Here is a 57671-nt window from a genome sequence, read left to right on the forward strand (position 1 = left end):
CCTTGGGGAAGATGTGATCTCCGCCACTGGTGATGAGGGTTTCACCGGGCTCGACCTTTTCGTCGGCCATGATGTAGTTGACTTGCGCGATGCCGTTGACGGAGCCCTTCAGAATTCCCTGTAGGCGAGTCTTTTCCAGGATGACGCCGACACCGCTGGTCTGGTCCGTAATCTCAAGCACCTGGGCCGAGCTGGAATAGACGCGCAAAACTTTTCCGACAATGCCATCTGGCGTGATGACGGCCATGTTGGGCTGAATGCCATGATCGGAACCGCGGTCGATGTAGAGGACACGCGATTGTTCACTGCCGCTGGAACCTATAACCTGCGCGGCCACAGTCTTCGAAATGTACTCCTCTTTGAAAGCGAGCAGCGCCTGGATGCGACGCGCTTGCGCAGCATCCTGCTGAAGCCGTATCTGCTCCAGCTTCATGCGATCGATTTCCGCGCGCAACTGCTCGTTCTCGCCGCGAACGTCGCGTAGATAGAAGTAGTTGGTCCAGATGCTGCGCCCCCACTGCTGGGAGTGCACGAAACCTTTTTCGAGAGGCGTGAGGGCCGCAACGGCCCAGGTGCGGATGAGGCGTGAGGAACCGCGATCCGTCGGCGCTTCAATCTGAATGGCCAAGCCAAGCAATTGCAGAGTGAGCACGCCTGCGAGGACGGAGATGTTGGCGTGCCGCTTAAAGATGCTGTCCATGGATTCAGTCGCGGGTTGCGGGTCTTAAGCCGCGAGTGCCGGAGGCGAACGCCGGCGGCTCGCGACCCGTGACGCGAAACGAGTTCCTACTCAATCGATATTTTTCTCAGCAGCTTGAAGTCGCTGAGCATCTTGCCCGTTCCGAGGACGACGCTTGCGAGCGGGTCGTCGGCAATGGAAACCGGGAGTCCGGTTTCTTCACGGATACGCTTGTCCAGATTCTTGAGCAGCGCGCCACCGCCTGTGAGCACAATGCCGCGGTCGCTGATGTCGGCCGAAAGCTCGGGAGGGGTACGCTCAAGCGCCACGCGAATGGCGTTCATGATAGTGGAAGCACATTCGCCGAGCGACTCGCGGATTTCGCTGTCATCAATGGTAATGGTCTTGGGAACGCCCTCGATAAGGTTCCGCCCCTTAATCTCCATGGTGAGCGGCTTCTCAAGCGGGTACGCCGAACCGATTTCAATTTTGATCTGCTCCGCCGTGCGCTCGCCGATCAGCAGGTTGTACTTGCGCTTGAGGTAATTCATGATCGCTTCGTCCATCTGGTTGCCGGCCATGCGGACGGAGCGCGAGTATACGATGCCACTGAGCGAAATAACCGCGATGTCGGTGGTGCCGCCGCCAATATCGACCACCATGTTGCCGCTGGGTTCCGTGATGGGCAGTCCGGCGCCGATCGCGGCTACCATTGCCTGCTCCACCAGATGAACTTCGCTGGCTTTGGCGCGGTAGGCGGAATCCATGACGGCGCGCTTCTCTACCTGCGTAATCTCCGACGGGACGCCGATGACGATGCGCGGGTGCACAAGCATCTTTCGGTTGTGCGCCTTCTGAATGAAATAGTTCAGCATTTTCTCAGTGACTTTGAAGTCGGCGATAACGCCGTCCTTCATCGGTTTGATGGCGACGATGTTGCCCGGCGTGCGTCCGAGCATTTCCTTCGCTTCCTTGCCAACGGCTTCGACTTCGCCGGTGTTCTTGTTGATGGCGACAATGGAGGGTTCGTTTACGACGATGCCCTTCCCCTTCGCGTAAACGAGGGTGTTGGCTGTTCCCAGGTCGATTGCGAGGTCACTGGAAAACATGCTGAACAAGGAACGAAGGTTGGCGAAGCGCGATCCGCTATATGAACCGTTAGATGCCATTGCTGAACTTTTCTCTCTGCGAACTTCTGAATGTCGTACTGGGTGAAACCAGCTTCTCTGTTATGCCACACACTGGCCCGGAACTGCATACACCAAAAGCCCTATACGGTACGCTGAACTTCCGAGGATACTTCAGGAAGGACCGGGACGCGAACAAAACACCTGCAAAATTTTTTTGCGTTGAGTTGACTGGGTTCACTGAAACTAATCTTACTGGATTACGACCTTCTTCTGCTGCGTATTCACTCCGCCCTTCGTGTTTTGGGCGGTGATGGTGATGACGTTCTCGCCCGATGGCAGGGGAGGCGTCAGATATTGGAAGCTTCCGTCGGGAGCGACCATGGGCACCTCCTGTCCATTGACCATGACGCGCGCCGTCGACTCGGTCTTGCCGCGCACTTCGATCACGTGGCCATGCTGGACGAACGGATGCAATTCCAAGGCAAGCGGAACGGGTTCCGCGCCTCTCGGAATGACGGTAAAACGGTTCTTCTCGCTATCGATGGACTCGCGCCCAGCGGCGTCCAGAGACTGCACCATCCAGTAATAAGCGCCTTCATGCATGGATGAGACAATCTGCGGCTGGACGACCTTTTCATCCAGGACCACGGACGAGAAATATGGATTGCGCGAGACGCGCACGCGGTAGGCGGCGCTCTTCTCGACCGGCGTCCACGAAAACTGCACGGTCGCCTGCTTGCCAGTAGCAAATATCGGGGCCATATTCGCCGGACCAATGAGGGTTGGCGGGCCAAGTTGCTTCTCCTTCGCCATGGTAGGCGAATCCAGCTTGAAGCTGACCTTCTCGTAATCCGACAGGCGGACGACCTGGTTGCCGCGAGTCACCTCGCCAGCGCCCTTTTTCACCAGGATTTCGTGCTCGTCGCGGCGCGGATCGTTGCGCACCTGCGCGGAACTTTCGGACGAGAAGGCGGCGGTGGCTCCGGCAACGACCACCTGCGCACGCGATCCTTGCGAGAACGTAGCGGTCGACAAATCCACCGTGCCGGTAGTGACCTGCACGGAAACTTGTGTCTGCTGGTTGGCATTGAGGAAATTATCTTCGATGACGATGAGCGAGTCCTGCTTGACGGTGTAACTGGTGCCATCGCCGAAGATGACGCGGGCCATGCCTTCGGAGCCGGTCTGCACGACGTCGCCCTTTTCCAGGGGAGTGCTGTAATCAGCCGGACTCCAGGTATTGCTGGAACTCTTTTTGACGCGTACGGTGCCGTCTATATTCGTGAAGTGCGCCTGCTGCGGGCCAGTAGTCTGCGACTTTCCGCGTTGATTTCCGACGCCAACCTTCGCAAGCATGTCCGCCGCGAAGTTGCCGGCCGCTTCAATAGCATTCTTCGTGGGCTGCGGAAAGACAATGTACGAGATGATTCCGCAGAGCGCGAGGAAGAGCAGCACGGCCATCACAACACTTCGGTAAGTGATGGTCGTCCACGAAATCTGGATCTGCGATTTGCGTCGAGGCGGCACTTGAAATCGAACCAAACCTTTTTCTGAGCGAGCGAAGCGAGAGTACCACAAGGTTAACGTATGACAACAGAGTATTAGGCGCAGAGAGAGCAGGATCAGGAAGCGCGGCGGCGCTCTTTCCCGAAATGATCAACTGTTTGTGGCCGGCGACAATGCAACTCGTCCGCCATAGTATCTCCCACCACTCCCAGCGACTCGCCTGGCTCGAACTTTCGCCTGTGACTTGGGCTACTTGCGCCGTTCTGTGACGGGCAGATACGATGAGCGGTTGATTCCGTGGAGGCAATTACGATGGCTACGACTGAGCATACTGCGTCACTGGGCTCCCGTGATGCGAAGACGAAGGTTTACAAGAACCTTATCAATGGCGAGTGGGTAGAGGCCAGCACGGGCGAAACCTTCGAAAACTTGAATCCGGCCGACACGCGGGAAGTGGTGGGCGTCTTCCAAAAGTCGGCGAAGGCGGACGTGGACGCCGCCGTGGAAGCAGCAAAGAAGGCCTTTGAAACATGGCGGCTGGTTCCGGCGCCACGCCGCGCAGAGATGGTTTACAAGGCATCGCGCCTCCTGGAAGATCGCAAGGAACAGTACTCGCAGGACATGACCCGCGAGATGGGCAAGGTGATTAAGGAGACGCGCGGCGATACGCAGGAAGCGATCGATACCGGCTACTACTTTGCCGGTGAAGGGCGCCGCATGTTCGGTCACACGACGCCTTCCGAGCTACCCAACAAGTTCGCCATGTGCGTGCGCCAGCCGATTGGCGTCTGCGGCATGATTACGCCGTGGAACTTCCCCATGGCGATCCCGTCGTGGAAACTTTTCCCAGCAATCATCGCAGGCAACACCTGCGTCATTAAGCCGGCCCAGGACACGCCGCTATCGGTTTTCAACTTTGTGCAGGCGCTGACGGATGCGGGTATTCCGAAGGGCGTCGTCAACATCGTGACCGGCTTCGGATCGAGCGTGGGGACCCCGATCACCGAGCACGCGGATGTGCGTGCCGTATCGCTGACCGGCTCAAGCGAAGTGGGACGGATCGTGGGCGCGAAGTGCGCCGAGACCTTCAAGCGCTGCTCGCTGGAGCTGGGCGGCAAGAACCCCATGATCGTGCTGGACGACGCAAACCTTGAGCTTGCGCTGGACGGCGCTTTGTGGGGCGCATTCGGCACCACGGGACAGCGTTGCACGGCGACAAGCCGCATCATTGTGCAGAAGGGCGTTTACAGCAAGTTCGTGCAGATGCTTGTGGAGCGCGCGAAGAAGCTGAAGATCGGCAACGGCCTCGACGAGTCGGTGGATATGGGTCCGGCGGTGAACAAGGCGCAGATGGAATCCGATTTGAAGTACATCGAGATCGGGAAGAACGAAGGCGCGAAGATGCTTTGCGGCGGCAATCGTCTGGACAAGGGCGAGTACGCGCACGGCTGGTTCCTCGAGCCGACCGTGTTCTCGGACGTGCAACCGAAGATGCGTATTGCGCAGGAGGAAATATTCGGCCCGGTCGTTTCGGTCATTCCGTGCAACGATCTGGACGACGCGATTGAGATCGCGAACGGCGTTGTGTACGGCCTCTCGTCGGCGCTGTACACCAAGGACGTCAACCGCGCCTTCAAAGCCATGCGCGACCTCTACGCCGGCATTACCTATATCAATGCTCCAACAATTGGCGCGGAAGTCCACCTGCCCTTCGGCGGCGTTAAGGCCACGGGCAACGGACATCGCGAGGGTGGTATTGGAGCGTTCGATTTCTACACGGAGTGGAAGGCAATCTACATCGACTACTCCGATAAGCTGCAAAAAGCACAGATCGACAGACCCGAGTAGTTGAAAGCATGGGGGCTCCGGAGACGGAGCCCCGATTTTATAAAGGACGCAATAATGGTGACGAAGCAAGTACCTGAGATCCTGGCCGCGAGCCGCATAGCAAACGTGCGCTATGCAATCCGTGACCTGGCCGTGCTGGCCGACGAGGTCGCGCGCGAAGGCCACAAGATCCTTTACCTGAACATTGGGGACCCGTGCAAATTCGACTTCCCCACTCCGCCGCACCTGATTGAAGCCGTGCGCAAGTCGATGGTAGACGGCTACAACGGATATGCTGATTCGCTCGGCATCAAGCCGGCCGTGGAGTCTATCCGGGCGCAGGCCGAGAGGCATGGCTTCAAGGACATCCAGAGCATCTTCATAACTTTTGGCAGCGGAGAAGCAATTGATACCTGCTTGACGGCGCTGCTGAATCCCGGCGACAACGTACTGACGCCGATTCCGGAGTATCCGCTGTACTCGGCCGTGCTGGCAAAGCTGGACGCGGTGCCGAACGGTTACTACCTCGATGAAGCGAACGGTTGGCAGCCCGACCTCGCGGATATGGAACAGAAGATCAACGCCCGCACGAAGGCGATCATTTTGATCAATCCGAACAATCCGACCGGCTCGATGTACTCAAAGGAAACGCTGGAAGCGGTTGCGGAGATGGCGCGCAAGCATAACCTGCTCCTGTTCGCGGACGAGATCTACGACAAGTTGCTTTTCGATCCGGCGGACAAACACATTTCAATCGCCACGCTGGCGCCGGATGTTCCGTGCATCACGTTTAACGGACTGTCGAAGGCATACCTGGCGCCTGGCTGGAGAATCGGCTGGGGCATCGCGACAGGTCCAGGCGAGGTAATCAATCCGTTCATCGAAGGCGTGCATCGCCTGTTGCGCGCCCGTCTCTCGGCACCGCATCCAATGCAATTCGCGGTGAAGCCGGCGCTTGAAGGTCCGCAAGATCATCTGGTGGTGATGGCAGAGAAGCTGCGCCGCCGGCGCGATGTCACGGTTGACTGGGCAAATCGCACTCCGCGGGTGAGCCTGGTCGCTCCGAAAGGCGCGTTCTACGCTCATGCGAAACTCGATATCCCCGAAGACGATTTGACCTTCGTGCGCGACCTGCTGACACAGAAGCATGTGCTGGTCGTCCACGGCTCCGGCTTTGGCCAGCAGCCTGGCACCAAGCACATACGCATTGTCTTCCTGCCGGAAGAGCCGGTATTGAAGGCGGCGTATGAAGCGATGACCGAGTTCATGCAGACGCGATACGCATAAATCGTCCTGTCGCCAAATCGACGGCATCCGGAACAGCGGGTGCCGTTTTCTTTTGCAGGCTGCAAGTCCCGACCCCAGGCTTTCCCGCCGGGCAAATCATCTGTTCTAATCGCACTACTCACATGGGAATGGTTGATATCCACTGCCACATCCTCCCAGCTGTCGACGACGGCTCGAAGTCCTGGGAGATGAGCGTCGAGATGTGTCGTGTTGCCGTTGCAGACGGCACGAGCCACATTGTTGCCACGCCACACTGCAACGATCGGTACGTGTACGATCGCGAATCGCACCTTGCGACATTGAGAGCGCTGCGAGAGCGTTCCGGCAACATGCTGGAATTAAGTCTTGGGTGCGACTTCCATTTCTCCTATGAGAACGTGCAGGATGCGCTTAAGCACCCGGAGCGCTACACAATTGCAGACACGAGATACCTGCTGGTGGAATTCAGCGATTATACAATCGCGCCGGCAACGGTAAACGTGCTGGGGAAAGTCTGTGATTTCGGATTGACGCCGATCATCACGCATCCGGAACGCAACTTGATTCTGCAGAAGCATCCTGAAACGCTGCTGAAGTGGATCGACCTCGGGTGCATTGTGCAGATAACGGCGAACTCGCTGACGGGCTATTGGGGCAGCACGCCAAAGAAAGTTGCGAGATGGCTGTTGAAGAAGAACGCAGTACACGTCATCGCGAGCGATGCGCACGCTCCAACTGGACGCGACCCAGTGCTTTCACAGGGTCGCAGCGCCGCCGCCGAGATTTGCGGTTCGGAGATTGCAACGGCGCTGGTGGCAGGCAATCCGCAGGCGATCGTTCGCGGCGAAGCGCTTCCCTACGTTCCTTAACGAACGCGATGGCGTTCGCTTCATGACGAGTATGGAATTGGTTCGTGCTGATGATTTGCGGTGCAACTTACCTGTACTCTGGGTTATAAGTTCTTCCTGCGACGTTTCGAAGAGCGAGCAGGAGGGTCCCCCATCTCAGACCATTCGCAATCGGCTCCGCCGAGCCAGTCCCGTGACCGTGCGCCGGTAGGAGTTCAGGACATCGAAATCACCGATCACAAGGACGCCGAACGCGCGCTTCGGGAGAGCGAGATACGCTTCCGCGCAGTTGCAGAAACGGCAGCGTCGGCGATCTTCATCTACCAGGGCAGCAAATTCAAGTACGTCAATACGGCGAGCGAAACCATCACCGGCTATTCATGTTCGGAGTTGCTCGGGATGCGCTTTTGGGACCTGGTGCATCCCGAGTATCGCAATGTCGTGCGGGAGCGTGGGACGGCGAGGCAGCGGCGCGGTGTCATGCCATCGCGCTACGAGTTCAAGATCATCACCAAAGATGGCCGCGAACGCTGGCTGGACTTCACGGCCGGAATGATCGACTACGACGGTGCGCCCGCGGTGCTGGGAACAGCGTTCGACGTGACCGAGCGCAAGTACGCGCAAGAAGAACTGCAACTCCAGAAGGCATACCTGGAAGAACTCTACGAGTGTGCGCCAGAAGGCATCGTGGTACTGAATAACGATGGTCAGGTGCTGCGCGCCAACCGTGAATTCGCGCGGATGTTCGGTTATGAATTCGACGAGGTCTGTGGCGTACTCATCGACGATCTCATCGTGCCGGACGACCAACTCAGCGAGGCGAGCGCGCTCACGAAGGGCATCAGCACGGGACAGCCTTTCGATGTGGAAACAGTGCGGCGGTGCAAAAATGGCACGTTGATCGAGGTCTCGATCCTTGGAACGCCGATTCATGTGACACAGGGACAGATCGGCCGCTACATCATTTACCGTGACATCACTGACCAGAAGAGGGCCGGGCGCTACCGCGAGACACAGTTCGCCACCACGCGAATCCTGGCGGAGTCGCGCTCCCTGGACGAAGCACTGACGCGCTTGCTGGAGGCGATCTGCACGGGTGTGGGATGGGACTACGGCCGCGTGTGGCGCGTGGATGCCGCCGCTGAGTCGCTCACGTTGCAGCAAAGCTGGCAATCGCCGTCATTCGAAACTGGGTTTCCGCTTCGGGACAGCGAGCATTGCGAGCGCGGCAAGACGGTAGCCGGCGGCGTATGGCAGAGCAGTGAACCCTGTTGGGTGACGGACCTGAGCGCGGACTCCGAACTCTCCCAGATGAAGGCAACGGAGGCGGGCCTGCGCTCCTGCTTCGCTGTACCCATCCGCTACAGCGGAGCAATTACGGCAGTGATGGAATTGTTCAGCCGCACGCCTCGATATCCCGACTTCGAACTGCTCAAGGTGATGGCCGACATCGGCAGCCAGATCGGGCAGTTCACCGAGCGCAAGCGCAGCGAGCACGCTCTTCGCGAGAGCGAAGCGAAGTTCCGGGCGGTGGCAGACACGGCAGCGTCCGCGATCTACATTCACGCGGGAAACAGGTTCCTATACGCAAATCGCGCCAGCGAATCGATTTCTGGCTATCGGCGTGAGGAACTGATGCGGATGAACGTGTGGGACTTGGCGCACCCTGGCGACCGGGAGATGATGCGCAAGCGGGCCGAGGAGCAACGATGCGGCGAGAAGGCTCCGCTCCGCTACGAGTTCAGAATTGTCACGAAGGCGGGCGATTTGCGCTGGCTGGACTTCAGCGCGACGGTGATTAAGTTCGAGGGCGAGGCCGCGGTCCTGGCGACGGCGTTCGACATCACGGAACGCAAGCGCGCCGAGCAGTTGCAATCCGCTCTGTACCGTATCGCTAACCTGGCGAGCGCCGCCGAAGATCTGCGGCAACTCTACGCGGCCATCCACGAGATCGTCGGGGAGTTGATGTACGCCAGGAACTTCTACATTGCGACGCTGGATGACGAAGGGCAGATGATCAGCTTTCCGTACTTCGTCGATGAAGAAGACGAAAACCCGCCACCGCCGCAGCAGCGGCTTCGCGGATTGACCGATTACGTTTTGCGAACGGGACGGCCGCTGTTCGCTGACCCGAAGAAGTTTGAAGAACTGGTGGCGGAAGGAGAGGTTGAATCGCGTGGCGCACCGTCCATTGACTGGCTCGGCGTTCCGCTGAAAATGGGCGAGAAGACTTTCGGCGTGCTCACCGTTCAAAGCTACTCGGAGCATGTGCGCTTCGGGACGCAGGAACAGAACATCCTGACCTTCGTCTCGCAGCAGGTGGCTCGCGCCATCGAGCACCGGCGCAGCCAAGATGCTCTGCGCGCATCGGAAGCGCGCTATCGTTCGCAGGTACAGAGCGCGGCGTACGGCATTTACCGCTCCACGCTGGAAGGGCGCTTCCTCGATGTAAACCCCGCGATTGTCGAGATGCTGGGTTACGACTCGGCGGAAGAGTTGCTGGCCCTCGATATGGCAAACGATCTCTACTTGGAGCCCGGCGAAAGGCACCGGCTCTTGACCGAGATTCGCGGTACACCTCGCATTGGAGGCCTGGAGACACGCTGGAAGCGCAAGGATGGTCGCGCCATTACGGTTCGGCTCAGCGGGTGTCGCGGTTCGAGATACATGGGCGAGCCCGAGAATTTCGAAATGATCGCCGAGGACATCACCGAACGCCGGACTCTGGAAGATCAACTGCGTCACTCGCAGAAGATGGAAGCTGTGGGGAGACTCGCGGGTGGCGTCGCCCACGATTTCAATAATCTGCTCACGGTCATCAAGGGCTACAGCGACCTGATGCTGCCGGAGCTTGCGCCGGGCAATCCGATGCGCAACGAAGTCGAAGAAATCCGAAAGGCGGCGGACCGTGCGGCATCCCTGACTCGCCAACTGCTCGCTTTCAGCCGGCGGCAAGTGCTCGCGCCGAAGGTGCTGGATCTGAATGCAATCGTCACGAACATGGATAAGCTGCTGCGGCGGCTATTGGGCGAGGACGTGGAACTACTCACGGTGCTCGCGCCGTCGCTAGGCCACGTGAAGGCCGATCCGGGGCAGATCGAGCAGGTCATCATGAATCTTGCGGTGAACGCGCGCGACGCCATGCCAAGCGGCGGCCGCCTGACGATCGAAACGACGAACTTCGTCATCGACGAGTCGTATTCGCGCGAACACGCAATGGTAAAACCTGGCGAGTACGTCATGATTGGCGTGAGCGACAACGGAATCGGCATGGATGCCGAGACCGCCTCGCACGTATTCGAGCCCTTCTTCACAACCAAAGAGATGGGCAAGGGTACGGGACTTGGCCTGTCGACCGTTTACGGAATCATCAAGCAGAGTGGCGGCCACGTATGGGTTTATAGTGAGCCGGGTCTTGGGTCAACGTTCAAGGTTTACCTGCCAGTCGTGGAAGGCGGCCCGGAAGCAATGGTCACCCGCCCCGCGGCCGGGGGCACCTATCGAGGAACAGAGACCGTCCTGCTGGTCGAGGATGAGGACGGAGTCCGGGCGCTGGTGCGGGAGGTATTGCAAAGGCACGGGTACGTTGTCATCGAATCGCAGCACGGCGGGGAGGCGTTGATCGCGTGTGAACAGCATCCGGAACGTATCCACCTGCTCGTAACGGATGTGGTGCTGGCGCAGATGTCCGGACGTGAGGTTGCGAAGCGGCTGTGCGGGCTCCGTCCGGAGATGAAAGTGCTATACATGTCCGGGTACACGGAAGAGGCAATCATCCACCACGGCGTGCTTGATCCGGGCACGGCATTCCTGCAGAAGCCATTCACGCCGACAGCGCTGGCGCGCAAAGTGCGCGAGGTGCTGGATGGGGAAACCGGCGCTTGACAGCAGCAGAACCCGACCGGGGGCCGGTCCAAATAATCCGAATAAAAAAACGCGGCCTCTTGGGCCGCGTTAGATTGCTGACAAGCTAAATTCCTTGAAGGGCACGCCTTCAGGCGTGCCGTGAATGTTCACGAAGAGACTTCTTCAGCGTTTCTGTTTGATTCAGGAAATCAGCAATATCTACTTACTGCGGCATCGAGGAGCCGCCGGGAATTTCGCGTTCGGCGACAAGTTCGTGCGGCGAACTTACCGCAGCGCTATCGGGATTCAGAAGCCCGCTGTGGCTCGGGCCCAACCCGAGCTTGATCAGCGCACGCGAATCAGGCAGGACTTTCGACTGCCAGCCATTGGCTCGCTGATAACGCACAAGGGCGTCTTTTGTGCCCTGATCCCAGGTTCCGGTGGCTTCGCCGTCCAGGTAGTGCTCGCGAATGAGCGCTTCCTGAATTTCCAGAGTGCGCTCGGAGGAGATGGCTTGTTGACCACGACGACGTACGACCTTCGCCTTAGCCGCCTTCTTGGTCTTCCTCGTTTTCTTGCCGGTGCGAGTGGTCGTGCTCCGAGCGGTCTTGTTCGCGGAAGCGGTGGAGACGTGTTTGGTTGCAGCTACCCTGGTTTTGGCAGGCGCAGCCTTCTTTGAAACCCGCTTTGTCGCCGCTGGAGAAAAAGTCACAAACAAGAGCAGAGCGCAAAGCACGCCAAGCGTTTTATCCAGATAAAAAAACCGCACCGCTACACCTCGAACGGAGTTTCCCTCTCCTCGAGTACTCGTCTGCGAGGATGGGAGATTGGCTCAGAAGAATACCCCCGAACAGCCCAATGGCCCATGCCGCACGCGAAAGGGGTAGAAAACACCCGGCTGACGTTGGGCATCATCTCTCAATACGATGCCCCAGCGCCAGCCGGGAGATTGCTTAGTTTATTACGGAAGTGTACCGGCCAGGAAGATAGTACCGGCATCCCGCCCTCTGGGACGAACCAGGAAAACAACGTCCTGACCGCTCTTAAGGTTCTGTTCGAGACGACGGAACGTGTCCTCGTCGGGAACCGGCTGGCGGTTAATCTCCAGGATGATATCGCCACGGCTGAAACCGACACTATCGCCGAAGCCACCCGGACGAACATCCTGCACGAGCACGCCCTTGCCGCGCGGCAGGTTCAGGCGTTCGGCCTGTTCAGGGGTAACGGGGCGGACGGTGACGCCGAGCTTTGTCTCCTTCGGTGTCTGGTCCTCGCTATCCTCTTCCTCGAAGCCGAGCCGCGCACCGAACAGCTTGGCGCGATCGGCGACCGTAACCGTCGCATCCTGCGACTTGGAATTGCGAACGAGAGTCAACCGAAGTTTGGTACCCGGTTTGCGGTTTGAGATTTCGTTAACGAGCTCGTCGCCTGTCTTAACTTCCTTGCCATCAACGGCAGTGATGGTGTCGCCCGTCTGAAGGCCTGCCTGTGCTGCGGGACCGTTGGGGACGACGTTCTGCACCGTTACGCCGCCTTTCACCCCATAGACACGGGCAATTGCCGGGTTCGGCTGCGCGCTGAACTCAATACCGATGGAGCCGCGCGAAACTTTGTGCTCCGGCCCAATCAACTGGTTGTAGACCTGCGTCACTGTGTTGGACGGCATGGCGAAACCCACGCCCTGGTAACCGGCGCTCTGCGTAAAGATGGCCGTGTTGATTCCGATGATCTCGCCGGCCATGTTCACCAGCGGCCCACCGGAGTTGCCAGGGTTGATGGCTGCGTCGGTCTGTATGAACGACTGGAACTGGCGTCCGGGCACGATGTTGCGGCCCTTTGCAGAGACGATTCCAGCGGTAACCGTCTGTTCGAGACCGAAGGGGCTGCCGATTGCGAGCACCCAGTCTCCCACAGTCATGGATTCGGAATTCCCCATTTTCGCTGCGGGAAGCGGGCGGTTCACGTTGATCTTGATGACGGCAAGATCGGTCTCACGATCCGTGCCGATAACCTGCGCGTCATAGCTCACTGTGGGCGGCTCGCCCATTAGATTCACGCGGATGCGATCGGCCTTGTCCACCACATGGAAGTTGGTGACGATGTAGCCCTTGGGATCGACGATAACGCCCGACCCGAGCGAACGCTGGCGCATGCCTTCCGGCGCCTGGTCAGGCGCGCCCCCGAAGAAACGATCCATGAAGTCCTGCATTGGATTGTTTTCGTCGCCGGGTTCGTCCGGATTCTGCGGTACGGGCGAGCGGCGCAGACGGCTGTGCGGGTTCTTGATGGTCGACTCGGTGTTGATGTTGACCACCGAAGGTTCGAGCTGTTTCGAAACCTGCGAGAAGACGCTGGAAAGCTGCTGCGGCGAAGCAATCTGCAGCGGGGCAGCGTCGTCCGAATTGATCTCCTTGCCCTTCACGCCATGTGAAACGACCGTGCCAATCAGAATTCCTAGCGTAAGAGTCGCCGAAATCACGAATGTCGAAGCAAAGCGGTTCAATCTGATCTTTTGCCAGAAACCGCTGTTGAGCGGATCCATAGTTACCCTCCGGCAGAACATGCCTGACAGAAATTATAGCCTTTGACGGATGAACCGGCCGGCTATCACTCCATCCTTGCACCAATGACAAATTTGGATGAGGAATGCAAAAGCAGTTCTCGAATCGTTAGACGCACTTTACACGCTAATCGATACTTGAAATCTGCTGCGCCGCCTCGCCCGTCTCTTCCACCATCTCCGTCTTGGTCTCCTGCGACGATGAGAGCAGTTCGCTGATCAGCACGCCCGCAAGGATCAGCGCCGATCCGACACCCGCCCGAATACCCAGGCGCTCGCCCAATACAACATAGGACGTCAGAACGGCGAAAACCGGTTCCAGCGCGAAAATCAGCGCCGTATGCGTTGGCGGCGTAAACTGCTGTGCCCACGCCTGCACCGTCCAGGCGGCGGCCGTCCCGAGCAACCCCGTCACCAGAATTGCCCACACCACTTGCTGCGACCACACAATGTGCGGAGTTTCCAGCAAGGGCACGGTGAACACCATGAGCACCGCGCAGGTAATCGCCTCGACCACGACGATCTGTTCGAAACGATACTTCACGGTCGTGCGTCCCACCATGATGATCTGGAAGGCAAACGCAATCGCGCATCCGAGCGTCAGCAGATCGCCCAGATTAACGCCCTCCAGCGAGAAGACGTCACCGGCGCCGTTTGCAGGAACCGTCATAAGGTATAACCCGACAAATGCCGCAATGACTCCCAACGTGGACCAGTGATTCAGCTTTTTTCGCCACCCGACTGCCAGGATGATTGGCACGAGCACGACAGACATTCCCGTCAGAAACGCCGATTTCGAAGCCGAGGTGAGTTTGAGGCCGGTGGTCTGGAACTCGTATCCCAGCCAGAGAAAGATGCCAACCACGATGCCGGCAACCACCGAAGCCCGTGTCATGACTTTGAACTCACGGCGGAAGCAGAGAACCAATGCGGCTGCCGCAAGCACCATTCGAATGGCATTGAAGAGCAGCGGAGTCGCATCGTCGAGCGCGTTCTTGATGACGACGAAAGTTACGCCCCAGATGAAAGTGATGAGGACGAGCAGGATATGGGCTTTGACCGAACGGGACACGATAACAAAGGTAACAGCCCGCGTGCCGCGGTCGCCAGCAGGAACAGAAAAGGCCCGCCTCGGAAGCGGGCCTCCTACTCTGAACTCCTACGATACTGAAACGAGGCTACTGCGATTCGTAAACCGTCTTACCGGCGACGACCGTGCGCAGGACCTTCGTTCCAAGGATTTCTTGGGGCGCCACCTGCGGAAGATCGCGGTCGAGGACGACGAGGTCGGCCAACATGCCCGGTCCCAGCATTCCCTTTTCACGCTCCATGAATTCGGCGAAGGCGGCGTCAACGGTATAGGCTCGAAGCGCTTCGTCGATAGTGAGCTTCTGCTCAGGGTAGTAGGTTTGAGTGCCGGCTTCGTTCATGCGCGAGACGGCGGCGTACACGCCGCGAAACGGCGTGATTGGCTCAACCGGATAGTCAGTTCCGAAGGCGACGCGTACATCATTGTTAAGAAACTCCCGCCACGGATAGGAATGTTTGGCGCGCTCGGCGCCGATTCGCGATTCGGCCCAGTTCATGTCCGTAAGTAAATGGTTCGGCTGCACGGATGCGATGACGCCGAGGCGGCGGTACTGCTCAGGCTGTTCAGGAGCGATGACCTGGTCGTGTTCAATCCGGAAGCGGAATTCGCGCTTCGCCTTCGAGGCGTCGTGCTCGCGAGCGTAGCGTTCGGCCTCGGCGTAAGCGTCGAGCGCCATCTGCGCACCGCGATCTCCGATCGCATGGAAGCCGATCTGGAACCCGGCGGCGGCGCGCTCATCAGTCATTTTGTTCAGCTTGGCCTGATCGAACTGCGGCAAGCCGGAGTTGCCAGGTTCATCGGCATAGGGTTTCAGCAGTGCGGCAGTTCGGGAACCAAGAGAACCGTCCATGAATCCTTTGAGCATGCCGACACGCAACATAGGATCGGCGGCGCTATGATGCGAGCGATGGCTGAGGAGCACATTCATCGGAGCTTCAAACGGAAGCCACTCCGTGATGCGCAAGGTCAGCTTGCCCTCGCGCTGAAGCTGCTCGTAAACGAGGAAGTCGTCCCATGACGAGTTGTCCTGCACTGAGGTGATGCCGTGCTGTGCGGCATCTGCCATGGCGAGTTCGATGGCTTTACGACGCTGCGCCGGACTCGGCTTGGGCATCTTCGAGTTAACCAAATCCTGGGCTCCCTCACGGAGAATGCCTGTAGGCTCGCCCCGGGCATCGCGGTCGATCTTTCCACCCTGCGGGTCTTTCGTCGCTGCGGTTATCCCGGCTGCCTGCAACGCGGTGGTGTTTGCAATCGCGATATGTCCATCAACCCGAACGAAAATCGCAGGATGTCCATCTGTGGCACTGTCGATGTCCTGACGGGTGGGCAGCGCCAGGGCGGCCCACTTCGTATGGTCCCAGCCGCGTCCGGTGAGCCACTCGCCATTGACGGTGGTTTTCGCGCGCGCTGCGATGCGCGACTTCATTTCATCGAGCGACGTGGTGCCGACGAGATCGACGTTCAACTTTTCGAACCCGCCACTGGCGAGGTGAAGATGGGCATCGTTAAAGCCCGGCATGAGGAACTTGCCGCCAACGTCGATGACGCGGGTGGACTTGCCCTTGAGTTTCAGCACCTCCGAGTCGATGCCGACGGCGATGATGCGGTCGCCGCGAACCGCCAGGGCGGTGCAGCGCGTGCCTTCGGACGATGACGCCTGCTTGGACACAGCCTTCCCGGTTTGCGAATTACGCGGCACGGTTTCGCCGCTCACATGTCCGCTGACGCTGGGCTGATAGATATTGGCATTGATGAAAATGACGTCGGCTGGCCCAGCCGTTTCGTGCTTGTCCGGTACGTTCATAGGTTTGTTCGCAGGCTTGGTTTGAGCCACTGTCGTTCCAGCGAAGATAGTTCCGGCAAGAACGACCAGAACTGCCGTAGCGAGTTTCATTCCATAGCTCCCGAGAGTGCTAGCGTCGCCAGCAAGATTCTTTTCAGTCCGAAGTCACGTCCCCGCGGATCGTACCACTCGTGCAACGTGTGCGCTCCGCCGCCGCTGCCGCCAGCGCCGATCGCAATCGCTTCAATGCCGAGCGACAGCGGGATGTTGGCGTCGGTGGAGGCGCGATGAACCGAGGATGGGTTTTGCAGATGCGCATCGACGGCGCGAATCACGTGAAGGATACGAGCGTCGGGACTGAGATCTGCGGCCGGGCGGCTGCCGATGCCTCGGATAACACTTTTCAATGTTGCGCGAGATTGGGCTTCCGAACGCGAAGTCTGGACAGCCTCGTCCGTGGTGCGGCGAAGTATCTCTTCGAGCCGGTCGATCTCCACCGCATCCGTGGAGCGCAGATCGACGCGCATCGTTGCCGACTCGGGTATGGAATTGATCGACGTGCCGCCTTCGATAATGCCGACGTTCAAGGTCGTCTTGGGCAACTGCGGCAGGGGAGTACGACTGAGCGCCTCGATAATGCGGCCAAGAACGACGATCGGGTTCGGAACGCCGTAGTCGCTCCATGAGTGTCCGCCGGGACCTTGGATGGTGACCTCGAAGCGGCGGCTGCCGAGGCCCTCTGAGACGATGCTGTCCACTCCCGCGCCGTCGAGCACGAGAACGTGGCCAATGGCTTCACGCCAGCGCGTCTGCGAGAAAATGTGCCGCATGCCACGCAGGTCACCCTCACCCTCTTCACCAACGTTTCCGATAAACAGGAGCGAAGCTTGCGTGCGGATATTGGCGGCGGCGAGCGCTCTGGCAATGCCAACCAGGGCGACAATTCCGGCGCTGTTATCGGAGATACCCGGGCCTACAAGCCTGTCTCCGGAGCGATGGACGTGGATGGGTGTGCCGGCGGGAAAGACCGTATCCAGATGCGCGGAGAGTGCAACGAACTTCTTCGACTCGTCCTGCCCAGGACGCAAGGCAAGTACATTACCAAGTTCATCGCGTTCGACAAAGGAAAAGCCGAGATCGCGAAATCGCGCTTCCATCCAAAGACTGCGCTCGTCTTCACCAAACGGAGGAGCGGGAATGCAAGTCACTTCAAGCTGGCGTTCCTGCATTTCACGCTCGTGAGCACGCAGCCACGCAAAGGCTTCATGCAGAGCGCGCGCTTCCGCCAGTCGCGCAACGTCCTGTTGCGCAGCGATAGTGGGCAGAACTCCGATTCCGCGATGTTCGGACAATCCCATAGCATCCACAATTGCGAGCTACGCTGGCCAGAAAGTGGAATAGTACAACGGCCAGCAGCAGGTGAGTGTAATTCAGTGTCGATTGGCAGGACGCTCTTCGGTTCCACGGAAACTAAACAGACCGCAAAAGAGCACGGCACGCCTGCGGAATCCCCACCGAACGAACTGCGCGTCGTGTGGGGATTCCGTCAAGATGATTGACATACATAGAAGCGCAATATATAAGACCTCTACGTATGGACATGAGTAAGGACCTGGTTGCTGCTTCCGCCACGCCGCTCGTGCTCGCCATCCTTGCTGAAGGCGACAGCTACGGCTACGCCATCATCAAGCGAGTGGCCGAGTTGTCAGGCGGTCACCTACAGTGGACCGACGGCATGCTGTATCCCGTGCTGCATCGTCTTGAGCGCCAAGGTCATGTCGCGTCGAAGTGGTCCGCGTCGGAGAGCGGCCGCAGGCGTAAGTACTACCGGATCACTAAAGAAGGCCGGGCCCATCTCGCAGCCCAGCGGCAGCAGTGGAAGGTTGTGGACAGTACTTTGCGGAGTATCTGGATGGAGGCGTGCACGGCATGACGACCTTCTCCGATCAGCCGCTCGAGGAGCAAATCGCGCAGTGGCGCGCGTACGTAAGCCGCCGGCAGGCGCTTCACGGTCCCGACGTGGAGGAGCTTGAGGGACATCTGCGCGACCAGTTGGTGGCGCTTACCGAGGCCGGTCTGGCAGGGGATGAAGCTTTCTTAATTGCGGTCAAGCGCATGGGCAGCCTCGATGCGCTGTCACGCGAGTTCGCACGCGCGCACTCCGAGCGGCTGTGGAAGCAATTGGTCATTACCCCTGACGCAGTCGATGAGTCGGCGAACACGACACGCGCCGAGACGCTCGTCGTGCTGAGCCTCGCCATAGCGGCGGCCCTTGCAATCAAGATACCGGCGCTGTTCGGTCTTCGGCTCAGCCCTGATGAGAACGTGCCTTCGTTCTACTTCCGCAACGCCAGCCTGTTCGTCTTGCCGCTTCTCACCGTCTACTTTCTTTGGAAGCGCGGGTCGAATGTTATAAGTGGCGGCTGGGTGGCCCTGCCCTTCGCGGCCGCGGCCGTTTTCGCCAATGTCTACCCCTTCCGCACCGGCAGCGACACTGAGGTGCTGACAGCTCTGCACTTGCCAATCGCCCTATGGCTGGCCGTCGGCTTCGCGTACGTTCGAGGCCGCTGGTTTGCCGACGGTGAGCGCATGAACTTCGTCCGATTCTCGGGCGAGCTCGCCATTTACTACGTGCTCATCGCACTCGGCGGAGGGGTGGTCACTGCCTTCACGGCTATGTTGTTCTCCGCCATCGATATGAAACCTGGGTGGTTTATCGCGGGCTGGCTGATTCCGTGCGGGGCGGCGGGGGCCGTCATCATCGGATCCTGGCTCGTGGAGGCGAAGCAAAGCGTCATAGAGAACATGGCACCGGTGCTGACCAGGCTCTTCACGCCGCTGTTCACGATTCTGCTCCTTGGGTTTTTGGCGACGATGGCGTGGACAGGCAATCCTATCAATATGAAGCGGGAGATCCTGATCGGCTTCGATCTGCTGCTGGCCGTCGTCGTGGGGTTAGTGCTCTACGCCGCATCCGCACGCGACCCGCAGGCACCGCCCGACTTCTTCGACGGCTTGCAACTGCTGCTCGTGGTCAGCGCGCTCGTGGTCGATGGGGTGGCGCTATGGGCGATTGCGGCCCGCATCTCCGAGTTTGGCTTCACTCCCAACCGAGTGGCGGCTCTTGGCGAGAATCTCATTCTGCTCGTCAACCTGGCGGGGTCAGCATGGCTCTATGCCTGCTTCGTGCGTCACCGGGGCTCGTTCGCCGCGCTGGAGCGATGGCAGATTGCCTATCTGCTTGTGTACTCCGTATGGGCGGCACTGGTAGTCGTCATGTTTCCGCCCGTGTTCGGGTACCGTTAACCTGACCGAATCTCTGGATGTATTCGAACCGCCGCGCGACTAACTTGTGTTCGACCGTCAGCGGACGCCGCTGCTGGACTGCGTGGCGTCCTTTTTTTAGCGCTTTGCTTCCCTCTCGCGTAGATAGCAGGCGTGACAGTCGAGCACCTCGGCATCAGTAAGGCAGCGATCAGATCGTTTGGCTCTATAGAAGATGCGATCGACCAACTCCTCGGTCGGCTCGATCCCGCGGCGCTCCAGCCAGAACTGCACGTTGGACTTGCCGCTCATCGGACCTATGTCGATGATCTGCTCCATGCCGAAATAGTGTGAGGGCACGCCGGAGTAAACGGTGTTCATCAATTCGGTGTCGTTCTTCCTGAACGCTTTGATAACGGCCGCGGCGTGCACGCCCGTCGCGGTGCGGAATGCATCGCCGCCGACGACGGGATAATTCTTCGGAATGGGCATGTCCGTGGCCAGCGCGACGCCTTCACAGTAAGCCTTCATTGCGCTCAGGTCCTGGCTGGCCCACGGCTCCACGCCCATCAACTTCAAATTCACCAGCATGAGATCCATCTGCGTGTTGCCGACGCGTTCCCCTATCCCGACGGCGCAAGCATGGATACATTCGGCACCGGCGACCAGCGCCGAAAGCGAATTCGCGACGGCAAGCCCGCGATCACAATGGCCGTGCCAATCCACGCGGATAGGCTGCTTCGTTGGGCCCACAACTTCTTCCGTCACGTAGCGAACGAGGCCCAGCGTGCCCATGGGCGTGGCGTGTCCGCAGGTGTCCGTAATGCAAATGGCGTGCGCGCCGTTCTCGATGGCAGTGGTGTAGAGGCGCTTGATAGTTTCAGGATCGCAACGGGTCGTGTCCTCGGTAACGTACATGATCTCGAGGTCGAGCGAGCGCGCGAGCTTAACGGCTTTTTCCGTTGTCTGAAGCAGGAAGTCGTCTGTCCACCCCTCCGTGTAGCGACGGATGGGGCTGGACCCAATGAACATGGCGACCTCAACGGGGATACCGGTCTTCTGCTGAATCTCGGCTACGGGGCGTATGTCGTTCTCGTGAGTGCGGGCGGCAGCGTTGGGCTTGATGTTGAGCCCGGCGCGCGCGATCTCCTGTACAAGAGCGAGCGAATGTTCGAAGGCGCGAGGCCCTGCACCCGGCAGACCGACGTCGAGCATGTTGAGGCCGAGGTTCTCCATCAAGTGGAGGATCTCGATCTTCTCGGAGATGGACGGATCGCGAACGGAGGGTGACTGAAGCCCATCGCGCAACGATTCGTCATCGAGAAGGACGCGGCCCTTCGGCTTCAACGCCTGAGCAAATACCTGGTTCCAGTCGTAAATCAGCTCAGAACAATTCACGGACACGGACTGCCTCGGTTGATGGCCCGGCATGACATGCCGCACCATGGCGCTCTACGTGGCCTGGCACTTTCTTGTTCACGGTAATGACCGCGACAGAAATCGCGTTGCTGCCGCACCCCACGCACGGCAACGTTGTTTAGGAAGATGCAAAAAGGTACGCCAGCAGCTAACAAATAGTTCGCGGGCCTCGCACCCCTTTTGAGACCCGCGAACGAAACTTATCGGATTCTGCTTACTTGCTTTCCTTTGGAGGTACAGTCACACCGAAGACGGACTGCATTCCGCGCCCTGCAACATTGCTGGCCTTCGGCTCTTCGGGATTTGGCAAGTAGAGCACCTTGCAGTTCTCGCAACGGTAAATCTCGGCGTTCTTGCCATAGGTCTTTTCAATATCGCCACAGGCCTTCTCAACGGTATCAGCCGCATAGAACCAGCGCTTAAGATGTCCGCCGCAAATCTTGCCCTTTTCGTCCTTCTGATTGCAGGCACGCTGAGCAGGCTTTTTGGTCTTAACCTTATGATTGCCAACTTGCTGATAGTCGGGGACGGATGGCTCCGGTTGAACCGGGGTGGCAGGAGCATCGACTTCCATGACGGGTGTTGCCATGTATACCTCTTTTGTGAGCGGGACCGGCGCTCTGGCGCCACGTTCGCCCTGGACTGCGAAGGCACGAGGCACAACGCCAAGACTGATGGCATTGTACCGCAATGACTTAGAGTACCGCAGCCACGTTCCCGCAGCATAGAAACGCCGACGAGCGACAACAGCAGCGCTCCAACTTAACTGCGCGACTTTACAGGCGCTTGCGCCATAACGACGGGAAAGATATTGCAGCACCCTTGGCACGAGCAACCAAGCTGTTTCCGAACAGCAACCCTACGAAAGCGCTCATCTGATGGCCGAGTTGCTCACCGTATCCGTACCACCAAACCTTCTTGATGCTGGGCAGCAGGTCTGAGGCGACGTACTTTGTTCGCACCATCTCACGCATTCCAAACAGGCCGTGAGTGCGGCCAAGCCCGCTGGCCTTGATCCCTCCATGTGGCGCTTCAGCTACGGCGAAGCAGGTAATCACGTCGTTCACCATGACGGTGCCGGCATTCACGCGACGTGCCAGCGCGTCACCACGCCGAGCATTGCGTGTCCATATGCTTGCGGAGAGTCCGAAGTCGGAGTCGTTGGCCAAAGCGATGGCCTCGTCATCGGAGTCAAAGGCCATGATGGGAAGTACCGGGCCGAAAGTCTCCTTCTGCATGAGAGACATTCGGTGGTTCACGTTTACAAGCAGAGTCGGCGCGAAGAAGTTTGGCCCGAGTTGTGGAAGGCGCTTGCCTCCTGTAACAGCAATTGCACCAGCGGCGACGGCCTCCTCAATCTGCGCCTCCACGGCTTCGAGTTGGCGCAGTGAGATGAGTGGGCCGATATCGGTTTCAGCGTTGGCGCCATTGCCGACTTTGAGCTGTCCGATCTTGCGGGCGCATTCCGAGACAAACCGCTCATACAAATTTCGGTGCACATAGCAACGCTCAACCGACAAACACGTCTGGCCGGCATTCATGAGCGCGCCCCAAACGGCGGCACTGGAGGCGATGTCCACGTCAGCATCGTCGAGGACGAGCATAGGATCTTTTCCGCCAAGTTCGAGCACAACCGGCACCAGGCGTCGTGCGGCGGCTTCGGCGACGCGTTTTCCGGTTTCCACGCTTCCGGTAAAGACCAGTTTGTCGATACCCGATTCGATAAGCGCGCTTCCGGTGCCCCCGAAGCCGAGCACAACCTGAAAAATATCCTGCGGCACACCTGCCTCGTGGAGCAGGCGGGCCAAATACAGCGCCGAGAGTGGAGTTAGCTCGGACGGTTTCAGCACAACAGCGTTTCCCGTCACCAGCGCCGCCAGCGTTTCTGTGGCGGGAATGGAGAGAGGATAGTTCCACGGCGAGATGATTCCGAGAACGCCGACCGGCTCGTGCAGAATCCGCCCGCGCTTGGTCTTCATGACAATGTTCGCGTGCCGAACATCCTCTTCGCGCATCACACGATAGACGTTCTCGGTGCAGAATCGTGCAGCATCCAGCGTGACGATCACCTCAGAAACCAGCGACTCGACGACCGGCTTGCCGGATTCAGCGGTGACGCAGGCCGCCACCTCGCTGCGCTGCTCCAGCAGCAGTTGCTGGAACCGGCGCAACACACGCACGCGGCCGGCAATGCCGAGGCGGCTCCACGCCGGTTGAGCGGCGCGGGCACGCGCGACGGCATCTTGAACGTTGGCCGCCGCGGCGCAGGCGTGCTCGCTGAGAACTTCGCCCGTGGCGGGATTGGTGTTCACGATACGTTCTGGCGACCTTGCCGGAGTATTCATCGCAAAGTTGTCTCCCTGCCGCTGCGTGGGCGGAGTTTCGGAGCGAGTCTTCTAGTATTCGACGCTGACCAGGTAAAGGCCGGAGGCGGGGGCTGTTGCCCCAGCAGCCGAGCGGTCTCGCGCTCTCAGGATTCGGCCTACGTCGGCGACACCGAGCGTTCCCTTGCCGACGAGCAGGAACGTCCCCACGAGGTTCCTGACCATGTGATGTAAGAAGCCGTTGCCCCGCACCGTGTAAATGATCTCGTCACCCTCACGATGCCACGCGGATTCGAAGATAGTTCGGACGTTTGTGACGTGCTTCAGCGCGACAGCAGTTTGTGCATCCGCGCCCTCCCGCTGTTCCCTGTCAGGATCGACTGCTGCGAAGGATGTGAAGTCGTGCTCGCCAAGGACTTGCCCCGCAGCACGGAACATTGTTTCCTCATCCAGCGGGAAAGGGTGGTGAGTAACGTAACGGGCAAGGAACGGCGGGCAGATCGCACCGCGATAGATGCGGTAGCGGTATGTCTTCGCCTTCGCAGAATGGCGCGCGTGGAAGTCTGGCGGCATCTCCTCGACGCAGAGAACGCGAATCGACGGTGGCAGATGGTCGTTCAGCACTTTTAGGAAGTTGGCTAGTGGAATGACGGATTCAGTTTTGAAACTGGCGACCTGGGCGAGGGCATGAACGCCGGCATCGGTGCGTCCAGAACCTTGCGGCAGTACTTTTTCGCCCGTCACCCGTCCAATAACATGGGCCAGAATTCCCTGTACGGTGGTGAGACCGGGTTGCACCTGCCATCCTCGGAACTCCGCGCCGTCGTAGGCCAGCGTGATTTTCAGGTTTCGATTCAAGCGGACTCTCGATTGCGCGATTTTGAAATCGCCTTACCAGTGGGGATTATCGTAAGCTTCAAGTATTCTGTCCTGGGGCCTGGGTCGGCTATACTATGGCACTTCCCACACGCCAAAGCTACAGGTCTGTCGTGGCTGATGTTTGCCGCTCGTGAACGCCGGAGAAAGATTGGAACTCGCGACCTGCTCGATGCGTATCAGGTGGGGACAGCGACAGGGACTCGACTTTTTTTGAAGCAATCATTTTTTGGAGACAAGCGAATGCCAGTTTCGGGTTCAAGAACGTTTTCCGCCAGGCTCTTTGCGGTGGTTTGTTTACTGGGTCTGTGCACCTCTGTGGGCTATGCGCAGAAGCTGCAGGATTATTCCAAGCCGCGCTCGGCGCTCACCTTCGTGGGCCCGTACATGGGGCGCGACGTTCAGCCACCGAACTTCGTGAACGCGCCACGGCTCGACCAGATGGTCAAGAACGGCAATCTGATGCTGTCAATGAACGACGCCATCGCGCTCGCGCTGGAGAACAACCTTGATCTGGCCATTGCGCGTTACAACCTGAGCATCGCCGATACGGATGTACTTCGCGCTTTGTCCGGCGGCTCGACACGCGGCGTCAACACGGGCCTCGTGTCAGGTACGCCCGGCGGCGGTAACGGCGGCATCGGGTCGGCATCGCAGGGTGGCGGAGCGGGCGGTACCTCGACAGGTGCTGGCGGTGCTGGCGCAGGAACCGGCGGCATCGTGTCGTCGACGAGCGGCGTTGGCGCGAACATCGACTCGTTCGACCCTATGCTCACCGGTACACTGCAGATCGAACGTGCCGTCAGCCAACAGTCGAACACGATCGTGACCGGCACGAACGTCTTGAACCAGAATAGCGGCGTCGCAAACTTCGGCTACTCGCAAGGCTTCCAGACCGGCACACTCTTGAACGTGAGTTTCAGTAACAGCCGCAGCACTACGAACAGCCTTCGCACTACGGTGAATCCGAGCTTGAGCAGCAGTTTCCGCGCCTCGCTTCGTCAGCACCTTCTCTCCGGATTCGGGCTGGCATCCAACACGCGCTTCATCCGCATAGCCAGGAACAACCGTGAGATTTCAGACATCGCCTTCAAGAACCAGATTATTTCGACGGTTTCGCAGATCCAGAACATCTACTGGGATCTTGTAAACGCGTATGAAGACGTGAAGGTGAAGGAGCGCTCGCTGGCCCTGGCGGAGAAGACCCTTTCCGATAACCGCAAGCAGGTGGAGATCGGGACACTCGCGCCCATTGAAATCGTTCGCGCACAGGCGGAAGTGTCCACTCGTAACCAGGATCTGATCGGCTCGCAGACGAACCTGCAATTGCAGCAGTTGCTAATGAAAAATGCGGTAACGCGCAACATGTCTGACCCAGTGCTGGCAGCCGCTCCGGTCATCCCGACCGACACGATGGTCATCCCCGCGCAGGAAGAGATTCGCCCCATTCAGGACCTGGTGGAACAGGCGCTGAGCCGTCGTCCGGACATCGCTTCGCAACGCATCGACTTGACCAACCGCGCGATCAGCAAGACATCAGCCCGCAATGCGCTCAAGCCGACGCTTGATCTTGTCGGTTTCTACGGCGCCTCCTCCCTTGGAGGACAGGCCCTGGGAAGCTGTGGCGGAGTGAATGAACCGATTTGTTTCCCCAGCGGTTACGGTGGCGTGTTCGGTAGCTTGTTCGATTCGACGGCTCCGGACAAGGGCCTCGGCTTGCAGTTGACGATTCCGATTCGCAACCGAGCGGCACAGGCTGACCAGGTGCGTTCCGAACTGGAATACCGCCAGGCACAAATGCGCATGCAGCAGGTGCAGAACCAGATCAACATCGAAGTTCGCAACGCGCAGTTTGCCGTGCAGCAGAACCGTGCTCGCGTAGATGCGGCGAGCACCGCTCGCGAGTTCGCGCAGCAGAGCCTGGACGCCGAGCAGAAGCGGTACGCTCTTGGCGCATCCACCAACACCCTGGTGTTGCAGGCGCAGCGCGACCTTGCGCAAGCGGAGTCCAACCGGGTTGCTGCCATGGCAGCTTACGAGAAGTCGCGCGTGGAACTGGATCGCGTGACCGGCTACACGCTCGACCGCAACGGCATACAGGTGGACGACGCCGAATCCGGCCAGGTGTCAAAGATGCCCGCGGTCCCATTCGTCGGCCCACGCACGGACTTACAACCGACCGTATTGCAGCAGCAGGCGGTACCGCAGCAGCAGCAACAATAATTCGCTAACCCTACGTCCCGTTGCTCGTCAAACGTAGCGGGACGTAGTTGCAAAACCAGTAGCACCAAACCATTTATATCCGCCACCTGGTCGTTCCGACGTCCTCCCCATGCTAAGGACGATTCGGGTGGCGGGGCCCGATGCAGACGGGCATCATAAAAAGGCCTGGCGTGGTGATTGCCAGGCCTTTCCTGTGCTTGATACGGTCACTTTTCCATAGCCTGCCCAATCAAGATGTACGCTCGGGCGGCACTCTCCTGCTAGTATTTCGCGCGTGACACTCTCAGTTGCCATCATCACGTTCAACGAAGAAGCAAACATCGCCCGCACCCTGCGTAGCGTGGCGGCGATTGCGGACGAAATCGTCATCGTCGATTCCGGCTCAAATGACCGCACCGTAGAAATTGCGCAAAGCTTCGGCCCGCATGTGCGAGTTCTTTCCGAGACGTGGAAGGGCTTCGCGAGACAGAAGAACTCGGCAATTGAGAAGTGCACGGGCATTTGGGTGCTGAGCCTGGATGCGGACGAAGAACTGACCCCGGAACTGGCGAAGGAAATTTCTGAAATCCTTTCAGGTCCCGCGGAAGACGGATTCGGCAAGGAAGATGGCTACTGGATTAAGCGCAGGAATCACTTCCTCAACAAGCCAATCAGGCATGGCGGATTCTATCCCGACCCGAAGCTGCGTTTGTTCAGGCGAGGTAAGGGACGCTTCCTTGATCGGCCGGTGCACGAGACTATGGAAATCGAAGGGCGGCTGGGAACCCTTCACTATCCGATGAATCACCACGCATACCCGACGCTCTCCGGCTACATTGAGCACATGAATCGGTATTCATCGCTGGGAGCGCAGGTGGCAGTGTCGAGGCGGCGGCGCGGTTTCAGCGTTCTCGACATCGTGCTACGCCCGTTGGCGACGTTCCTTTACAACTACTTGTTCCGGCTCGGATTTCTTGATGGGCGCGAAGGGTTGCTGCTGCACATGTACCACTCCGTATATGTGAGCTGGAAATATGCGAAGGCCTGGGAAATCGGGCAGGATCGCTGACCACATAACCTCAGCGGTTGAAGCCGCTGAGGTAAGCTCTCGTCTCCCTGCCCAATCGAATACGAATTTTCCAGAACAGATCAGTGGTGCAGATGGAAAAAGCTGTCCATAACGAAGAGCAGCGCGACGCCTACGAAGACCACCAATGCCATGCGCACACCAGGCTCGCGGTTCACCTCCGGCATGAGGTCACTGGCGGCAACATAGATGCTGACGCCCGCCGAGATAGGCAGTCCGAAGGTGACAGCGTGTTGCGTGATGGTCATGACCAGCACGCCGGCGAAGGTGGCCGCGCCAAGGATTACCGAGGCTCCCCAGGCGCGCTTGCGGCTGCTGCCGCTGGCTAGCATGACGGAGGTAATTGTGAAGCCCTCGGGGATCTTGTGCAAAAACACGGCGATAAAGATGATCCAGCCGAGCCATGAGGAAACGAGGAAGCCGGAGGCAATGGCGATACCGTCGAAGAACGTGTGAATGATAAGTCCGACAAGGACCGAAAGGCTTTTGTGCGAGTGCGCGAACTCGTCGTGGTGTGTCTCTTCGCCGAAGTGGAAGTGAGGCGTGACCGTGTGTTCGAAGAAGTGTACGACAAGGTATCCGAGCAGAATGAGGTAAGCAGCATTATCGCCACGCAGTTCGATGCTGGCCGGAATCATCTCCACGATGGAGGTGGCCAGCATGAATCCGGCTCCGAGTGCGATGAAGTACTTCAGGTAGCGCCGCTCCCAGTGTCTCTGAACGAGCAGAGTTCCACCAAAGACGTTCGCAAGCGCGGCGGTGCCGCCGAGCAACAGGCTGAGCAATATAGGATTCATCGGCTGTTTTGGCTGTGTTTCTTCAAGATTCTTTCTGCTGAACAGGTCTCGTTATAAGCTGCTGCGATTCCAACCCACGTCGACGGTCGAGTACAGCGCTTCGACCATCTGATCAACTCGATTTGTTTCTTCAATAAGAGCTGCGGCCGCACCGGCCGCAACGAAGCCGAGATCGACCGCGATCAACGCTTGCGTCTGCAACTCCGCAAGCGAGCCGCGTGCCGTGCTTAGGCAATGGAGGAACTCCTTCTGCGGCAGCGCCTGACCGGCGGCGATGTTGCTGGGGACCGAGACGGCAGTCCGGCGTACCTGGCTGGTCAGGCCGTTCTGCTCTTCCGCCGGAAAGGAGCGAGTGAAAGCATACACGGTATTTACAAGCTGCATGGCATGTTGCCACGCGGGGACGTCACGGAAGCTCTGGCCCAAAACTCACCTCACAGTCGAGCATAGCAGACGGCAGCACAACAAGGGACCCGGAACAGGACGCTGGCGTACTAGCCTGAATGCCGTATGTGCATGATGTCGCCATCCTGCACGATGTAGTCCTTGCCTTCGAGGCGCAGCTTGCCCGCAGAGCGGGCCGCGGCTTCCGAACCAAGTTCGAGCAGCGTGTCCCAGTGAATCGTCTCGGCGCGAATGAAGTGATGTTCGAGGTCGGAGTGGATAGCTCCGGCGGCGTTTACGGCGCGCATGTTCTTCTCAATGGTCCAGGCGCGGCACTCGTCTTCGCCGACGGTGAAGAACGAAATGAGGCCGAGAAGTTCGTAAGTCTTGCGTATGAGGCGCGCGAGTCCGCTCTCGGTAAGTCCGTAGCTGGAAAGAAATTCTGCGGCATCCTCGTCACTCATGTCGGCCAGTTCGGCCTCGACTTTTCCGCAGATGGCAGTGGCTCCCGTATTGAGGCGCGAAGCGACTTCATTCAGATTGAACCTGGCGACAGCGTCTTCGAGATCCTTGCCGAGCGTCGTGCTCTCGCCGATGTTGAGGACGTAGAGCATGGGCTTCTCGCTGAGGAACATGAAGCCACGCACGATTTTCTTTTCGTCTTTCGTCATTTCCATCTCGCGGAGCGGACGCTCCGTTTCGAGATGGGCCTTCGTGCGGAGGAGCAGTTCGTGTTCGCGCTCCAACTCCGGCGTCTTTTTCTTCTGCAAATCCTTCTTCATGCGCTCCAGGCGACTTTCAACCTGGCCAAGGTCGCTGACGATGAGATCGAAGTCGACGTTCTTAATGTCGCGAAGAGGATCGATGGGGCCGACGTGAGGGATAGATTCGTCTTCGAATGCGCGAACGACGTGCGCCAGTGCATCCACGGTGCGCAGGTTGTTGAGGAAGGCGGATTCCTTCAGCGCTTCCTGGCCGATGGCGGCAACGTCTGCGTACTCGACCTGCGCGTGTACCAGCTTGCGCGGGTCAAACAGCTTGGCGAGACGGTCAAGGCGATCGTCCGGCACGGTGGCGACTCCGATGTGCGCTTCGCGGGGGTTGGCGTGGCTGCGACCGGCGACGTCAGCCTTGGTAAGAATTTTGAACAGCGATGTCTTGCCCACCTGGGGCAGACCGATGATTCCTGTCTTCATAGTTATGATTCCTTGATAGCAACAGCGCACGGCCGTCGGCGCAGTCAAGTTCAGCACTCGTCATCTGAGCGGTGAACGGAGCCGGTCCAACAGCGAAAGGGAAACTGGGGAGCGAACTTCTATGATAAACGCCGCGCGGTGAGAAACAGCACCGCGAGCCCAAGAAAAAACACCGTGCCTTCGAGTCGCGTGGACCAGGCATGCAATTTGTTGAACTGCACGCGGCGCGTGTCATCCTGCGAAAGACGGTCAATCTCGCCCATGTCGGTGCGCAACGTAGCCATTTTGGCTGCGATTCCGAAGTGCGAAACGATGGTGAGCAACAGCATGAGATAGACCAGCAGATGCCGCGCGGCGAATGGATACGCTGCGCCGGAGCTCATGCGCGTGTAGATTAGCGACGCTACGACGAAGACAACGCCGGAAAAAATGCCCATCCAGTGAAGCGTGGCGAGCGAGCGGTTGACCACGGCGCCAGCCAGGTGACGCGTCGGCAGGACGGAAAAGACGGTTGGCGCTACGACGAACGAGAAGAAGATTATGCCGCCGATCCAGACGACAAGCGAAAGCAGCATCAGAAATCGCAAAAAAGTCGGCATAGTTGTGATATCCCAGAATTTCAGATTGGCCCTGCCGCGCTACGCCCTGGCTCCGCCTCGCCCAGCACTCTCGGAATACCACGACAAGGCGCGCACGCGTCCGCCATCACCCGCAAAACTCGATCCATGCATGATAAGCGTCTGAGGATCGAGCGTTGCGAGGCCGCCAGCGTGCGACGAGAACAACATTAAATTGTTCGCCTCCTCCGCTCCGCACAAGCGAAGAACGGTTATATCGCCAGAGATGATACGCGGTACTACTTCGCTCGTGCCAGGATGGCGCGTCAGGCCGCCTGCTGTCGGTCGCGCATTTCCAGACTATCCCGATCCCAACCCCCGCACCTCGCACCTGCTTCGTACGTACTGCGCGCAAAGTCGAGCAGCGCCTGTCGCGGATCAGCCGATTGCCGTACGTCGTCATACTTCAACAAGAACTCCGACATCTCTCCGTGGTAGAAGCCTTGCGCTGGACGAACCTCCGAAGTTGAGAAACCCAGCGGCTCCGGCGCGGCGTACGCATAGAAAACCGGTTCGTTGTAGGCCGCACCCGTAGCCGAGGTTCCACCCGGCCACCATCCGCAACTGATTACTTCGTGTGAATACGCTTCGCGGGTGACGGGATCGATGCCGTCGCGCTCGGGTGCGCGCCTGCCGGAAAATCGTGTCACCGCTAGATCGAAGCTGCCCCAGAAGAAGTGCACGGGGCTCGACTTGCCGACGAACTCCCCGCGGAACTCCGAGAAGATTGGCTGGATCGTCATGAGGATGCGCCAGAAGCGTTCCGCGTACATACGGTTATAAGAGGTGTGCCGGTAGTCCTGCTCGAACGGGATAGGGTTCGGCACTTCAACCGGCGTTGTCCAAATCTTTACGCCGGCGTGCACCGCTTGCATGGCCTCCATAACTTCTCTGTAGAATTCGGCAACCGGCTTCGGCAGGAGCGGGATATTGATAACAGTGCCATCGCTGCTCTCGATGACGAGAGCATGTTCAACGAAATCGAAAATGATTTCGACCATGTGATCGTTCGCCGGCATGGCGGAGGTCGTCAGTCCCCGGGCGGAGACATACAACGGTACGTGCCACCAGTGGTTAGTCGGCGGAGTCAACTTCATACGGATTTTGCCGACGACCTGCGTCCACATGTGCAGAGTGGCGTAGGTGTCCAGCCATTCATCCAAAGGCAGGGCGGGCCAGAGTTCAGCTTGAGAGTTCGCTTGGTGCGCGTGAGCACCGAGGGACATGGCAGACCTCCTAGCGGGCTAGATGCCGCTCACCGGCGACAAGGTTCGCCAACCCACGGGCCGTCCGCCTGCTGCCGCTCTACTCCGATGCCTTCGCGGCGACAGAAAGGCACGGCCGGAGCCGTGCCGAATTGCTGAAACACTCGTGTGAGTGGAAAGAAGCGTCATCCCAGGTTAACGCCGAACTGCCCGGCGTGGACCTGGGGCACCGGGCCTTGTCACGTCTTTCAATCTTTCAACAATTCAGGTCTTAGGAAGCCGCCGTAACGCCTCGGGGCTTCACATTCGCACGGATGAAATTCACAATGTCGTCCATGGGCGTGCCAGGCTGGAATATGGCCGACACTCCCTGCTCTTTCAGCGCAGGAATGTCCTGATCGGGGATGATGCCTCCAACCAGCAGCAGCACGTCGTCCATATTGTTTTCCTTTAGCAGGTTCGTCACGCGAGGCACGATTGCGTTGTGCGCGCCGGAAAGGATGGAGAGGCCAATGACGTCGACGTCTTCCTGTAGAGCGGCGGTCAGAATCATTTCGGGCGTCTGCCGCAGGCCGGTGTAAATCACTTCCATGCCAGCGTCCCGTAGCGCGCGCGCGATGACCTTCGCGCCACGGTCATGCCCATCGAGTCCGGGCTTGGCAACAAGTACACGAATTTTGCGTTCAGTGGGCATAAAGGGATGAGCCGCAGCCTTCAGCTGCCAGCCTCAGTGTTGAGCCATCATAACGCGAGCGGCCAAATTCGGGAATAAGCCACGATGCCCAAGTAGTGACGCCCAAGTAGTAAAGCCCGGCGCGCGGCCGGGCTTCAGTATGGCCTTAGGTGTCGCTTAGTGTGCGCGGGAAGGCGCGGTCGCGGGCGATGCCGTGCCATGTGGGTTAGCCATCTGAGGCATCGCACCTTTTGTGTTCGCTCCACTGGGACTCATGCCGCCGTGCGGACTCATGCCGCCACCCGCTGGCATTTGTTGTGGCGCCATACAGGTAATGCGACCGCTGCCGGCAATGCGCAGCGGCAATTCCTTCTGGCACTCCGAGATAAGAACCTTCTTGTCCTCGGTGATTGTTCCGTTCTCGGGCTTTGCTTCCCAACCGCGACTATCGTACTGCACGGTATAGAGCTTGCCATCGGCGGCGCGGACCGTGGCGATTGAGAAGGTTTTCTCCATCGGAAGGTCATAACGCACGGTGAACGGTTTGTTCGCGCTATTCGCCTGCATGGCGCAGTCGCTAGCCGCTTTCACATCACCGTTGACGGGAACGCGCCCGCAGTCACTCGCGCCCGTGCCGGCGAGTTTGCGAAGCTGTTCGGTCATCTCGTCCGACGGCAGGTTAGAGGCTGCCGGAGCAGTCGTCGATTCGGTTGATGATTGCGGCGCAGGACTGGACTTGCACGCAAACAGGGCGGCGCAACTCACGGTAAGGGCAATAGCAATCAGCGCTTTCCACATGGGATCACTTTACTACGGCTTCCCCCGAAGTCGAAGCATGTCTCTGCTGGCCCAGGTTTCTAAGGAGGGGACATAGTGCTGCATGGGATGGGCGCAGGAGAGAGGGCTCCTTCGACTGCGCAGCTCTGCCGCTACTCTCAGCGGACAAAAATCCGGAAGCCGAAGCTCACCAGCTCAGAATTCGGCTTAAAATGTCGAGCCACACGGGGTGAGTCTATGCGTTTGTGCGCTTTTGCCGCTGCTTTCCTGGTGGCCATCGTTCCCACTTCCACCGTTCTTGCGCAGCACCATGTTCCCGATGCCGACCCTGCCATGGTGCAAAGCAAAGCGCCTCTGCTCGACAACATCGGGAACCTGCATCACGTGGTCTCTACAGAGAACAAGCTAGCGCAGCGCTACTTTGACCAGGGACTCACGCTTGCTTATGGCTTCAACCACATGGAGGCGGAGCGCTCATTCCTCAACGCCGCTGGCCTAGACCCTAGGCTGGCCATGGCCTACTGGGGACAGGCGCTCGCGCTCGGCCCAAATATCAACGACCCGCAGCCTGCCGAACGCGAGAAGCGCGCACACGCCGCCATTCAGAAGGCGATTGCCCGCCGGGAGAACGCTTCCGACAAGGAGCGAGCCTTCATCGACGCGCTCGGCAAGCGCTACTCAGACGCACCCGGCATTGACCGCAAGTTGCGCGATCAGCAATACGCCATCGCCATGCAAGCCGTTGCCAAGGCTTACCCCGACGACCCCGACGCGCTCACGTTGTATGCGGATGCGCTTATGAACGTGATGCCGTGGGATTACTACCTGCCGGACGGCACTCCCAAACCGGATACCTCGAAGGCCATCGATGCCGTCGAGCGCGCGATGAAGCTTGCGCCCAATCATCCCGGCGCGAATCACCTCTACATACACCTCGTGGAACCCTCACAATCTCCCGACCGGGCAGTGCCTAGCGCGGAGAAGTTGGAGACGCTGGTGCCAGTCGCCGGACACCTTGTCCACATGCCAGCGCACATCTACATGCGAGTCGGACGTTATGCGGATGCAGTACATTCGAACGAGATGGCGATCGTCGCCGATGAAGCCTACCTCGCACAGTGCAGGGCGCAAGGCATCTACCCACTCGGCTACTACCCACACAACCTGCACTTCCTCGCATTCGCGCTGATGATGGACGGCCGCCGCGAAGCGTCGCTTGCCGCGGCGCGCAAGGTCCAAGGCCGCGTCCCCCACGACATGAAGGAAGTTCCGGCTTGGGGGAACGTCTTCTACAGCGTGCCCGTCTTTGCGATGGCGCGCTTCGGCCAGTGGCAGTTACTGCTCGCGCAGCCGCAACCGCCTGCGAACATGCCTTTCGCGCAAGGTATCTGGCATTATGGACGCGGTTTGGCATTCGCGCGTACGAACCAGTTGAAGGCCGCCGCCCGCGAACTACCTCAAGTTCGGCAGATACAGAAGCTCCCGGCGATGAAGGATTACGTTGCCGGCGCGAACCAGGCGACGCAGTTGCTGGAACTTGCCGCCCTGGTTCTTGAGGGTGAGATGGCTGCAGCGCGGAAGGACTACCGGCAAAGTATTGCGTGCCTCGAACGCGCTGTCGCCGTGCAGGATTCGCTCAAGTACAACGAGCCGGAGGATTGGTACTACCCGGTTCGCCACACGCTCGGAGCCGTGCTGCTCGAAGCACGCAAACCTGCTGAAGCCGAACGCATTTATCGCGAAGACCTGAAGCGCAATCGCGAGAACGGCTGGTCGCTCTTCGGATTGGCGCAGAGCCTTCGTGCCCAGGGCAAAGCCGAAGAAGCCGTACAGGTTGAGCAGCGCTACAAGAAGACTTGGGAGCGTGCGGATGTGAAGTTAACGGCTACGCGCTTCTGAACTTTTCGGCGCATCGCGTCCTGCTACGTCACGTCCAGCTGGTACGCTCTCATTGGAGGGCGACGAAGCTAGCGGATACAGTCCCATGCGTCGTGCTGAAGCGATGTCAGCCGTTAGTACCTGCTCCGGCGGAGTCTTCTTCAGCCATTCCTGCGCGCGTGCCTGCGCCTGCCGGAAGCTGCCACCCGGCAACACCGTCAGGTCCAGGTACAGGATCGCCGACGAATCCGCCCCCAAACGCACGCCCGTGAACGCGTGTCCCGGCAGTATGACGATGACTGGCTTCATGCCCACGTTTTCAATCGCCGAAGCGAATGCCACCGACACGTCCATACAGTTCGCCGTACTCAGCGTCAATGTCTCGCGCGGAAGGCGAATCCGTTGCGCCACGTCCGTAAAGCCGCCGAAGGTGTAAATGCTGCTGACATAGCTGAAACCGGAGCGCTGCAGGGCCTTGAAGATGGCGTCTGCCTGTCGCGTCACTTGCTTCGCTACGCTCGACTCGCTCTGTCCATTGGCGTTGTAGCCGGGCAAGCGCCCCTTGGGCACGAAGCGACGCGCATCCGCAACGAGCTGAAGCACGGCAGAATCGTGCGGTGTTACCCAGCGTGCCACCACCTGGGCGTTGGCGAACTGCTTGCCCCAGTAAAGGTCTGAGCCGCTGTGGATGAGCACCGGCCGCTGCTGGGCAAACATCGTAGCGCCGCTCTCGTCCGTCACTTGCAGTTTGAGTGTCGCGTGCTCGATCTCCGCGACGTTGTTCGCCTTGGGCAACAGCTCGGGACTGATCTTCAGCCCCAGCGTCTGCTGTGGCCCTATCACAATCGACTGCTGGAAAGGTCTGCTCCATCCAGGAATCTCTGCCGAGACCACCTGCAAGACCGGGCGTTCGGCGGCGTTCGAGATTGTCAGGATAGAAATCGGCCAGTAGTCCGATGCGGCTGCCGCCTGCATCGCGGGAAACACTTCGCCCCGCCCAGGTAAATCCAGCCGGTACTGCAACAGCAGCGGAGACACTTTCTCTATTGGGGCAGGCTGGTAAACCACCGGCTTGGGAACCTCCGGCATCGGCAGAACAAGCGTCAGGTGCCGTATGTACAGCCATGTTGCAGCCAGCCACAGGCCAAGGCCGAGGGTGGTGAAGAAGAAGATGAAAGCAAGCCGCTGCGCTGTCTTCTCAGATGTGCGAGTGAATGGGAACACGGAGAGTTAGATGTAAACGCGGTTCAGGGGAGTGCTGCTGCCGAGGATGCGACGCTTCGCAATCACCCAAGCTATGCGTCATCATGGGATTGCGCCCGCTCTTTGGCGCAGCCAGACAGCGGCACAAGCGGATCCTTCACTTCGCGCAGGATGACTCATCTCTTTTCGATGGTCTGTTGCTGTTCGACAGTTCGCCGTCAGCATCGAACTCTGCCGTCCGGCATTTGAGGTCCATCGTCTGAAGTCCGACGTCCGACATCTAGAGTCCGAGTCTGCGGTTCAAGCGAAGGCCGACTCCTCATACGTCCCGTACACGGTCTTCAATGCATCGCAAATCTCGCCTACCGTCGCATATACTCGCACGCAGTCGATGATGAACGGCATCGTGTTCACCGGGGAGATGTTGCCATCCGTGGCGGCTTTGGGTTCCTGCGCGGCAGCCTTCTTCAGAGCATCCAGGCGGCGCGCAACTTCCTGGTTGTCGCGACGAGCACGCAGCGCATTCAGTTTCTCCGTCTGATGGCGCGCAACTTCTTCCCCTATGTACAGGATGTTCGGCGGCTCTTCTTCAATGACGAACTCATTCGCGCCGACCGTGATCTTCTCTTTAGCTTCGGTCGCGCGCTGGAACTGGTAGCTGGCCTCAGCAATTTCCTTCTGCGGAAACCCCTTCTCGATGGCCTTTACCATGCCACCCATCGCATCCAGTTTTTCGAAGTAGTCGAACGCGCCCTTCTCCATGTCCAGCGTCATCTTTTCAACGAAATACGAACCTCCAAGCGGATCGACAGTCTGCGCCACTCCCGACTCGTACGCGATGATTTGCTGCGTGCGCAACGCGATGCGCGCCGCCTCTTCCGTCGGCAGCGCAAGTGCTTCGTCATAGCCGTCGGTATGCAAAGACTGCGTTCCGCCCAGCACCGCTGCCATCGCCTGGATCGCGGCGCGCGCAATGTTATTCATTGGCTGCTGCGCCGTTAGTGAGACGCCCGCCGTTTGCGTGTGGAATCGCATCAGCCAGGTGCGCTCGTTCTTCGCGCCGAAACGTTCCTTCATCAGCCGGTACCAGATTTTTCGCGCAGCGCGGTACTTGCCGATCTCTTCGAAGAAGTCGTTGTGCGCGTTGAAGAAGAAGCTGAGTCGCGGCCCAAACTCATCCACGTCGAGCCCGCGGCGGCGCGCCCAATCCACGTACTCAACACCGTCATAGATCGTGAACGCCAGCTCTTGCAGCGCCGTCGAACCGGCTTCGCGAATGTGGTAGCCGCTGATCGAAATCGTGTTGAAGCGAGGTGTGAACCTGGAGCCGAACTCGAAGGTGTCAATCACCAGTCGCATCGACTGCGCAGGTGGATAGATGTATTCCTTCTGAGCGATGTATTCCTTCAGGATATCGTTCTGGAGGGTACCGCTTACCTTTGTCCAATCCGCACCCTGCTTCTCGGCAACCACCAGGTACATAGCCCAAAGAACAGAAGCCGGAGAGTTGATGGTCATCGAAACCGTCGTCTTCTCCAGGTTGATGCCGTCGAACAGGATTTCCATGTCCTCAAGCGAATCGATGGCGACGCCGCACTTGCCGACTTCGCCTTCGCTGAACGGGGAGTCGCTGTCGTAACCCATCAGCGTCGGCAGATCGAACGCCACGGACAGCCCACCGCTGCCATGCGACAGCAGGTACTTGTAACGAGCGTTGGTCTCTTCCGGAGACGCGAAGCCCGAGAACTGGCGCATCGTCCACAGCTTGCCGCGATATCCGGTAGCGTGAATCCCGCGCGTGTATGGAGGCTGGCCCGGATAGCCGAGATACTGGTCGTAGTTCCAGTCTTCCGGCAGGTCGGCTTTCGTGTACAGCCGCTTGATCGGCAGACCGGAAATCGTCGTGTAGCGCGCGTTGCCGTTCTCGTCGAGGTTTGTGCCCGTCGGCGCGCCAATCGGCTTCTCTGGAGATTTTTCCAGCGTTGGCAACAGCGTCTTCTCCGCCCAGCGCTCTTCGCTCTCGGACGGATGTCGCCTGTCGAAAACCTCTTTCAACCGATTCTCAGCCACACGATTTGCAGCCACACTACCACCACCAACGTCCTTTTGATTGTCAGGCATTTTTCCCCACGAAAAGCGCAGACACCCGGATCCCATCCCCACAGGCCCAAGCGTGCGAAGCTACCAGTGTAAGAGATGCACGGAAGGGGAGTAAAGCAACAATGCGCATGGGCGCGACCCTCCCCCTTGGCGGCTAAAAGCCGCCTTCCCAGCAATCGACTTACGCACGCTTGAAGGCGTGTCCCTTCAAGGAATCTGGTTTTTCAGCAGCCTGTTTAGCCGCTGAGGTCAAGGTCTTCAGAGAGTAGGACTTCTTCAGCAGCCTGTTTGGCCGCTGAGGATGCTGGTTGCTGCCTCATCTACTCTGCTGAAGGAAGATATTCCCTTCGTCATCTCTCGTCGCGAAACATCCGCTCATCTAAAGCTCTTGTAGCGGAGGCGTATGGAAACCGCTCGCCGAACCCGAGAAGCGTATGATCTCTTTGCTTCCGTGTACGCGCGACACTTCGCTGCGGAAGCCGTTCGCCTCGTTCTTCCCGTGCATGATCGCCTGCTTCTCTCTTCCCTGCCTCAGGGCGCAAGCATCCTCGACCTCTGCTGCGGCGCGGGACATTTGGCCGCGGCGCTCAATGCCCGCGGATTTTACGTCACCGGCATCGATAACTCCGCGGCCATGTTGAAGGAGGCGCGCACCAACGCCCCGCGATCCGACTTCATCCTCGCCGATGTTCGCGATTTCCAACTTCCAACCAAGTTCCGCACCGCCCTATCGACCTTCAATAGTCTCGCTCACATCGACACAGAGGACCTGGGGCGAGTATTCCGCAACGTTCGCAACGCATTGACCGAGGGCGCGTGTTTCGCTTTTGATTTATTCCTGGAGGAGGCTTACCGGCGGCGCTGGCGCGAATCTTTCACGGTGGAGAATGACCATCAAATTTGCAGCGTCCGGCCACGCTATGACAGAACGCATCGGCTCGCAACCAACCACATTGTTATTTGCAGCCGCGATAGCGAAAGGATCGCAGAGTTCACGCTCGTGCAGAAGTGTCACTCGCGAGCCGAACTCATTAGCGCTCTTAAGCAGGCTGGATTTCGCGAAGTGCGCGTCTTCGATGGTGGGAAAGACTTTTCCTTGCGGCGCGAGCACGGCCGCGCGTTCTTTCTCTGTCGCTGAACACACGCACTCAACACGCCCTGGCAGCTCACCACTACTGCAACAGCTCGCGTCTACTCGACAATGCGTTTCGCCGTGTAACCTTCGCGCGCCACGATGTTGTATTTGACCTCTTTGCCCTTCTCGCTGCGCATAACGAGAGGCTTGTCCGTCCCGGGCGCCACCAATTCCACCTTCAATTTACGGTACGTCCCGTCCTGTTTCGCGTTTGTCGGCTTGTAGGTCAGCGTGTACTGGTTGCGCACGCTCGCTGCCACATCGCGGAAAATGTCCGGGAATTCTCCCTGGAAGCGCGGGTTATACCACTTCCCACCCGTCAACTTGGCAAACGTATTCATCTGGTTGTCGGCCTGCAGATAATCCATCATCGCCTCGCGCACGCGATAGTTACTACCCGCGCGCGCGTCCACCCACTCCAGGAAAGCGCGTCCGGTGCTCACCGTGAAGATGGTCACGTTCTGCGCATCTTTAACCCTCTTCAGCATCTTGTCGTAAGTGATACGACTGAACGTGTCACGTCCGCTGCCGACCAGAATGATCTCCTTGCGACCTTCGATCGACTCAATGCGGTCGAGCGTATCGTAGAGCGCGTCGAAGACGTTACTCTCACGAAAGCCGGGAACGCGCAGCGTATTCAACGCTCCCATGACCGCACTCTTGTCCTGAGTGAAATCGACCAAAATCGTGGGGTGCATGTCGTATTCGATCACCGCTACCCAGTCGTCTTTCTTCAGGCCCGCGGCAAAGGCATACGCGGCGTTCAGCGCGTCGATCATGAATTCGTAGTTGGTGTTGGAGAACTCGATCAGCAGCACCGCCGTGATTGGCCGCTCCGTCTGTGTGAAACTCGTGATCGTCTGTGGCACGCCGTCCTCGAGGACGCGGAAGTACTCCTTTTTCAGTCCGGGAATAAAGTTGCCCTCTTTGCTGACCACCAGCGCATCCACGCTCACGACCGGAACATCCACAGAAAGCGAGTACTGCGGCATTCCCTCCGGAGCCTTTGGCCTGGGCGGAGGCGGCGGCGCAGGCTCCTCCGTCTTCTTGGGAACGGCGAACGGGCCTACATCGCCTTGCGGACCGCCAGCCTCCGGCGGAGCTTGCTGCTGCGGCTTCTGCGTTTGCGATCCCTGCTGTGCGGGAGGTACTTGCTGTGCCGGCGCTTGCTGCCCTGACTGTGCCGCCATCGGGAGCGCTGAAAGCAGCAAAGCCAAGGTCAGAATCGCCACCGTAAGCACGCTGGTGTTACTGCAAAAACCGCTAGGATTAAGCCATTTTTGAGCAGACATGATGCCTCGGGTAACCAGAGTCTCTATGCTAGTATAGATGCACAAATCCAGCTTTCTGACGTTTTGCACGAGCCTTTCTCCCACTTACTAACCCGATCGACCCGGAGAGGTCACTTCCAACTCGTCAGAGCGCAAGGGCTCGGGCCTGAAGTCGTCCGGGGGAAAGGATGCAGCACCCAAAAGGGTTGCGCCTCCTGCAGTATGAAAAAGCTTTTCACGCCACTTCTTATCTTCTTGTCTCTCCTGTTCGTCTGCGTCGGCGCGTTCGCCGTCGAGAACAAACCAGTCCTGCAAACCATGCCTCTTGACCAGGTCAAGATTGGTATGCGCGGCGTAGCCTACACGGTCTTCGAAGGTATAAAGCCTGAGCCCATGGAAGTCGAGGTTCTCGGCATTCTGCGTAACATGGCCGGACCACGCGGCGACGTCATCCTCGTGCGACTGCACGGCAAAAAGCCCGAGTACACGGGCGTAGTAGCCGGCATGAGCGGCAGCCCCGTCTACATTGAAGGCAAGCTCGTCGGCGCCCTTGCGTATCGCATCGGCGAATTCAGCAAGGAACCCATCGGCGGCGTCACTCCTATCGCGCAGATGCTCGAGATCAACGAACTCGACCGCTCGTCCGCGCCGGAGTACTCCGCTGCCAGCACTGCCGCCCAAACGCCACAACGCACCTCAGGACCGGGGACAGTACCTCAATCTCAACAGGTTTACACGTATCTCAAACCCATCGACACTCCGTTAGTTTTCAACGGATTCAGCCAGGAAAGCATCCAGCAGTTTGCCTCGCAGTTTGCTGCCGCGGGGATTGTTCCCGTGATGGGCGCCGGTTCATCGAGCGATGCGCCGCAGCCAGAGCCCATTGAGCCCGGATCGTCCGTTGGCGCTGTGCTCGTTCGCGGCGATATGGATATCGCAGCTACCTGCACCGTCACCTACATCGATCCTGAGAGACTACTCGCCTGCGGCCACCCGCTGCTTAACTTCGGCCAGGTAGAGATGCCGATGACGAAGTCGCACGTGCTTGCCACCCTGCCTTCGACTTCAAACGCTTTCAAGATCGCAACTACAACTGAACCTATCGGAGCCTTTGTCCAGGACCGGCATACCGGCATCCTTGGACGCTTCGGCATGACGCCGAAGATGATCCCAGTCACCCTGAATTTCCACGGCATCTCGCGCCCGAAGAGTTTCCACTTCGAAGTGCTGAACAACGCCAAGCTGACGCCCGTTGCCATGATGACCACGGTCTTCAATGCCATTCAGGGCATGAACGAGTATGGCGAAGAGACGACCTTCCGCGTAAAGGGCAGCATCAACGTGAGCGGCTTCCCCAGCATGACCCTCAGCAATATGTACGCGCCCGTTGATGGGGGCAATCCCACAGCGGCGGCTATCGCCTCGGCGCTCGGCGAGCGCTTCAGCCGAATATTCGAAAATCAGTACGAGCGTCCCGACATCAGCGGTGTCGAACTGAACATCGACCTCGTTCGCGAACGCCGCTGGGCTCGCCTGGAAACCGCGCGCACCGACGTGACCGAAGCGCGCCCCGGCGATGAGATCGTCGTAGAGACCGTACTACGCCCTTATCGCGGCGAGCGAATCGTCCGGCAGGTTCCGATGAAGGTGCCGACGTCAACGCCCAAGGGCACGTTGCGAATCCTCGTCAGCGATGGCGACACCCTCGACCGTATGCGTCGAAACACGAGTCTGATCTCGCGCAAGCTCGACCTCAACGCGACGATCGCTCAACTCAACAATGAACACACCAATTCCAGGCTTTACGTTTCGCTCCTCGAAGCCAATCCGCAGGCGATGGTGGAAGATAAGGTGATGCCAACGCTGCCGCTCTCCGTCATGAATGTTATGGACGGAATGCGCGGAACGCAGGACATGGTTGTCGTTGGCGAATCGGCAGTGAATGAGGCCTCCACTCCGCTCGACTACGTCGTCACGGGAGCGCAGATCATCACCGTCACCGTTCGATAAAGCGTGCCGAACAACAACGGCGTTCTAAAAGACGGCTGGACTGGTAGAACACGCGTCATGGTGGGAGCAGTGCCTTTTTTGGGGCGCCTGTCGCTGAGCTGCTGAGTCGCTGAGTAACAGCAAACCTCGTATTCCTGAGCGAGGGCGTAAGCTCGAGTCAAAGGATCCCTCTTGCCAGTTCCATGCTGATCAAAAGAGGTCCTTCGTCTCCGTGATTTCGTCGCTCCGCTCATCAGGAGAACAACGGGAGTCGGCAGCTCAGAACAGACAGCCGTTCAGCTCAGCAGCGAGTGTCCGTCTTGCTGCAATTCCAGTGAAAATCAAAAGCAGATCCTTCGCTTCGCTCAGGAAGACTTCTCTCGGCGCATACGAGTGCTAGGAATGCTCTCGCGGGCTGCTGTGTTACGCTTACTCTATCCCTTTCTTAAACAGACAAGATATGTCCCATCCCCGAAACATTATTGGACAATTAACTGCAACTTTGGCGACGGTTCTGCTGCTGGCCTCCGTGGCGCTGGCGCAAGGCACTCGAACGTGGGAGCAGTCCCGGTACGACGAGCTTGTAAAGGGCACTGCTAGAGGTGTCGCCATCCGCAGCGATGGCAGCCTCGAACTCGCTCCCGCCAGCAGGGCGCTCTACACCACGCCTTCCACGTATGTGTGGTCGATTGCAGGCGACGATCTCGGCAACGTTTACGCGGCCGCCGGTGCGCCCTCCCGCGTCTATCGCATCACGCCCCAGGGACAGGCGACTGTCATCTTCGCGCCGCAGGAGTTGCAGGTTCAGGCGCTCGCCATCGACCGTAGCGGAGTGATCTACGCTGCCACTTCGCCGGACGGCAAGGTTTACCGCATCGCGCCCGTGGTACCACCGACCGCCAAGCCTGGGGCGAAAGCCGCGCCCGCACCGCCGATGCCGCAGGCCACCGTCGCCGACGCATTGCAGCCCAAAGTGACCATCGATCCGACGTACACTTCTTCAGTTTTCTTCGAGCCGAAGACGAAGTACATCTGGGCTCTCGCGCTCGATGCCGAAGGGCGGCTCTATGTCGCTACCGGCGATCGCGGCGAAATCTTCCGCATCGATCGCAACGGCACCAGTTCAGTTTTCTTCAAGAGCGATGAAGCGCACATCCGCGCCATCACCTTCGATCAGAAGGGCAACCTTATCGCAGGCTCCGACGGCAGCGGACTCGTCTATCGCATCTCACCCGCAGGCGAAGGTTTTGTCCTCTACAGCGCGCCCAAGAAAGAGATCACCGCGCTCGCCATCGACACCGAAGGAAACATTTACGCCGTCGGTGCCGGTGAAAAACGTCCAGTCACGCCTACGGTCGGGGCTGGTTTCAATGTCCCCGTTATGACGCCGCCACCGCAGGGTGCGCAGTCTGCCCTGCAACCGGGCGCAGCACCGTTCTTGTCAATCCCCCTGCCCGGCATGGGCGCAACCGGGTCTGAGGTTTACCGCATTGCGCCGGACGGTTCTCCAAAACGCATTTGGAGTTCGCGTGACAACCTCGCCTATGCCCTAGGTTTCGATCACAGCGGACGCCTCATTGCCGGTACCGGCAATAAGGGCAGAGTGTACGCGATCGACGGCAATGGGCAGTTCACCGACCTGCTGAAGCTGAGCGCCAGCCAGGTTGTCGGCTTCGCACGCGCCGCCAACGGCGCCATGTATGCCGCGACCAGCAATCTTGGCAAGATTTTCGTGCTTGAAGACTCCGAACAGCGCGAGGCCACCTATGAGAGCGACATCTTCGATGCGAGGAATTTTTCACGCTGGGGACGAATCGAACTGCGCAGCACGGGCAACGTCGAGCTCTTCGCCCGCAGCGGCAACGTAGACAATCCCGACCGCAACTGGAGTCCGTGGAGGAAGGTAGACACCCAGAAGGATTCCGCCGCCGATTCGCCTGCCGCTCGGTTCCTGCAGTGGCGTGTCGTGCTGCACTCTGGAAATCCCGCACCTCGCGTTGACAGCGTGCGCGTGAATTATCTGGCGAAGAATGTCGCTCCGGAACTGGACGACGTCTCCGTGCAGGTCGGCTATCGCTTCCAGTCTGTTCCGCGCGCCACCAGCCAGATGTCCAATGTGGCCGACAACGTACCGCAGCAATCACAGCAGGCGAACGCGCCCGCCATTCGCGATCACAATTCCATCGCCGTACGCTGGAATGCACGCGATGACAACGATGACCAGCTCACCTATTCCCTCTACTATCGTGGAGACGGCGAGTCGCGCTGGAAGCTCCTTAAGGACGACCTCGGTGATCGTTTCTACACCTTCGACGCCGCACTGCTGCCCGATGGAGGCTATACCATCAGGGCCATCGCCTCGGACGCGCCTTCCCATTCGCCGGATGAAGCGCTCACAGCCTCCAGGGAAAGCGCGCGCTTCGAGGTCGATAGCACGCCACCGCGCGTTGAGAACCTCGCCGCAACCCTTGACGGCAACGAACTGCACATAACTTTTTCCGGCGCCGATTCCTTCTCTCTCATTCGTCGCGCCGAGTTTTCCGTCGACGCCGGGGAATGGAGATACGTAGCGCCTATCGGCGAGATCTCCGATTCGCTTGTCGAAAACTACGATTTAACCACCCCTCTGCCCACTGTAACGCCGAACGAAGCCAGCGAGGATTCGAAGAACCCGCAGCAACCGGCGGACAAGCAGTTATCCAAGCGTCGCAGCAAGCGTCCTCCGCAAACGCAACCTCCTGCCGGTACGGAAGAACACGTCGTCGTCGTCCGCGTTTACGACAGCTTTGACAACATGGGCTCGGCGAAAGTTATCGTGAAACCGTTGTCAGGTGCCAGTAGTCAGTAGTCAGTTAGCCAGTTTTCGGTTGTTAGTGAAGCGCTTGCGTTCAAACGCGCTTCAAGCGATGCGAGTCTGGCCTGCGCTACCTCAGCCGCTAAAGCCGTTTTCTTTCGAGAGTTTCTGGGTGCGCACGGCTGCCCGCTTAACTGCCATAGTTCAGTTGCCGTTCACCAGTTCCCATTTTTAGATAGCTGTTAGAGGAACAGGCCGTTGGCTCGCGATTTCTGCGCTAGTGTCTACTGACCACTTCCTACCGGCCAATGGCAACTGGCCACTTGCACTGAACTATTGCACCTCCACCCGCCGCCATGTACTTTTGTTCCATGTGGGTATTGGAAGATTTTGGATGGCTTGCCTGTGGTGTGTACGCAACGATCCCATTCTTTTGGTTGATGATTCATCCCTTCGCGGAACGTTGGCGCGGGCGATCTCGCTCTCCGTTTCGCGTGCTCACACCCGCTTGGGTGCTGATGTGGATCGTCGTCTGGGCCGCCTCCGCTCCGTGGCGGCACGCGCTCCTGTACGACGCACACTGGACATGGCTCCTGGTTCCGCCACTCTGGACGATTTCGCTGTACATATACTTCGGCGGCAATCGCCACTTCACCGTCAACCAGGTCATCGGGCGCAACGAGCTTGAACCCGAGCGCCACGAGCCTTCCCTCGTCACCACCGGCCTGCACTCGCGGATGCGACACCCGCTCTACTTCGGACACCTCTGCACCATGCTCGGGTGGACGATCGGCACTGCGACAATTGCAACCTTAGCTCTGACTGTGTTCGCTGTACTCAGTGGCATCTTCCTTATCCGCACAGAAGATGCGGAACTCGAGCGCCGTTTCGGCGTATCCTATCGCGAGTACAAGCAGAGAGTGCCCGCCGTCGTGCCTCATTTCCGGGCCTGATCAACAGCAGCTTCGTTCTGTACAATGCATGAAGGCTGGATTCACAGGAGCCTTCTTGCGATTTGAACTGTTCGTAGCCGCCCGATATCTTCGTGCTAAACGGCGTCAAGCCGTCATTGGCATCATCACGGTTATATCGGTGATCGGCGTGGCTGCGGGCGTTGCGTCGCTCATCGTGGCCTTGGCCATCAACAACGGATTCCGGCAAGACCTCCAGCAGCGGCTATTGGGCTCCACATCCCATGTCAGCCTCATGCGTGTGCAGAGCGATGGCATCCTCGATTGGCAGGGCACGCTCGATCGCCTGCAAACGCAGCCACACGTCCAGGCCGCCGCGCCCGCGATCTACGAACAGGTGCTCATCTCTCGCGGTGCGCGTGCCAAAGGCGCCATCCTCAAAGGCGTTCTCCCGGACCGCGAACGTCGGGTCAGCGAATTGCTCAATTCCGTCAAACTCGGCTCCGCCAAGCCACTGACTGACTCGCAAGCCGCAAACGCATTCGAGCGCGCCAGCAGAGGCGGACTCTACGCGGAGAACGACGACTCGAATAACACTTCCAACGATGCGACTACGGAAGACTCACCCAGTTCTCTCTCCGCGTCTCGAGAGCGCTTTCGTGCCTTGCCTCCGATCATTCTGGGAAAAGACATGGCGGACGAACTCGGCGCTACGGTTGGGTCTGTCGTGCTCGTCACCAGTCCACAGGGAGAACTAACGCCCTTCGGCATCGTTCCCAAGTACGTCCGCTTCAAGGTCGTCGGAATTTTCCAGTCAGGCTTCTACGATTACGACACGGCGTGGGCGCTCACCGACCTCTCCGACGCGCAAAAGCTCTTCGGCCTTGCCGACGTCGCTTCGGTAATCGAATTCAAAGTGGACGATATTTATCGCGCCGCCGACATCGGCCAGCAACTTGAAAGAGCTGCCGGCCCCGGCTTCCAGGCGACCAACTGGATGGAACAGAATCGCGCACTGTTTCGCGCTCTTCGCCTCGAACGCGTCGTCACCTTCATCACTATTGGACTTATCGTTTTCGTGGCTGCGCTCAACATCCTCATTTCGCTGATCATGATGGTCATGGAGAAGACGAAGGACATCGCAGTTCTGGTCTCCATGGGCGCACGGCGTGCGCAGGTGAGAAACATCTTCATCATGCAGGGCATGCTGATCGGCGTCATCGGAACTGCTCTCGGCCTGGTGCTCGGATACTCTCTCTCTTGGACCGCCGGACACTACAAGCTCGTCTCGCTATCGGCCGAGGTTTACTCCATCGACTACGTTCCCTTTGCCGCGCGCGCCATCGATGGCGTCATTGTCGCCGTGGTTGCTCTCGCGATTTCATTTATCGCAACGATTTACCCCTCGTACTCCGCTTCAAAGGTTCTCCCCGCCGAAGCCCTACGCTACGAATAACATTCCGGGTAAGGCTTTAGTCGTATATAGTCGGCCGCTCGCTTGAATCGTCCGTTGGTTGTCGTCCCAAAAACCAGAGTGCATGACTCTCACAACGTGTTCTAATGCCTAAAACACCGAGGCACGGAGAGCATGCTCTCCTCACGCCGGTGAAATCTGAAGCGCCGGAGTTTCAGCCTGCATCCAATGTTAAAGAGCGACCAAGTCATAAGGGCGGAGGGCCTCAAGAAGGTCTTCCAGTCGGGTAGCTCGGATCTAGTGCTCTTTGAGAACCTGTCCTTCCAGGTGAGGAAGGGAGAGATGCTGGCGATCGTCGGCCAGAGCGGTTCGGGCAAAAGCACCCTGCTGCACATCCTTGGAGCGCTCGACAGGCCTTCGGAAGGCGACGTGTATTGCGCCGATCTCCAACTGCAGACGCTTTCGGACGATGCCGCAGCACAGTTCCGAAACCGCGAACTCGGATTTGTATGGCAGTTCCATTACCTCCTGCCGGAGTTCACGGCCGTTGAGAACATCGCGATGCCGTTGCTCCTGCGTGGGCGAGGCCGACGGGAAGCGGAAGAGGAAGCACGCAAGTGGCTGCGCGAAGTTGGCCTTGAGGGCCGCGGGCGCCACCGTTCGGGCGAGCTTTCCGGGGGCGAGCAGCAGCGGGTATCACTGGCGCGCGCACTGGTAACGAAGCCGCAGATCCTCATGGCGGATGAACCGACGGGCGACCTCGATAACCGAACGGCGGAAGCAGTGTTCGAGTTGATCGCCAGGTTACATTCCGACTACCAACTTACATCTCTCCTCGTCACCCATAATCTCGCGTTTGCGCGCCGGTGCGATCGCGTTCTGTATCTGCATGGCGGACGAGTGGAAGAGGTTCAGCCGGAGTCTTTGCCGGCGTAGCCAGGACAGGATTTGCGGAGGTACGAGTAGCATAGGTCTATTGGTACGGATGTTAGTACTCCCGGGGCTGGGGTCAGGGCAACAGGCCGAGGCCAGGGGCATCCGAGTTTTGAGGGTAGGAAGAAGAGGCTCCCGGTCCACGTTGAAAGCAGTACCCAGCGTGGCCGGAGAGCTTCGGAGATTGCAGCGAATGTTCGAAAGGTACACAGAGAAAGCCAGACGCGTAATTTTTTTCGCGCGTTACGAGGCAAGCCAGTTCGGATCTCCCTACATTGAAACGGAGCACTTGCTTCTGGGATTGCTGCGCGAAGACAAGGCGCTGACCAACCGGTTCCTCCGGCAGCATTCGTCGGTGGACTCCATTCGCAAGCAGATCGAGGGGCACACCACGATCCGCGAGAAGGTTTCGACCTCTGTGGACCTCCCCTTGAGCAACGAGTGCAAGCGCGTGCTGGCCTACGCGGCGGAGGAAGCCGAGCGCCTGTCGCACAAGCACATCGGCACAGAGCACCTGCTCCTCGGACTGCTTCGGGAAGAAAAGTGCTTCGCCGCAGAGATTCTGCAGGAGCGCGGACTGCGCCTTCCCACCATTCGTGAAGAGCTTGCACGCACGTCGCAGGAGAAGGTTCAGCCTGCCGCTTCGCAGCGTTCGCGAGAGTCGTCCCTGCTGGCGGAGTTCTCGCGCGACCTCACGCAGGCCGCGATGGACAACCAGCTTGATCCGCTCGTCGGACGTGATCAGGAAGTGGACCGCGCTATTCAGATTCTCTGCCGGCGCACCAAGAACAATCCGGTGCTTATCGGAGAGCCTGGCGTCGGTAAGACGGCCATCGTCGAAGGCCTTGCGCAGCGCATCGCCGACGGCGAAGTTCCGTCATTCCTGGCGGACAAGCGCGTGCTCGCACTTGACCTCTCGCTGATCGTCGCCGGAACCAAGTATCGCGGACAGTTCGAAGAGCGCCTGAAGACCATCATGAAGGAACTGATGGAGTCGCAGAATTCCATCATCTTCATCGATGAGTTGCACACGCTCGTCGGGGCGGGTTCTGCCGAGGGTTCGCTCGACGCGGCCAACATCCTGAAGCCGGCACTTTCGCGGGGCGAGATCCAGTGCATAGGCGCTACCACACCGGGCGAGTACCGCAAGTCCATCGAGAAGGACCGCTCACTGGAGCGGCGCTTCCAGTCCGTGAAAGTTCCGCCGCCGAACGAAGACGACGCGACCAAAATCCTGTTCGGCATCAAAGATCGTTACGAGAAGTTCCATGCCGTGACATACACGGACGAGGCCATCTCATTCTCCGTATCGCACTCGAACCGTTACATCCCGGATCGCTTCCTGCCCGATAAGGCCATCGACCTCATCGACGAAGCCGGTGCTCGCGTGAAACTGCGCCAGACCGCGCTTCCTGATGAGATCACAGAGGTTCAGAAGCGGATCAAGTTCATCGTCCACCGCATGGAGAACGCCATCGCGAATCACGAATTCGAGAAGGCGCGTTTCTACTCAGACGAGGAGCGCAAGGAGCGCGAGAACCTGCGCGCTCTGCGGGATAAGTATCACCTGGATGAGTCCGCCACTGGCGTCGTTACCCGCGAAGACATTGAGGAAGTCGTGTCGCGCTGGACTGGCGTTCCCGTGGCGTCCATCAAGGAAGAAGAGTCACAGAAGCTGCTCCGCATTGAAGAGGAACTGCACAAGCGCGTCATATCGCAGAACCGTGCGATCAGCGCGTTGTCGCGTGCGATTCGCCGCTCGCGTGCCGGACTGAAGAGTCCGAACCGTCCGATCGGCTCTTTCCTCTTCCTTGGTCCGACCGGCGTTGGCAAAACGGAAGTCGCTCGCACGCTGGCGCAGTTCATGTTCGGAAGCGAAAAGTCGCTCATCCGCTTCGATATGTCCGAGTACATGGAGAAACATTCGGTGAGCAAACTCATCGGCTCGCCTCCGGGATACGTCGGGTACGAAGAGGGCGGTCAGTTGACTGAAAGGGTGAAGCGCGCACCATATTCCGTCGTCCTGCTCGACGAAATTGAGAAGGCTCATCCGGATGTGTTCAACATCCTATTGCAGGTTTTTGAAGACGGTCAGTTGACGGATGGTCTCGGCAACACCGTGGACTTCAAGAACTCGATCCTGATCATGACCTCGAACATCGGCGCTCGTCATCTGATGAAGCGCACCGGAATGGGCTTCCAGAGCGAAAAGGAAGAGATGATTTCGGACAAAGTCGAGGAGATGGTGAAGGGCGAAGTGAAGCGCACCTTCAATCCCGAGTTCCTCAACCGTCTCGACGAAGTCGTGCTCTTCCAGTCGCTGACGGAAGCGGACCTGATCCAGATCGTGGAGCTTATGGTGACGCAGTTGAACCAGAACCTGTCGCAACGTTCCATCACTATCACGGTGAACGAAGACGCGCGCAAATGGATTCTGGACAAGACTCTCATCGACCGCAGCTACGGCGCGCGTCCGTTGCGTCGCGCATTGCAGAAGTACATCGAGGACCCGCTCTCGGAGGCGCTCATCCAGGGCACCATCAAGACGCGACCGGCGTTCGTCGAGGTTTACATCGACAACAACCAGCTCTTCTATCGCCAGGTTGGCGAAGAGAGCAAAGATGGCGTGCTGCTGTTCTCGAACTAGAAAAACCAGTTCCATACCATGGAAGCGGGGAGCGGAAACGCTCCCCCTTTTTTTCGCTTGATCCTTCAGCGCTTAACAGGCTGCGGGAAAAATCTATATCGGGTCATCCTGAGGTCACGCCGCTTTTGCGGGGCCGAAGGATCTGCTTTGTTGTGAACAGCAAATTCTTCGCTACGCTCAGGATGCCCCCGTGCCGTAAAAGACGCGGCGGAGCCGCTTCCTCGCTGCCGCAGGCGCACGTCTCGCTGAGCTACGGGCCCTGCCCCTAATCAGTAGATTGCGCATCCAATCTGCCGAGTTTCCGAGGAGGAATCCATGCGCTGCATGCTCAAGGTCTCTATCCCTGTCGAAGCGGGCAATGCTGCCGCCCGCAACGGCACTCTGCCCGGAACGATCGAATCCATTCTCGCGGAGCTGAAGCCCGAGGCAGCGTACTTCACAGAAGAGAATGGCAATCGGACGGGGTTCATCGTCTTCGATTTAAAGGAACCGTCGCAAATCCCTGCGATTGCCGAGCCCTGGTTTCTCGCATTCAACGCTCAGGTGCAGATTCACCCGAGCATGAACATCGAAGACCTAAAGAAAGCTGGGCCCGGAATCACGAAGGCCGTCAGCAACTATGGCCGGCCAAAGCAGGCCGTATAGCTTGAACTTCCCTGCGCTGAACCTTCACCGGCAGTGGTGCTCAGTGAATTGGCGGGACGCTCTTGAGTGCCGCTGTGTTCAACGCCTTCAGGCCTAGCTGTTGGCGCAGCCACTCTGCGCGATCGAGACGCGCTTTCGCGTTCAGTTCGTGGCCGGTGCCGTACATTTTTTCTGTCTTCGGATTGCTGACGCACTCTGAGTAGTGCCGCACGTCATCAACCGTCATGTATTCGTCGCGTGTGCCGTTCTGCAATAAGACGACGGCCGGTGCAGCGCGGCTCACGTACTGGCAGGGATTGATCCAACTGTACTCGGCGTACATCCTGGCGACGCGCTCGCGGACGTCCAGCCCTATCTTGGCGAGAACCGGCGCCTTGCTGACCAGGAACTGCTGCGTATCCAGGCCGCCGGCCATGAGGACGAAAGCCTTTACGCGGCGATCCACGCCGGAGAGGATGGCGCCGCTCCCGGCATGGAAGCTATGTCCGACGAATGCCGTGCGCCTCTGGTCCACGTCGGTGCGAGCCAGCAAAAGATCGAGGCCGCGCCGCAGGTCGATGACGTCATCGCGCATATAGATGGGATCTGGCTCGGTATCCTTGAAGCCTGGGCGAACCATGGGCGCGTCGATAAGGAGCGAGACAACTCCACTCTCCGCGAGCGCGATGGCTTCATCGAGAAACTCCGTGCGATTGCGAAACGGAGAACCTTCCAACATCCAGTGTCCCCAGACAACGGCAGCAAAGGGACCATTGCCATTCGGCACAACAAGGTAAGCGGGGACTGTGCCATTTGCGCCGACGTACGTGATGTCGTGAACCTTCGCACCCGCGCGGGAGACCACGCCGACCTCGCGCACATTCAACGGAGCCTTGATGTCGTACTCGAAGTGGCGGAGCAGATCAGCGTAGTTATCGCCCGCAAAGGCCACGGCCGGGATGAGCAGTGAGAGCGCGACGAATAGGTATGCGAATTTCATAGTGTCTCCGTTGAACAGTTCGATGCTGGCCGCCGTTGAAGCTACACCATTGGCTGGGGGGGCAGAGCGAATATTCTGAGCGTTCGGAGAACGGTGGCAACCACGTTCTTTAGACGAATGGGGGAGCTGACCTGCGCTGCTAGTGTTTCATCGCGCCCAGAACAGCGCGTATCTGGCTGACGTGTCTTTGATCTTCGGCGGTTTCCACGATGAATTCGATACCGTAGGTGTAGCCTTGGCGATTATCGATGACTCCGCGGACCCTTATGGGCTGGCCTGAATATGGCGGTGTGAATTCCACCGAGACGTTCTCGCCAATGCGCAACTCCATGCCCGCGAAGACAGCCATCCCGCCTTCGTTCAACTCGTTGCCGCGGCCCTGGACGATGGCGATCCTATCGCCCTTGTGGGCGATGAGGCGGATGGGGACGTCGAGCTTGTATCGCGGCCAGCGTCGGACCTTGGGATACCTTGGATCGGGTAAGACGGGGTCTGCACCCATAGTTCTCCTCCCCACGGATGACGGAACATACCCGTATTTCAACCGACAGGAAAGATTACAGAAGTAGCAGGACGAAGATCGGCACGTGCGCAGTAGGAGTTGGCCAGACGATTTGAACCGCTTACCTTCCGTATCCTCAACTTTTTGCAACTCTGTTCAGAAACCCTCATCCAGATAGGTATATGGAGCTGACTGTTTACTCCGCAAGCTGGTGCTCGGATTGTCGCGAAGCCAAGCGCTTCCTTGACAAGCACAAGATCACTTATACGGAGATCAACATCGACAACACTCCGGGAGCAGCCGAAGAGGTCATCCGGCGAACTGGCAAGCGCGCAATTCCGCAGTTCGTCATCAATGGACAATGGGTTCAGCCGTACAAGCCTGGACAGGGTTTCCGGTACGAAGAGATGGGCAAGTTGCTCGGCGTCACCGGGAGCTAATCGAACCTGCAGCAAGCGGACAGGCCGGCTAAGTGCCGGCTTTTTTGTAGCTCCTGCTGATAGGTGCTGGCTACCGTGATGGATTCCGCTTACGCGCGACTCGCTTTGCAGCCGGGCGCGTGGACGAAGCCTTCGCAGGTTGCGAATTGGACGCCGGGCGCTGCGATGCAACATTTGCTCCGATGACATGTCGAAGCGAATGCAAGAGCTGCGGTCCGCTATTAAGCAGTTGGTTGCGATGGTGAGTGGCGACTTCGCTCAACAGCTTTTCGCCCCTCTGCGTGAGCGAGATAATGACCTCGCGGCGATCCTCAGAACCACGCTTGCGCTGCACCAGTCCCTGCTTCTCAAGACGATCGACAAGCTCCACTGTGCTGTGGTGCTGTATCTGTAACCGCTCGGCAACTTCGCCGATCCGCGGACGCAGACCGGGCGGCAACCCCTTAACGGCGAGCATGAGCTGATACTGCTGCGGCTCGACGCCGGCGTGGCGCGCAGCTTCTTCACTGAAACGAAGGAAGCGCCGTACCTGGTAGCGGAACTCGGCGAGAGCGCGGTATTCGACGTTGGCGATGGCGTAGTCGTCTGTCATCGGGAGCTCCAGTCATGTTCGCCTTACAGATATCTTGCAGTTGATGAGACGCAGCTTGGGCCAGCGCAGTCCGGACGCGTACAATAACGAGTTCCGCACCATTCCCACGGACAATCCAGTCAAGGAGCCAGACCTTTGATTTCGCGTTACACGCGCCCGGAGATGGGCCGTATTTGGAGTGATGAGAATAAGTTCCGCACGTGGCTGCAGGTGGAAGTCGCGGCGACCGAGACGCTCTCTGAAGCCGGGCTGGTGCCCGCCGATGCGGCGAAAGCGATACGCGAAAAGGGCGACTTCGACCTGAAGCGGATTAACGAAATTGAAGCCGAGGTGAAACACGACGTAATCGCCTTCACGACAGCAGTCGCGGAGAAGGTGGGTCCGGAGTCGCGCTGGCTGCATTACGGCCTGACCTCGAACGACGTTGTGGACACGGCACAGGCGCTGCTGATGAAGCAGGCGTCGGCGGTGATTCGCGCGGACCTGGAGCGACTGATCGAAGTTTTGCGCAGACGGGCGTTCGAGTTCAAGGACACCCCAATGATCGGCCGAACGCACGGCGTTCATGCCGAGCCGATCACGTTCGGACTAAAGCTGGCCAACTGGTATTCCGAGATGCAAAGAAACCTTGAGCGGTTTGTTGGCGCAGCTGAACAGATGCGCGTAGGCAAGCTCTCCGGCGCGGTAGGCAACTGCGCGCACCTGGAACCAGAGTTCGAGGAAGCGATCTGCAAACGCCTGGATTTAGACGTAGCAAGCGTTTCGTCCCAGGTGATCCAGCGCGATCGTCACGCGTTCTACCTCGGCACGCTTGCGGTGGTTGCGTCGTCGCTGGACAAGATTGCGACCGAGATTCGGCATCTGCAACGCACAGAGGTGCGCGAGGCGGAAGAGTACTTCAGCGAAAAGCAGAAGGGCTCATCGGCCATGCCGCACAAACGCAATCCGATCAACTGCGAACAGATCAGCGGACTTGCGCGTGTGGTGCGAGCTAACGCACAGGCAGCATTCGAAAACGTGCCGCTATGGCACGAGCGCGACATTTCACATTCGTCGGTTGAGCGCGTCATTCTGCCGGATTCCACTACGCTCGTGGACTACCTGCTGAACAAAACGACAACGCTGATCGACACTTTGTTGGTCTATCCGGAACGGATGCTGCGTAATCTGAACTCCAGCTTTGGGCTGGTATTCAGCGGACAGTTGCTGCTGGACCTGGTGGAAGCGGGAGTTCTGCGCGAGGACGCTTACCGAATCGTGCAGCGGAACGCCATGCGAGCCTGGCGGGAAGAGACCGACTTCCGCGAGCTGGTGCTCAACGATCCTGAGATTACGGGCAAAGTGGATCGCGAGACCATCAACCGGGCTTTCGAGTTGAAGCGGCAACTGCGCAATGTAGATAAGATTTTCGGAAGGGTGTTCGGCAGATAGAGAAGCACGTTAAACGAAACGCGCGGCTAGCCCGCGCGTTTTCATTTCTCAAATTGCAACTCGCCCAGCCTAAAGCTCCGAGCGATCGATGGTACTCGAGAATCAGGCAACTCACCGCACATAAGGATCGTAGAAAACGGCCACTACTACTCCGGCACATCAGCCGGCAGCTCCCGATAGAAGCGTCCGAAAATTCCAGGGTTCGTAGTTCTGGTTGACTTCCCCTGCATTACGCCGCTTTCGAGCCCGTTGCGCGAAGCCCCTCCCCACGTTCGGTGGCGCGACGGACACGGAGGTTATCGAGCGCGAACGCCCCGCCGCCCGCAATGCCCAACGCGATTGTGGAGGCCAGCAATACCAGCACGTACTCAAAGCCTGTGGGCAGGAAAAATCCGCCCTTGAAATGCACTTGGTGTAGCGCAACCAGCATGGTGAAAGCGACTGGGATGGCTGCAAGGCGCGTATAGAGGCCGAGCAGCAGAAAAAGGCCTCCACCGAATTCGGCTGCGGTAGCGAGGTAGGCCGAGAGCGTCGGCAAAGGAATTCCCATCTGGGCGAAGTTGTTCGCAACGCCAGGAACACCCCAGACAAAGAGCTTCTGGCTTCCATGCGCGAGGAACGTGATTCCGATGGCGATGCGTACCAGGGCCAATCCAATGTTCTGGCGAGTTAGCAAGTTCATGTGTTACTCCTTCTTCTCACAGTTGTGATGCTGACAATCGTGATAACGAGTATTTACGAAAGAAATAAACCTACGTTGTGGGCGGATGTCGCGCTTCGTTCAGCCCATTCAATAACGCCCGCATGCGTTTCTCGCCCATGTGACCGAGCGCTTGCACATTAAACTCCTGAACGGGCCGGTCGAGCTTTGCAAGTAAGCCAAGGCCTTCGCGAGTGATCCTCGTGATTACAACCCGGCGATCTTTATCGTCGCGAGTACGGGCGATCCAACCCGACCTTTCCAGGCGATCGAGCAGGCGCGTAATGTCGGGATCGCGGGCGATCATGCGCTCGCCTATCTCACCGCAAGCGAGTCCCGCGCCGCCGGCTCCACGCAAAATTCTAAGCACATTGAACTGGGTGACGGAAATTCCGTACTGCTTCAGAACAGCCTCTGCCTTTGCGGTGAGCACGTCCGCCGTACGCTGGAGGCTGATAAACACCTCTTCCTCCAGGCTGCTGAAGGGCTTGCTCTGCTTGATTTCGGTCTTGAGGCAATCTCTCATGTGCTGACGATATCTGTTATCACGACTATTGTCAAAGATGTTTTTGAAATGGACAGCAGATACCTCGCGCCGCTCCTGCGCAGTTGCGTGCCGGGTTCAGAAGCGATCAATGCAGATCACAGCCGATTAATCATGGTGGCGACGTATGCGGCGCCGAAGCCGTTGTCTATGTTGACGACCGTGACGTTGGAGGCGCAGGAATTCATCATTGCCAGGAGCGCG

Annotated in this window: 48 protein-coding genes (2 of these 48 cut by a window edge); 19 read left to right on the top strand and 29 right to left on the bottom strand. The window is 58.8% G+C overall.

Annotated elements, in window-relative coordinates; all coding sequences use genetic code 11:
- From mreC to VN622_02850, 3 genes are all read right to left on the bottom strand, one after another.
- A protein-coding gene (gene mreC / locus VN622_02840; protein ID HWR34792.1) for a rod shape-determining protein MreC crosses the window boundary here: on the bottom strand, window positions 1-700 show its 5' portion. 449 nt of this gene lie to the left of the window's left edge; only the first 700 of its 1149 coding nucleotides appear in the window; the start codon lies at window positions 698-700; its stop codon lies off the left edge, out of view.
- Window positions 701-786: 86 nt separating this feature from the next.
- Window positions 787-1848, bottom strand: a complete 1062-nt coding sequence (locus VN622_02845) for a rod shape-determining protein (GenBank protein HWR34793.1) — start codon at window positions 1846-1848, stop codon at window positions 787-789.
- 210 nt (window positions 1849-2058) lie between these two features.
- Window positions 2059-3351, bottom strand: a complete 1293-nt coding sequence (locus VN622_02850; protein ID HWR34794.1) for a hypothetical protein — start codon at window positions 3349-3351, stop codon at window positions 2059-2061.
- 276 nt (window positions 3352-3627) lie between these two features.
- On the opposite strand from VN622_02850, the gene VN622_02855 reads away from it, so the two are divergent.
- The 4 genes from VN622_02855 to VN622_02870 all read left to right on the top strand — a co-directional run bounded on the left by VN622_02855 (window position 3628) and on the right by VN622_02870 (window position 11141).
- The gene (locus VN622_02855; GenBank protein HWR34795.1) at window positions 3628-5163 is read left to right on the top strand and encodes an aldehyde dehydrogenase family protein; all 1536 of its coding nucleotides are present in this window, start codon (window positions 3628-3630) and stop codon (window positions 5161-5163) included.
- Window positions 5164-5217: 54 nt separating this feature from the next.
- A complete protein-coding gene (locus VN622_02860) occupies window positions 5218-6429 on the top strand; it encodes an aminotransferase class I/II-fold pyridoxal phosphate-dependent enzyme (protein HWR34796.1) in 1212 nt (403 codons plus the stop codon).
- A 122-nt stretch (window positions 6430-6551) separates the two neighbouring features.
- Entirely contained in the window at window positions 6552-7277 is a 726-nt protein-coding gene (locus VN622_02865) for a CpsB/CapC family capsule biosynthesis tyrosine phosphatase (GenBank protein HWR34797.1), read from the top strand.
- Window positions 7278-7337: 60 nt separating this feature from the next.
- Window positions 7338-11141 (top strand): PAS domain S-box protein, encoded by a 3804-nt coding sequence (locus tag VN622_02870; GenBank protein ID HWR34798.1) that lies wholly within the window; start codon window positions 7338-7340, stop codon window positions 11139-11141.
- 184 nt (window positions 11142-11325) lie between these two features.
- Here the strand turns inward: VN622_02870 and VN622_02875 are convergent, their stop codons facing one another.
- The 5 genes from VN622_02875 to VN622_02895 all read right to left on the bottom strand — a co-directional run bounded on the left by VN622_02875 (window position 11326) and on the right by VN622_02895 (window position 17896).
- Window positions 11326-11871, bottom strand: a complete 546-nt coding sequence (locus VN622_02875; protein HWR34799.1) for a peptidoglycan-binding domain-containing protein — start codon at window positions 11869-11871, stop codon at window positions 11326-11328.
- 192 nt (window positions 11872-12063) lie between these two features.
- Window positions 12064-13644, bottom strand: a complete 1581-nt coding sequence (locus tag VN622_02880) for a Do family serine endopeptidase (protein ID HWR34800.1) — start codon at window positions 13642-13644, stop codon at window positions 12064-12066.
- 145 nt (window positions 13645-13789) lie between these two features.
- A complete protein-coding gene (locus tag VN622_02885) occupies window positions 13790-14734 on the bottom strand; it encodes a DMT family transporter (protein HWR34801.1) in 945 nt (314 codons plus the stop codon).
- A 106-nt stretch (window positions 14735-14840) separates the two neighbouring features.
- The gene (locus VN622_02890; GenBank protein ID HWR34802.1) at window positions 14841-16649 is read right to left on the bottom strand and encodes an amidohydrolase; all 1809 of its coding nucleotides are present in this window, start codon (window positions 16647-16649) and stop codon (window positions 14841-14843) included.
- The gene (locus VN622_02895) at window positions 16646-17896 is read right to left on the bottom strand and encodes a M20/M25/M40 family metallo-hydrolase (protein ID HWR34803.1); all 1251 of its coding nucleotides are present in this window, start codon (window positions 17894-17896) and stop codon (window positions 16646-16648) included. Before VN622_02895 ends, VN622_02890 begins: the two co-directional genes overlap by 4 nt.
- 236 nt (window positions 17897-18132) lie before the next feature.
- Between VN622_02895 and VN622_02900 the strand changes: the two genes are divergently transcribed.
- Together VN622_02900 and VN622_02905 are read left to right on the top strand one after the other, a co-directional pair.
- Window positions 18133-18471, top strand: a complete 339-nt coding sequence (locus VN622_02900; protein HWR34804.1) for a helix-turn-helix transcriptional regulator — start codon at window positions 18133-18135, stop codon at window positions 18469-18471.
- Window positions 18468-19844, top strand: coding sequence for a permease prefix domain 1-containing protein (locus VN622_02905; protein ID HWR34805.1), 1377 nt, complete (start codon window positions 18468-18470; stop codon window positions 19842-19844). Before VN622_02900 ends, VN622_02905 begins: the two co-directional genes overlap by 4 nt.
- A gap of 96 nt (window positions 19845-19940) precedes the next feature.
- On the opposite strand, the gene VN622_02910 is transcribed toward VN622_02905, so the two are convergent.
- From VN622_02910 to truA, 4 genes are all read right to left on the bottom strand, one after another.
- The gene (locus VN622_02910; protein ID HWR34806.1) at window positions 19941-21206 is read right to left on the bottom strand and encodes a LeuA family protein; all 1266 of its coding nucleotides are present in this window, start codon (window positions 21204-21206) and stop codon (window positions 19941-19943) included.
- 229 nt (window positions 21207-21435) lie between these two features.
- Window positions 21436-21810, bottom strand: coding sequence for a hypothetical protein (locus tag VN622_02915; GenBank protein HWR34807.1), 375 nt, complete (start codon window positions 21808-21810; stop codon window positions 21436-21438).
- A 187-nt stretch (window positions 21811-21997) separates the two neighbouring features.
- Window positions 21998-23566: an aldehyde dehydrogenase family protein gene (locus tag VN622_02920; protein ID HWR34808.1), complete on the bottom strand. Its 1569-nt coding sequence runs from the start codon at window positions 23564-23566 to the stop codon at window positions 21998-22000.
- Between the two features lie 51 nt (window positions 23567-23617).
- Window positions 23618-24403: a tRNA pseudouridine(38-40) synthase TruA gene (gene truA, locus VN622_02925; GenBank protein ID HWR34809.1), complete on the bottom strand. Its 786-nt coding sequence runs from the start codon at window positions 24401-24403 to the stop codon at window positions 23618-23620.
- Window positions 24404-24664: 261 nt separating this feature from the next.
- Here truA and VN622_02930 point away from each other — a divergent pair, with 261 nt between their 5' ends.
- Window positions 24665-26644 (top strand): TolC family protein, encoded by a 1980-nt coding sequence (locus VN622_02930; protein ID HWR34810.1) that lies wholly within the window; start codon window positions 24665-24667, stop codon window positions 26642-26644.
- 274 nt (window positions 26645-26918) lie between these two features.
- The gene (locus tag VN622_02935) at window positions 26919-27692 is read left to right on the top strand and encodes a glycosyltransferase family 2 protein (GenBank protein ID HWR34811.1); all 774 of its coding nucleotides are present in this window, start codon (window positions 26919-26921) and stop codon (window positions 27690-27692) included.
- An 80-nt stretch (window positions 27693-27772) separates the two neighbouring features.
- Here VN622_02935 and VN622_02940 read toward each other — a convergent pair whose 3' ends face one another.
- The 8 genes from VN622_02940 to VN622_02975 all read right to left on the bottom strand — a co-directional run bounded on the left by VN622_02940 (window position 27773) and on the right by VN622_02975 (window position 33380).
- A complete protein-coding gene (locus VN622_02940; GenBank protein ID HWR34812.1) occupies window positions 27773-28507 on the bottom strand; it encodes a ZIP family metal transporter in 735 nt (244 codons plus the stop codon).
- Between the two features lie 51 nt (window positions 28508-28558).
- Complete coding sequence (locus VN622_02945; GenBank protein HWR34813.1) at window positions 28559-28933, bottom strand: four helix bundle protein; 375 nt, start codon at window positions 28931-28933, stop codon at window positions 28559-28561.
- Between the two features lie 68 nt (window positions 28934-29001).
- Window positions 29002-30087: a redox-regulated ATPase YchF gene (gene ychF / locus VN622_02950; GenBank protein HWR34814.1), complete on the bottom strand. Its 1086-nt coding sequence runs from the start codon at window positions 30085-30087 to the stop codon at window positions 29002-29004.
- A gap of 119 nt (window positions 30088-30206) precedes the next feature.
- A complete protein-coding gene (locus VN622_02955; GenBank protein ID HWR34815.1) occupies window positions 30207-30686 on the bottom strand; it encodes a DUF4149 domain-containing protein in 480 nt (159 codons plus the stop codon).
- 39 nt (window positions 30687-30725) lie between these two features.
- A complete protein-coding gene (locus tag VN622_02960; protein HWR34816.1) occupies window positions 30726-30875 on the bottom strand; it encodes a hypothetical protein in 150 nt (49 codons plus the stop codon).
- 95 nt (window positions 30876-30970) lie between these two features.
- Window positions 30971-31930 carry a DUF5996 family protein gene (locus tag VN622_02965; GenBank protein HWR34817.1) on the bottom strand — a complete coding sequence of 320 codons (960 nt, stop codon included), beginning with the start codon at window positions 31928-31930 and terminating at the stop codon, window positions 30971-30973.
- A gap of 250 nt (window positions 31931-32180) precedes the next feature.
- Window positions 32181-32603: a cobalamin B12-binding domain-containing protein gene (locus VN622_02970; protein HWR34818.1), complete on the bottom strand. Its 423-nt coding sequence runs from the start codon at window positions 32601-32603 to the stop codon at window positions 32181-32183.
- A gap of 156 nt (window positions 32604-32759) precedes the next feature.
- Entirely contained in the window at window positions 32760-33380 is a 621-nt protein-coding gene (locus tag VN622_02975; GenBank protein ID HWR34819.1) for a hypothetical protein, read from the bottom strand.
- Between the two features lie 216 nt (window positions 33381-33596).
- On the opposite strand from VN622_02975, the gene VN622_02980 reads away from it, so the two are divergent.
- Window positions 33597-35258 (top strand): hypothetical protein, encoded by a 1662-nt coding sequence (locus tag VN622_02980; GenBank protein HWR34820.1) that lies wholly within the window; start codon window positions 33597-33599, stop codon window positions 35256-35258.
- On the opposite strand, the gene VN622_02985 is transcribed toward VN622_02980, so the two are convergent.
- Together VN622_02985 and VN622_02990 are read right to left on the bottom strand one after the other, a co-directional pair.
- Window positions 35238-36461 carry a hypothetical protein gene (locus tag VN622_02985; GenBank protein HWR34821.1) on the bottom strand — a complete coding sequence of 408 codons (1224 nt, stop codon included), beginning with the start codon at window positions 36459-36461 and terminating at the stop codon, window positions 35238-35240. The two genes, VN622_02980 and VN622_02985, sit on opposite strands and share 21 nt — an antisense overlap.
- A gap of 279 nt (window positions 36462-36740) precedes the next feature.
- Window positions 36741-38561, bottom strand: a complete 1821-nt coding sequence (locus VN622_02990) for a methylmalonyl-CoA mutase family protein (protein HWR34822.1) — start codon at window positions 38559-38561, stop codon at window positions 36741-36743.
- A gap of 382 nt (window positions 38562-38943) precedes the next feature.
- Here VN622_02990 and VN622_02995 point away from each other — a divergent pair, with 382 nt between their 5' ends.
- Window positions 38944-39678: a class I SAM-dependent methyltransferase gene (locus tag VN622_02995; protein HWR34823.1), complete on the top strand. Its 735-nt coding sequence runs from the start codon at window positions 38944-38946 to the stop codon at window positions 39676-39678.
- Window positions 39679-39731: 53 nt separating this feature from the next.
- Here the strand turns inward: VN622_02995 and VN622_03000 are convergent, their stop codons facing one another.
- The gene (locus tag VN622_03000; GenBank protein ID HWR34824.1) at window positions 39732-40967 is read right to left on the bottom strand and encodes a VWA domain-containing protein; all 1236 of its coding nucleotides are present in this window, start codon (window positions 40965-40967) and stop codon (window positions 39732-39734) included.
- A gap of 201 nt (window positions 40968-41168) precedes the next feature.
- On the opposite strand from VN622_03000, the gene VN622_03005 reads away from it, so the two are divergent.
- The 7 genes from VN622_03005 (at window position 41169) to VN622_03035 (ending at window position 52279) form a co-directional block, all read left to right on the top strand.
- Complete coding sequence (locus VN622_03005; protein HWR34825.1) at window positions 41169-42956, top strand: SpoIVB peptidase S55; 1788 nt, start codon at window positions 41169-41171, stop codon at window positions 42954-42956.
- 439 nt (window positions 42957-43395) lie between these two features.
- Window positions 43396-45783, top strand: coding sequence for a hypothetical protein (locus VN622_03010; GenBank protein HWR34826.1), 2388 nt, complete (start codon window positions 43396-43398; stop codon window positions 45781-45783).
- Window positions 45784-46223: 440 nt separating this feature from the next.
- Window positions 46224-46682: an isoprenylcysteine carboxylmethyltransferase family protein gene (locus tag VN622_03015; protein ID HWR34827.1), complete on the top strand. Its 459-nt coding sequence runs from the start codon at window positions 46224-46226 to the stop codon at window positions 46680-46682.
- 55 nt (window positions 46683-46737) lie between these two features.
- Entirely contained in the window at window positions 46738-48096 is a 1359-nt protein-coding gene (locus VN622_03020; GenBank protein ID HWR34828.1) for an FtsX-like permease family protein, read from the top strand.
- Between the two features lie 186 nt (window positions 48097-48282).
- Entirely contained in the window at window positions 48283-48990 is a 708-nt protein-coding gene (locus VN622_03025) for an ABC transporter ATP-binding protein (GenBank protein HWR34829.1), read from the top strand.
- A 190-nt stretch (window positions 48991-49180) separates the two neighbouring features.
- Window positions 49181-51634: an ATP-dependent Clp protease ATP-binding subunit gene (locus VN622_03030; protein HWR34830.1), complete on the top strand. Its 2454-nt coding sequence runs from the start codon at window positions 49181-49183 to the stop codon at window positions 51632-51634.
- A gap of 315 nt (window positions 51635-51949) precedes the next feature.
- Window positions 51950-52279 carry a hypothetical protein gene (locus VN622_03035; protein ID HWR34831.1) on the top strand — a complete coding sequence of 110 codons (330 nt, stop codon included), beginning with the start codon at window positions 51950-51952 and terminating at the stop codon, window positions 52277-52279.
- Window positions 52280-52319: 40 nt separating this feature from the next.
- Here the strand turns inward: VN622_03035 and VN622_03040 are convergent, their stop codons facing one another.
- Together VN622_03040 and VN622_03045 are read right to left on the bottom strand one after the other, a co-directional pair.
- A complete protein-coding gene (locus VN622_03040; protein ID HWR34832.1) occupies window positions 52320-53258 on the bottom strand; it encodes a hypothetical protein in 939 nt (312 codons plus the stop codon).
- Between the two features lie 139 nt (window positions 53259-53397).
- Window positions 53398-53760: a PilZ domain-containing protein gene (locus VN622_03045; GenBank protein ID HWR34833.1), complete on the bottom strand. Its 363-nt coding sequence runs from the start codon at window positions 53758-53760 to the stop codon at window positions 53398-53400.
- Window positions 53761-53942: 182 nt separating this feature from the next.
- On the opposite strand from VN622_03045, the gene VN622_03050 reads away from it, so the two are divergent.
- Window positions 53943-54200, top strand: a complete 258-nt coding sequence (locus tag VN622_03050; GenBank protein HWR34834.1) for a glutaredoxin family protein — start codon at window positions 53943-53945, stop codon at window positions 54198-54200.
- A gap of 70 nt (window positions 54201-54270) precedes the next feature.
- On the opposite strand, the gene VN622_03055 is transcribed toward VN622_03050, so the two are convergent.
- Window positions 54271-54792: a MarR family transcriptional regulator gene (locus tag VN622_03055; GenBank protein ID HWR34835.1), complete on the bottom strand. Its 522-nt coding sequence runs from the start codon at window positions 54790-54792 to the stop codon at window positions 54271-54273.
- 135 nt (window positions 54793-54927) lie between these two features.
- Between VN622_03055 and purB the strand changes: the two genes are divergently transcribed.
- Window positions 54928-56223: an adenylosuccinate lyase gene (gene purB, locus VN622_03060; protein HWR34836.1), complete on the top strand. Its 1296-nt coding sequence runs from the start codon at window positions 54928-54930 to the stop codon at window positions 56221-56223.
- A gap of 229 nt (window positions 56224-56452) precedes the next feature.
- Here purB and VN622_03065 read toward each other — a convergent pair whose 3' ends face one another.
- The 3 genes from VN622_03065 to larB form a co-directional block, all read right to left on the bottom strand.
- Window positions 56453-56905, bottom strand: coding sequence for a DoxX family protein (locus tag VN622_03065; protein ID HWR34837.1), 453 nt, complete (start codon window positions 56903-56905; stop codon window positions 56453-56455).
- 70 nt (window positions 56906-56975) lie between these two features.
- Window positions 56976-57449, bottom strand: coding sequence for a MarR family transcriptional regulator (locus VN622_03070; GenBank protein ID HWR34838.1), 474 nt, complete (start codon window positions 57447-57449; stop codon window positions 56976-56978).
- A gap of 116 nt (window positions 57450-57565) precedes the next feature.
- Window positions 57566-57671, bottom strand: partial view of a nickel pincer cofactor biosynthesis protein LarB gene (larB, locus tag VN622_03075; GenBank protein HWR34839.1) — the 3' portion only. Its footprint extends 641 nt past the window's final position; only the last 106 of its 747 coding nucleotides appear in the window; the start codon falls outside the window, past its right edge; it ends in the stop codon at window positions 57566-57568.

The organism is Clostridia bacterium (genome assembly GCA_035561135.1).
GTDB lineage: Bacteria > Acidobacteriota > Terriglobia > Terriglobales > Acidobacteriaceae > DATMYA01.

What these genes read in the sequence shown, in the direction of transcription:
- VN622_02905 (HWR34805.1), top strand. Translation starts at nt 18,468, where the DNA reads ATGACGACCTTCTCCGATCAGCCGCTCGAGGAGCAAATCGCGCAGTGG.
- VN622_02890 (HWR34802.1), bottom strand. Translation starts at nt 16,649, where the DNA reads ATGAAACTCGCTACGGCAGTTCTGGTCGTTCTTGCCGGAACTATCTTC.
- VN622_02865 (HWR34797.1), top strand. Translation starts at nt 6,552, where the DNA reads ATGGGAATGGTTGATATCCACTGCCACATCCTCCCAGCTGTCGACGAC.
- VN622_02920 (HWR34808.1), bottom strand. Translation starts at nt 23,566, where the DNA reads ATGAATACTCCGGCAAGGTCGCCAGAACGTATCGTGAACACCAATCCC.
- VN622_02965 (HWR34817.1), bottom strand. Translation starts at nt 31,930, where the DNA reads ATGTCCCTCGGTGCTCACGCGCACCAAGCGAACTCTCAAGCTGAACTC.
- VN622_02860 (HWR34796.1), top strand. Translation starts at nt 5,218, where the DNA reads ATGGTGACGAAGCAAGTACCTGAGATCCTGGCCGCGAGCCGCATAGCA.
- VN622_03000 (HWR34824.1), bottom strand. Translation starts at nt 40,967, where the DNA reads ATGTCTGCTCAAAAATGGCTTAATCCTAGCGGTTTTTGCAGTAACACC.
- VN622_02990 (HWR34822.1), bottom strand. Translation starts at nt 38,561, where the DNA reads ATGCCTGACAATCAAAAGGACGTTGGTGGTGGTAGTGTGGCTGCAAAT.
- VN622_02955 (HWR34815.1), bottom strand. Translation starts at nt 30,686, where the DNA reads ATGCCGACTTTTTTGCGATTTCTGATGCTGCTTTCGCTTGTCGTCTGG.
- VN622_02975 (HWR34819.1), bottom strand. Translation starts at nt 33,380, where the DNA reads ATGTGGAAAGCGCTGATTGCTATTGCCCTTACCGTGAGTTGCGCCGCC.
- VN622_02895 (HWR34803.1), bottom strand. Translation starts at nt 17,896, where the DNA reads ATGGGATTGTCCGAACATCGCGGAATCGGAGTTCTGCCCACTATCGCT.
- VN622_03065 (HWR34837.1), bottom strand. Translation starts at nt 56,905, where the DNA reads ATGAACTTGCTAACTCGCCAGAACATTGGATTGGCCCTGGTACGCATC.
- VN622_02960 (HWR34816.1), bottom strand. Translation starts at nt 30,875, where the DNA reads ATGTTGTTCTCGTCGCACGCTGGCGGCCTCGCAACGCTCGATCCTCAG.
- VN622_03055 (HWR34835.1), bottom strand. Translation starts at nt 54,792, where the DNA reads ATGACAGACGACTACGCCATCGCCAACGTCGAATACCGCGCTCTCGCC.
- VN622_03010 (HWR34826.1), top strand. Translation starts at nt 43,396, where the DNA reads ATGTCCCATCCCCGAAACATTATTGGACAATTAACTGCAACTTTGGCG.
- VN622_03035 (HWR34831.1), top strand. Translation starts at nt 51,950, where the DNA reads ATGCGCTGCATGCTCAAGGTCTCTATCCCTGTCGAAGCGGGCAATGCT.
- VN622_03040 (HWR34832.1), bottom strand. Translation starts at nt 53,258, where the DNA reads ATGAAATTCGCATACCTATTCGTCGCGCTCTCACTGCTCATCCCGGCC.
- ychF (HWR34814.1), bottom strand. Translation starts at nt 30,087, where the DNA reads ATGAAGACAGGAATCATCGGTCTGCCCCAGGTGGGCAAGACATCGCTG.
- VN622_03070 (HWR34838.1), bottom strand. Translation starts at nt 57,449, where the DNA reads ATGAGAGATTGCCTCAAGACCGAAATCAAGCAGAGCAAGCCCTTCAGC.
- VN622_03025 (HWR34829.1), top strand. Translation starts at nt 48,283, where the DNA reads ATGTTAAAGAGCGACCAAGTCATAAGGGCGGAGGGCCTCAAGAAGGTC.
- VN622_02970 (HWR34818.1), bottom strand. Translation starts at nt 32,603, where the DNA reads ATGCCCACTGAACGCAAAATTCGTGTACTTGTTGCCAAGCCCGGACTC.
- VN622_02855 (HWR34795.1), top strand. Translation starts at nt 3,628, where the DNA reads ATGGCTACGACTGAGCATACTGCGTCACTGGGCTCCCGTGATGCGAAG.
- VN622_03050 (HWR34834.1), top strand. Translation starts at nt 53,943, where the DNA reads ATGGAGCTGACTGTTTACTCCGCAAGCTGGTGCTCGGATTGTCGCGAA.
- VN622_02880 (HWR34800.1), bottom strand. Translation starts at nt 13,644, where the DNA reads ATGGATCCGCTCAACAGCGGTTTCTGGCAAAAGATCAGATTGAACCGC.
- VN622_02845 (HWR34793.1), bottom strand. Translation starts at nt 1,848, where the DNA reads ATGGCATCTAACGGTTCATATAGCGGATCGCGCTTCGCCAACCTTCGT.
- VN622_02915 (HWR34807.1), bottom strand. Translation starts at nt 21,810, where the DNA reads ATGGCAACACCCGTCATGGAAGTCGATGCTCCTGCCACCCCGGTTCAA.
- VN622_02900 (HWR34804.1), top strand. Translation starts at nt 18,133, where the DNA reads ATGGACATGAGTAAGGACCTGGTTGCTGCTTCCGCCACGCCGCTCGTG.
- VN622_03030 (HWR34830.1), top strand. Translation starts at nt 49,181, where the DNA reads ATGTTCGAAAGGTACACAGAGAAAGCCAGACGCGTAATTTTTTTCGCG.
- VN622_02930 (HWR34810.1), top strand. Translation starts at nt 24,665, where the DNA reads ATGCCAGTTTCGGGTTCAAGAACGTTTTCCGCCAGGCTCTTTGCGGTG.
- VN622_02940 (HWR34812.1), bottom strand. Translation starts at nt 28,507, where the DNA reads ATGAATCCTATATTGCTCAGCCTGTTGCTCGGCGGCACCGCCGCGCTT.
- VN622_03045 (HWR34833.1), bottom strand. Translation starts at nt 53,760, where the DNA reads ATGGGTGCAGACCCCGTCTTACCCGATCCAAGGTATCCCAAGGTCCGA.
- VN622_02980 (HWR34820.1), top strand. Translation starts at nt 33,597, where the DNA reads ATGCGTTTGTGCGCTTTTGCCGCTGCTTTCCTGGTGGCCATCGTTCCC.
- VN622_03005 (HWR34825.1), top strand. Translation starts at nt 41,169, where the DNA reads ATGAAAAAGCTTTTCACGCCACTTCTTATCTTCTTGTCTCTCCTGTTC.
- VN622_02995 (HWR34823.1), top strand. Translation starts at nt 38,944, where the DNA reads ATGGAAACCGCTCGCCGAACCCGAGAAGCGTATGATCTCTTTGCTTCC.